The following is a 57,671-nucleotide window of genomic DNA, read 5'->3' as shown; positions in this document are numbered from 1 at the left end:
TCGAGCCCGACTTCCTTCGATACATCAATCAGCGCCTGCTCGCGCTTGCGCACTCAAGTCACTGTGCACCTGCAAACCCTCGGTAATGATCTGCTGCACGCACAAGCGCGGGGTGAGGCTGCCGAACGGGTCCTGAAACACCCCTGTGCCGCCCTTGAAGTTGACGTCGACGCCATGATCAGGGATGCGACTGGGCTGTAGCGCCGGATACATTTGAAGTAATAAAAAATCAGTATCAGCGATACATTCGAGAATAAGGCACCTCGTCGCCACGGCAACATTGGCTGACACAACGTTGATCTCGATCAGTGGCGCCGGCCACGTCAGTCTCTAACCTTGCGCCTCCATCGATAGCCACGGAAGGCTCACGGGAGCCTGCGGCTGACCTTTCAAGGACGAGCAATCATGCGATCACTCAACATCATTCTTTTGTCGTCGGCGTTCAACGGCCTGACCCAGCGCGCGTGGCTGGAACTGCGTCAGGCCGGGCACTCGCCCAGCGTGGTGCTGTTCACCGACGAATCCGCCGTGTGCGAACAGATCGAAAACAGCGGCGCTGACCTGGTGATCTGCCCGTTCCTCAAGGACCGCGTTCCCCATGCACTGTGGAGCAACCCGCAACGTCCGGTGGTGATCATCCATCCGGGCATCGTCGGTGATCGCGGTGCCAGCGCACTGGACTGGGCCATCATGCGCGAGCTGCCGTCCTGGGGCGTGACGGCCCTGCAAGCAGTGGAAGAAATGGACGCCGGCCCGGTCTGGGCCACCTGCGAATTCAACCTGCCGACAGGCTTGCGCAAATCCGAGCTGTACAACGGCCGGGTCAGTGATGCGGCGATCCGTTGTATCCGTGAAGTGGTGGAGAAATTCATCGACGGCTTCGTGCCGGTAGCGCTGGATTACAACGATCCGAAAGTGCGCGGGCGTTTGCAGCCAAACATGAAACAGGACGACCGCACCTTCAGCTGGCACGACTGCTCGCGCTTCATCAAGCGCTGCATCGATGCGGCGGACGGTCAGCCCGGCGTACTGGCCAGCCTCGCCGGCGGGCAGTATTACCTGTACGACGCACACCTCGATCAGCGCACCGGCATGCCCGGCGAAATTCTCGCGGTGCACGACGACGCGGTGTTGGTGGCGACCGGTGATCACAGCCTGTGGATCGGCTCGCTGCGACGCAAACCGCAACCGGGCGAGGAAACCTTCAAGCGTCCGGCGCGGCATGTGCTGGCGGGGCAACTGGCGCACGTGCCGGTGCTGGACTGGTCGATTGCCAACGCGCCGTTCAGCGACGAACCGTATCAACCGATCCGTTATCGTGAATCCGGACAGGTCGGCGAACTGACACTGGAGTTCTACAACGGCGCCATGAGCACCGAGCAATGCCGGCGCATGGTCGAGGCGCTGCGCTGGGCCAAATCCCGCGACACTCAGGTGTTGTTGATCAAGGGTGGACGCGGCAGTTTTTCCAATGGCGTGCATCTGAACGTGATTCAGGCCGCCGGAGATCCGGGCGCCGAAGCCTGGGCCAATATCCAGGCCATCGATGACGTATGTGAAGAATTGCTCAGCGCACGGCAACTGGTGGTCAGCGGGGTCACCGGCAATGCCGGCGCCGGCGGTGTGATGCTGGCGCTGGCCGCCGATATCGTGCTTGCCCGCGCCGACATCGTGCTCAACCCGCACTACAAAAGCATGGGCCTGTACGGCTCGGAATACTGGACCTACAGCTTGCCCCGTGCCGTCGGCCCGGCCATGGCCGAACAACTGACCCAGGCCTGTCTGCCGGTCAGCGCTGCGCAGGCGCTGCAACTGGGCATGGTCCAGGAAATCGGCCCGCGCTGCCCGGACGAGTTCTCGCTATGGCTGCTGCAACGGGCCAACAGCGTGCTGAGCGATCCGACTTATGCGCCGGTGCGCGAACGCAAGCTGCGGGTCGATCATGTGCTGATCCGCCAATGCCGTGAGGCCGAGCTGCAAGAGATGCAGGAAGACATGCTGTACAACCGCAATCAGTTCGCCGAGAAGTGCCGCAACTTCGTGTACAAGCGCAAGACCTGCTGCACGCCGGCGCGGTTGGTGGAGGATTGGGCTCGGGTGCGTGAAGTCGCAGTGGCTGATTGAACAATGACGCGGTCCCGAGGCTACCCTTACAATGCGGGCACCTCAGACACCGGCCCGCCCATGGACATCGACCTCGCCCGCACCTTTCTGGAAATCGTCCGCCACGGCAGTCTCGCCGCGGCGGCCGAGAAACTGTTCGTCACGCAAACGGCGATTACCGCCCGGGTCCAGAAACTCGAAAGCCAGTTGGGCAGCACGCTGTTCGTGCGCAACCGGGCCGGTGCGCGGCTGACCGCCAACGGTGAGGCCTTTGTGGTCTACGCCAATCAGCTGGTGCAGACCTGGGAAGCGGCGAGGCGCGATCTGCCCTTGCCCGAGGGCTATCACAACGTGCTGCACATCGGCGGCGAGGTCAGCCTGTGCAACCCGCTGATGCTCAGTTGGGCTGCCGAACTGCGCGAGAAAATCCCCGGTCACGCCCTGCGCATGGACATCCGCGACGGCGAAAACCTGCTGCGCCAGCTCGAACTGGGGGTGCTCGATGCAGCACTGGTCTATCAGCCGGAATACTGGCCGGGGCTGCAGGTCGAGCAGGTGCTGGAGGAGAAACTGATCCTGGTGACCACGCCCGGCCGCCCTTCACCCTACGTCTACATCGACTGGGGCCCGGATTTCCGCCGCCAGCACGACGCCGCGCTGCCGGAAAAGGCCAAGGCTGCCCTGAGTTTCAACCTCGGCCCGCTGGCCCTGCAATACATCCTGGAGAACGGCGGCAGCGGTTATTTCCGTACCCGGGTCGTGCGCACCTATCTGGAAAGCGGCGCGCTCGAGCCGGTGACCAAAGCCCCGGAATTCGGCTACCCGACCTACCTCGTCTACTCCCGCGACCGCGATTCGGCAATCCTGCAACAGGCGTTCGATCTGCTGCGCGAGGTGATCCGGGCCGATGACGACTGGTCGCAGCGCTGGAACCCGTTGAGCTGACGCCCGCCATACACCGGAGCATGGCACTTGTGACCTGAAGGTTGCCGCTGCACAAACGGCGGGATCGGCTACGCTGCCGGGATAACAACAATATCTGCAGGTGAGCGCAGTGAGGCAGACCACCGAGGCTTTTCGCAGCCGCTACCGGGCGGCGATCCATCCCCGCTACAACCCGTGGCTGCACGGCGCATTCGTGCTGCTGTTCGGCGTGCTGGCCATCGGCGCGTTCTGGAGCAGCGTGCATCAGGTGCAACCGCTGGAATGGCTGACCGTGCCGCTGACCTTGCTGTTCTTCAATTTCGGCGTGTACATGGTGCACCGCCACCTCGGCCACCACAAAAAGAGCTTCGCGCGGATGTTCTACGCCCGGCATGCCGGCGATCATCACAGCTTTTTCACCCCCGGCCACATGACCTACGACGGCGCCCGCGACTGGCGGGTGATCCTGTTTCCGGCCTGGCTGATCGTGCTGCACACGCTGGCGATCACCCTGCCCTTGTGGTGGCTGTTCGCGCAGGTCAACAGCAACGTCGCCGGGCTGTTCGGTGGCTGCATGGTGTTCGGCTACCTGACTTATGAAGTGTTTCACGCCTGCGAGCATCTGCCGCCGCAGAACCCGCTGACCCGCCTGCCCTGGATCCGCCAGATGCGCCGTCTGCACGAATTGCATCACCGTCGCGAGCGCATGCAGGAGCGTAATTTCAATATCGTTTTTCCGCTGATGGACTACCTGTTCGGCACCCTCTACTGGGAGCCGGAAACCGCCCATGTGACCGACTCGAGAACCCCCATGACCCGTATGCAGCACACAGTCGACATTGCCGGTGATCCGATCGCCGTCCTCGCCTACGCCGCCACCGTCAGTCGCTGGCCGGAGTGGCATCCGTCTTCGCTGAAGATCGACGGCCCGAGCGGGGCGTTGCATGCCGGTGCGCGATTCGACGAGGACATCCACGCCGGTGGGCGCGAGGGGCATTTGCGCTGGGAGGTCACCGAGTACCTGCCCGGCCGGCGCTGGTGCGCCCGGGCCCAGGGCGATCAGGGTCTGTCGTTGCAGCTGACCTATGAATGTTCAACCCACAACGCGGCCACGCGGTTCGTGCGCACCCTCGATTATCGGTTCGAGGGCATCGGCCTGCGCATCGCCAACCACTTGCTGCTCAAACGTCGCATCGAGCGCGAATCGGCAACGTCGATGCTGGCCCTGCGCGACATGGCCACCCGGCACTTGGCACTCGCGGGAGCCCACGTGTGAGATGGCGTTATCTGGTGTTGCTGCCGGTTGTCGGGCTTCTGGCCTTTTTGCTGGTGATGCCGACCAAGGTCGAGCCCGTGGCCTGGACGCCGCAACCGGCGCCCTCGCTGACCGAAGGCCAGTACGCTGACAACCAGCGACTCAAGGGCGCGGCGCAGGTCGGGCCGAGCGATATCGAAGGCCCGGAAGCACTGCTGCTGGAAAACGACTTTCTGATCACCGGCCTGCACGACGGACGTCTGCTGCGCACCAGCCTCGACGGCCAGCAGCGCACGGTGCTGGCCGATACCGGCGGCCGGCCGCTGGGGCTGGCGCGACATCCCAACGGTTTGCTGGTGATCGCCGACGCGGTCAAGGGCTTGTTGTCTCTCGACGCACAGGGGCGACTGGTGGCGCTGACCACCGAAGCCAATGGCCTGCCGTTCGGGTTTACCGATGACGTAGCCATCGACAAGTCCGGGCATTACGCCTACTTCAGCGATGCCTCCAGTCGCTGGGGTTACGGCCACGATGGCGAAGCGATCATCGAGCATGGCGGCGACGGACGCCTGCTGCGTTACGACTTCCAGACCGGAAAAACCAGCGTATTGCTGGACAAGCTGGAGTTCGCCAACGGCGTGACCCTTGGCCCTGAGGACGCCTATGTGCTGGTCAACGAAACCGGCGCCTACCGCATCAGCCGCTATTGGCTGACCGGGCCCAAGGCCGGCACTCACGATCTGTTCATCGACAACCTGCCGGGGCTGCCGGACAACCTGGCGTTCAATGGTCGGGATCGCTTCTGGGTAGCGTTGTACACGCCACGCAATCCGCTGCTCGACCGCACCGCTGGACACCCGTTCGTACGCAAAATGATCGTGCGGGCGATGACCGTGCTGCCCAAACCGGTAGAGAAACGCGGGTTCGTGCTGGGGCTGGATCTGGACGGCAAGGTGATTGCCAATCTGCAGGATGCCAGCGCCGGCAATTACTCGCCGATCACCACGGTGCGCGAGTATGGCGACTGGTTGTATTTCGGCTCGCTGAAGGCGACGCACATGGCACGGATGCCGTTGGAGGCCGCCCTGAAGTAAGACCTTGGAGTTTGAATTGAGTCGACCTGCCAGCGATAGCGAATTGTCAGTTGCTGGATCGATCGAACTTGTCCGGGTCTTCGTCCTCCGGCACTTCTTCGCTCTCGCGTTCTTCAGGATTACCCACGGTATGCGCCGGACTGTTCGGCTCGGGATGCGTGGGAACCGGGTCAAATGCGCCCTGCTCTTCACTGGGAAACTTTGGCTTGTTCATAAGGCACCTCGCAGAGCATCGATGGATGAAGACTCTGAACATTCGAGGTGCCGGTCGGGGCTGTCGTTCCAGTCAATTCACCACCGCAGGCCGGCGGCGCGACTGACGGTCAGGATCGGGCCTGCAACTGCTCGACGATCTTGTCTTTGACCTGCAGGCGTTTCTCTTTGAGTTTCTTCAATGTGTCGTCACTGGGCGCATCCGAAGTCGCCGTCTCGGCCTTGACGACTTCAGCGTCCGCCTGGGAATACTTGTTGATCAGTGCATCCAGATGTGGATCCGCGGTGCGTCGTTGCTGGATCTCTTCCTTTGTAAGTTTCAAGTCCTGTAACAGATCATGGGTCACCGGCATGGAACACCTCCGTCAGTTGATCGGCAGCCAACGCGACCGATTGCGCTGGCCAGGTATCAGAATGGCCTCGGTTGGCCACTTCTGTCGACCACCTGTCAGACCAGCGGTGTCCGTTCGTCGCCCTTTCGCAAATGCGATAAAACCTTTGGTCGGCGAACTCCCTCCATTGAATAACGCTCACAAAAACCTGCGTGGAGAAACACCAATGGACGGATTCAAACTGCGTCACCTTTTTCTGGCTGTCGCCCTGAGCACGGGCATCGGCTCGGCCTTCGCCGCTACCGACAACGACTTCGTCGATAACGCAGCGGCCGGCGGCATCGCCGAAATCGAAACCAGCCGTCTGGCATTGGAGAAGAGCCAATCGGCCGATATCAAGGCGTTCGCCAACATGATGATCACCGACCATGGCAAGACCAACGATGAACTGGCCACAATTGCCAAGGCCAATGACATCGAGGTACCGGACACCACGACGCTGATCAAGCAGGCCAAGGAGAAAATCCTCGACATGCGCGATGAGTCCTTCGATGCCGCCTATGCCAACAATCAGGTCAAGGCTCACGAAGACACCATCGAGCTGTTCAAGAAGCAAGCCAACACCGTGACCGACGACAAAGTCAAAGGCGCCACCGAACTCAAAGCCTTTGCACAGAAAATGTTGCCGGGTCTGGAAAAACACTTGGCCGCCGCCAAAGAGCTGCAGGCCAAACACCCCAGCAAGTAACCGCCAGGTACGCCAAGAGGCCGCCTCCATTGGACGCGGCCTCTTTGCGTTGGGGCTTTGTTGCAGGCACAAAACAGCACTCCCGGCCACGCCGACTAGAGTTACCGGTGCGTTGCTTGCGGCAGATCAAGAATATCCTCGCGGGAACGAACAACTATTTCGAACGGCCAGGGTCATTCACTTCGCGCCGGTCATTTTCCGAAGAACCGGCCCCCAATTCGCAATGGAGCAACAGGCACATGGCAGCACTGCAGAACAGCACACTCGATGCGATTAAAAACAATCAGGTTCAACTGCTGGGCGAATGGATCAACGGGCTTCAAACCACCGGCGCTACCCGCAACCTCAAAGAACACGACATACACCAACAGACCGGCGAATTCCTGCAACTGGTGGTCAGTGGCCTGGAAAACGACAGCGGCACCAACATCGCCGCGCCGGGCTGGGAAGGCATGCGCCAGTTCCTCGAAAAACTCTCCCATAGCCGCGCCCAGCTCGGTCAGGATTCGCAGCAGACCGCCAGCTTCATTTTCTCGCTCAAGGGCCCGCTGTTCGCCTTGCTGCAAAACCATTATCAGGATCAGCCCGCTCTGCTCGCCGAACAGCTGTGGGAAGTCTCCGAGCTGTTCGATGCCTTCGGTCTGTACACCATTCGCACGTTCCAGAAATCCCGTGAAGCAGTGATCAAGCGCCAGCAGGAAGAATTGCTGGAGCTGTCCACCCCGGTGGTCAAGCTGTGGGATGGCGTGCTTGCACTGCCGATGATCGGCACCCTCGATTCACAACGCACCCAAGTGGTCATGGAATCGCTGCTGCAACGCATCGTCGACACCGGCTCGGAAATCGCCATCATCGACATCACCGGCGTGCCGACCGTCGACACGCTGGTCGCCCAACACCTGCTCAAGACCGTGACCGCGATCCGTCTGATGGGCGCCGACTGCATCATCAGCGGCGTGCGTCCGCAGATTGCCCAGACCATCGTGCATCTGGGCCTCGACCTGCAAGGCGTGGTCACCAAAGCCAATCTGGCCGACGCACTGAAGCTGGCCCTGACCCGTCTGGGCATCACCCTCAGCAAGACGGTCTGAACAATGGAACGTATCCCGATTCTTCAGATGGGTGAGTACCTGCTGGTGACCATCCAGGTCGACATGCACGACCAACTCGCCCTTGCCTTGCAGGACGACCTGTCCGAGCGCATCAGCAAGACCTCCGCGCGCGGGGTGCTGATCGACATCTCGGCGCTGGACATGGTCGATTCGTTCATTGGCCGGATGATCGGCACCATTTCCGGCCTGTCGAAAATCATGGATGCCGAAACCATGCTCGTCGGCATGCAGCCGGCGGTTGCCATTACCCTGGTGGAGCTCGGTCTGTACCTGCCAGGCGTCAGCACCGCGCTGAACGTCGAGCGCGGCATGAAACTGCTGCAGGAACGAGTACGCCAGCAATGACCGTGCGCAGCAGCGGTACCCAACCGATCAATATCGAGCAGGACGTGGTGCTCGCCCGGCAACAGGCGCGCAAACTGGCCACCGAATGCGGCATGCGCCTGATCGACCTGACCAAACTGGTGACCGCCGTCAGCGAGCTGGCGCGCAACACCATGGTGTATGGCGGTGGCGGTGACATGGACTGGCAGATCCTCGATGACAACCACAAGGTCGGCCTGCGCCTGACTTTTCGCGATGAAGGCCCGGGTATTCCCGACATCAAACTGGCGATGACCGACGGCTGGACCTCCGGCAGCGGTCTGGGCCTGGGCCTGACCGGGGCCAAGCGCCTGGTGGACGAATTCGAACTGGACACCGAGCCCGGCAAAGGCACTCGCATAACGATCACCCGATGGACATGAACATCAGCGGGACATTGACCCAGGTGTTGGTGATCGAGGACAGCAGCCAGATCGGCCATGCCCGGCGTACAGCCCAGCGTCTGGCCGAGCAGCACGGTTTTGGCGAAAGCGATGCCGGCCGTGTGGCGCTGGTGGCCACGGAACTGGCGAGCAATGTGCTCAAACATGCCGGCCACGGCGAACTTCACCTGCGCCTGTTGCCCCGTCAGGGCGATGCCGGCATCGAGCTGATTGCGGTCGACCGTGCCCAGGGCTTTGATCTGGATGCGTGCATGGCCGATGGCTTTTCCACCGGCGGTACTCAGGGCATCGGCCTGGGCGCCGTGGCACGCCAGGCCGATGTCTTTGATGTTTTTGCCGACCATCGTGGCGCGGTTCTGCTGGCTCGTTTATACCCGCGCAGCGACCGGCAAATGGATATGCCCTATGGTGTCAGCCAGCACTCGCTGCACAACGATCCGGCCTGCGGCGATGTCTGGCATCTGGCGACGCATGGCGCCGATGTCAGCGCTCTGATAGTCGACGGACTGGGCCATGGCGAGGACGCTGAGCGTGCGGCTCGCGGCGGAGAAAAGGCCTTCGCGCTGAATCCGTTCGGTGCGCCGACGCTGCTGATGGAAGACATGCACCGCGAGATGATCGGGAGCCGGGGCGGCGCAGTGGCATTCGCGCAGTTTCACGCCGGCCGTGCCAGTCTGTCGTTCACCGGTGTCGGCAACATCGGTGCCAGCCTGATCGCTTCCGACAAGTCGCGCGGACTGGCCTCGCATCCGGGCATCGTCGGTGGCCAATACAGAAAAGCCCAGCCCTTTGACTATGCTCACGTGAACGGACATCTATTGATCATGTACAGCGATGGCTTGCAGTCCCGTTGGAACCTTCAAGACTACCCCGGTCTGGTGCATCGCCATCCCGCCGTGATAGCCACCGTCCTGCACCGTGACTTCTGTCGCGGCCGCGACGATGTCACCGTGCTGGTGGTTGCCCTGGAGGCCGCCCATGGCTGAGTCCCCAATCTTGAACAGCACCGAGCAGGCAGCGCTGATCGCCCAGTTGCAAAGCGAAACCGCGGCACTGCGCGAAGAGCTCGACGAAACCAATCAGGGCGTGCTGGCGCTGTACGCCGAACTCGACACCCAGGCCGAACAACTGCGTCAGGCATCCGACCTGAAAAGCCGTTTCCTGTCGTACATGAGCCACGAATTCCGCACACCGCTGGGCTCGATCCTGAGCATCAACAGCCTATTGGCCGACGAACTCGACGGCCCGCTGAGCCCCGAGCAGCACAAGCAGGTGGCCTTCGTCAGCAGCGCCGCCCGGGAGCTCAGCGACATGGTCGATGACCTGCTCGACCTGGCGAAGATCGAGGCCGGGCGCATCAGCATTTCTGCGGCGTGGTTCGACATGTTCGACCTGTTTGCGGCGCTGCGCGGGATGTTCCGGCCGATTGTCGACGCCACGGCGGTGGACTTGATTTTCGAAGAACCGGTGGGCCTGCCGCGTCTCTACACCGACGACAAGAAGCTGGCGCAGATCCTGCGCAACTTCATTTCCAACTCGCTGAAATTCACCACCCGTGGCGAAGTCCGGATCTCGGCGCGCCTTGAAGGTGAGGACAAGGTGCGGTTCGCCGTCAGCGACACCGGCATCGGCATCGCCCCCGAACTGCACGGCACGTTGTTCGAGGACTTTTCACAGGTTGACTCTCCTTTGCAAAAACGCCTGCGCGGCACCGGGCTTGGATTGTCCCTGTGCAAACGCTTCGCCGAACTGCTCGGTGGCGAGGTCGGCGTCCAGAGTACCCCGAGCGTGGGTTCGTGCTTTTTCGTGATCATTCCATTGGCGATCGCCCAGGAGAGTGTCGATGAAACATGACATCCGTCTGTTGATTGTCGACGACAACGTCGCCACCCGTTACGCCTTGCGCCGGCGGCTGGAACGCCACGGCTATGAGGTGTTAGAGGCCGGTACCGGTGGCGAAGGCCTGGCATTGATCGCCAGTGAGAAGCTCGACGCGTTGATTCTCGACGTCAATCTGCCGGACATGAGCGGCTTCGACATCGTTCGCGAACTGCGCGCCGACTCCCGCACCGCCCTGCTCCCGGTGATCCACGTGTCGGCTGCGTCGATCCAGACCGGCGACATCATCACCGGACTTGATGCCGGTGCCGATGCCTACCTGATTCACCCGGTGGACCCGGACGTATTGCTGGCCACGCTGCGCACCCTGCTGCGGGTGCGCGACACGGAAAACGCCTTGCGTGAAAGCGAGGCGCGCTTTCGCGAGATCTTCGTCAATGTCTCGGCGCCCATCGCGGTACTCGACGCCGACCTCAAGGTCCACGAATGCAATCACGCCTTCTCCCAACTGATCCAGGACAACCGCGACGCCCAGACCCTCAGCGCGTGTTTCGCTGACGACCAAGGTGCGATTCTTCAGGAATTGCGCCTGCGCCTGGTGGATGGCGAGCGCTGGAAAGGCACGCTGAACATGCGCGTGCAGGGCGAAATCCGCGAAACCGAGTGGCAGATTTCACCCTACCGCACCCCGAAGCTGAGCCTGGTGTTCGTCGAAGACGTCACCGAACACCGTCAACGCGAACGCTCGCACCTGGCGCGGCTGGACGACACCACCACGCAACTGGCCAAGGAAGTCGCCGACCGGGTGCGTGCCGAATCGCAACTGCTGCAAGTGCAGAAAATGGATGCGCTGGGCAAACTCACCGGCGGCATCGCCCATGACTTCAACAACCTGCTGACCGGGATCATCACCAGCCTCGAACTGATCCAGAAACGCATGGCCGATGCCCGCCCGGACAAGGTCCAGTTCTACGCCGAAGCGGCGCTGAACTCGGCGATGAGCGCGGCCTCGCTCACCCATCGCCTGCTCGCTTTTGCCCGTCAGCAACCGCTCGACACCCGTCCGGTAGACATCAACAAGCATGTGCGCTCGCTCGAAGAATTGCTGGTGCGCACCATCGGCGAACGCATCGCCCTCAAGCTCGAGATGACCACCAAACCGGCCATCGCGCTGGTCGATCCGATCCAGCTGGAAAGCGCAGTGCTCAACCTGGTGATCAATGCCCGGGACGCATTGCCACGGGGCGGCAATATCTGGGTCAGCACGTACGCGGCGTATTCCCACGGCGACCCGAACCTCGCCGATGGTTCCTATGTGGCGCTATCGGTGCGCGATGACGGTACCGGCATCGAGCACAGCGTCATCGATAAGGTGTTCGAGCCGTTTTTCACCACCAAACCGCTGGGCCAGGGCACCGGGCTGGGGCTGTCGACGATCTACGGTTTCGCCCGTCAATCCGGTGGCGATGCGCACATCCGCAGCGTGGCGCGACGCGGCACCGAAGTGACGATCATGCTGCCGGCCACCAGCGATCCGACCGCTGTCGATGTGGCCCCGGTGACCATTGATCCGCAAGGCTCGGGCGAACATGTGTTGATCGTCGAAGACATGCCGGCGGTGCGCCTGTTCGTCACCGAAGTGCTGGAAGACGCCGGTTACCGCTGCACCCAGGCCGCCGATATCGAAACGGCGCTGGAGCGTTTGCAGAACGACTCGTCGATCGACCTGCTGCTGACCGACGTCGGCCTGCCACGCATGACCGGCCGTGAACTGGCGGACGTTGCGCGGGGCTGGCGCGAAGCGCTGCCGATCCTGTTCATGACCGGTTACGCGGAAACCGCGATCAACCGGCAGGTGTTCCTCGGGGCCGGCATGGAGATGCTGGTCAAGCCGTTCCAGATCCGCGAACTACTCGACAAAGTCCGTCGCACGCTCGACGGCGCCTGATACACCGCCATCGCGGGCTTGCCCGCGATGAGGCCCGCCCAGGCGACGCCGTTATCGGTTCAAGGCACGGGCTAGAAACGGCGCAGTCCGGCTCTTTTTGCTCGCCGCCACTTTCTGCGGCGTCCCGACCACGACGATCCTGCCGCCCTCATCCCCCGCACCCGGACCGATGTCGATCACCCAGTCGCTCTGCGCCACCACGCGCATTTCATGCTCGACCACGATCACCGTGTGCCCTGCGCTCACCAGATTGTCCAGTTGCTCCAATAAGCGGTCGACGTCTCGCGGATGCAACCCGGTGGTGGGCTCGTCGAGCACATACAACGTCGCGCCACGCTGGTTGCGTTGCAGTTCGGTGGCCAGTTTGATCCGCTGGGCTTCGCCGCCGGACAACTCGGTCGCCGGTTGCCCGAGGCGCAGATAACCGAGGCCGATGTCGCGCAATACCTCCAGCGAACGGCGGATCGCCGGTTGCTCGGCAAACACCGTCACCGCTTCGTCCACCGTCAGTTGCAGCACCTGCGCGATGCTCAAGCCCTGCCAGAGGATGGCCAGGGTCTCGGGGTTGTAACGCGCACCGTGGCAAGTCGGGCACGGCGCATAAACGCTGGGCATGAACAGCAATTCGACACTGACAAACCCCTCGCCTTCGCAGGTCGGGCAGCGACCCTTGGCGACGTTGAAGGAAAACTGCCCGGCGTCGTAACCCGCCGCTTTCGCCTCGACGGTGGCGGCAAACAGCTTGCGCACGTTGTCGAACAGCCCGGTGTAGGTCGCCAGATTCGAACGCGGCGTGCGGCCAATCGGTTTCTGATCGACCTGCACCAGACGCTTGATCGACTCCAGCCCGGCGCTGACCTGGCCGGTGCTGGCAGACGGGGTATCGTCTTCCAGATTGAGCTCTTCCGGCTCGGCGTCACTGACGCTGCGCCCGAGCTGCGCGCCGACCAGTTCCAGCAGCGCCTGGCTGACCAGACTGGATTTGCCTGAACCGGAGACGCCGGTGACCGAGGTGAAACAGCCCAGTGGAAATTCGGCGCTGAGGTTATTCAGATTGTTGCGGGTGACGCCGTCGAGCTTCAGCCACCCCGACGGTTTGCGCGCGGCGCGTGTGGAGCGTTGCTGTTCGGCGAACAGATAGGCGCGGGTCTGGGAGTGTTCGATCGCCGCCAGCCCCGACGGCGGACCGCTGTAAAGAATCTGCCCGCCCTTTTCACCGGCCGCCGGGCCGACGTCGATCAGCCAGTCGGCGCGGCGCATGGTGTCCAGATCGTGCTCGACCACAAACACGCTGTTGCCGTCGGCTTTCAGACGCTGCAAGGCCTCGAACAGCGCCTCGCCGTCAGCCGGGTGCAGGCCGGCGGAGGGCTCGTCGAGCACGTAGATCACGCCGAACAATTGCGAGCCCAATTGAGTGGCCAGTCGCAGGCGTTGCAATTCGCCGGACGACAGGGTCGGCGTGCTGCGCTCCAGGGCCAGATAACCGAGGCCGAGATCAGTCAGGGTGCTGACCCGCTCCAGCAAGTCCTCGGCAATGCGCTGGGCGGCCAGGCGCTTTTCCAGCGACAGGTTCGGCGTATGGCGCACGTCCGGCGCGTTGGCGTGGCCGCTGGCGCCGTGGGCCACGCGCTGCTGGCGGGCCTCGCGGGTCTGGCTGTGGGTCAGGGTTTCACCGCTTTCATCGGCGTGTTCCAGCCAACTCGCGTCCGCCACCGGTTTCAAGACTTCGGCGACTTGCAGCAGCGGCATCCGCGACAACTCGCCGATGTCATGCCCGGCAAACGTCACCGACAGCGCCTCGCGCTTGAGGCGCTTGCCATCGCACAACGGGCACAGGCTGCCGATCATGAATTGCGAAACGCGCTTCTTCATCAGCGCACTTTGCGAATGGGTGAAGGTGTGCAGGATGTAGCGCCGGGCGCCAGTGAAGGTGCCTTGATAACTCGGTTCCATGTTGCGCTTGAGGGCGACGCGGGTCTCTTCCGGCGTCAGCCCGGCGTACACCGGCACCGTCGGCGTTTCCTCGGTGAACAAGATCCAGTCGCGCTGCTTTTTCGGCAGCTTGCGCCACGGGATATCGACGTCAATGCCCATGGTCACCAGGATGTCGCGCAGGTTCTGCCCCTGCCAGGCCAGCGGCCAGGAGGCCACGGCGCGCTGGCGGATGGTCAGATTCGGATCCGGCACCATCAACGCCTCGGTGACCTCGTAGACCCGGCCCAGTCCATGGCATTGCGGGCACGCGCCTTGCGGCGTGTTCGGTGAAAAATCCTCGGCATACAGCATCGGCTGACCCGGCGGATAGCTGCCGGCGCGCGAGTACAGCATGCGGATCAGGCTCGACAGCGTGGTCACGCTGCCCACCGACGAGCGCGTGCTCGGCGTGCCGCGCTGTTGCTGCAGGGCCACGGCCGGCGGCAGGCCTTCGATGGAATCGACGTCCGGCACCCCGACCTGATCGATCAGCCGCCGCGCATAAGGCGCCACCGATTCGAAATAGCGCCGCTGGGCCTCGGCATACAGCGTTGAAAACGCCAGCGACGACTTGCCCGACCCCGACACCCCGGTGAACACCACCAGCGCGTCACGGGGGATATCGACATCAACGTTCTTCAGATTGTGTTCACGGGCGCCGCGCACGCGAACCATGCCGGCGGCGGAACTGGAGCTGCGCTTGGAAGTCATCGGCCAGCCTTGGTCAGGGGATTTGGGGCTCAGGTACTAAGCACGGAACGGATCATCTGCAGCAATGCTTCGGGACCGTAAGGCTTGCCGAGCAAATGGGTGTCAGGGCTGAGCTGGTGGTTGCGCGAGATGATGTCGCGGGTGTGCCCCGAGGTAAACAGCACCGCCACCGGCGGCATTTGCACCTTGGCCCACGCCGCCAGATCGGAGCTCTTGATAAGACCGGGCATGACCACGTCAGTGAAGATCAGGTCGACCCGGGCGCCCTCCATCAACATCTGCATGGCCGCGTCGCCATTGCCGGCGATCAGCACGCGGTAGCCTTCTTCGCGCAACAGCTCGACTGCCGAGGTGCGCACCGCTTCGTTGTCCTCGACCACCAGGATCGTTTCGTGACCGCCCGTGAGGTGTTCTTCCACACTGGGTGCTGCTTCACCCATCGGTCGCAGGCTGCGCGGGAAGTACAACTGCACTCGCGTGCCCTGGCCCACCTGACTGTCGATCTCCACATGCCCGCCGCTCTGTTTGACGAAACCGAACACCATACTCAAGCCGAGACCGGTGCCCTGGCCGTCGGCCTTGGTGGTAAAGAACGGTTCGAACACTTGCTCGAGTATGTGGGGGGCAATGCCCACGCCGCTGTCACTGACCGAGACCCGCACGAAATCCCCCGGCACGATGCCTTTGCCCGAACAGAACGTCCGGTCCAGTGAGAGATTGGAGGCGCCGAGCACAATCGTGCCCTCGCCCTTCATGGCGTCCCGGGCATTGATCGCCAGATTGAGAATGGCGTTTTCCAGTTGATTGCGGTCGACGTTGATGTGCCACGGTTCATCCGGCAGTTGCACGTCGATCTGGATGGTTTCGCCCAGCGCCCGTTGCAGCAACTCGCCGACACCTTCGAAGATCTGCCGGGGATTGCACACCGCCGGCGACAGCGGCTGACGCCGGGCAAACGCGAGCAGTTGCGAAGACAGCTTGGCGCCGCGCTCCACCGCCGCCAGCGAGGCGCCGACCCGACGCTGGACGTTGGCATTGTCCGGTTCATGCCGCGCCAACAGGTGCAGGTTGCCAGCGATTACTTGCAGCAGGTTGTTGAAGTCGTGAGCCACGCCGCCGGTGAGGCCGCCGATGGATTCGAGTTTCTGCGACTGGCGCAATTGCTCTTCGGCGGCGAGGCGCGCTTCGACTTCATCTGCCACACGCTGCTCGAGGTTGCGGGTGAACTTGAGCAGGGATTCTTCGGCAATCTTGCGCTCGTGAATATCGATCAGCACACCGGGAAAACGGAACGGCCGGCCCTGCTCGTCGAATTCACAAGCGCCGCTGGCGAGCACCCACAGACAACTGCCATCGGCACGCACCACCCGGTACTCGGCGTTGTAGGGCTCGCCGGTACGCACCGAATTCTCCACGCACTCCTGTACCCAATTGCGATCGTCAGGATGAATGTGCGCTTCGGCGATATGTTGCGGCAGGTTGGTCAGGTCTTGATCCGGCGGGTAGGAAAATGTCCGGGCAAAACGCTCGTCGGCCGACAGCACATTGTTTCTGACGTCCCAGACAAAGGAGCCGATCAATGCGCCGGCATTCAGTGCCAGTCGCACCCGCTCATTATCGGCGCGATAGGCATCTTCAGCGGCCTGGCGCAGACGCTCGGACAACACCAGCTCAGTGGTTTCCACCACCATCGCCATGACGCCCGAAGGCACGCCGGCATCGTTGGCCACCGGGCTGTAATAAAGGTCGAGCCAGACGTCCTCCGGCACCCCGTCGCGCAGCAGCACCAGAACTTTGTTGCGATACTCCAGGGTGCCACCCGCCAGGCAGGTGTCCACCACATGCCGGTTGAAATCGGCGACCTCCGGCCAACCCAGTTCCACCGGCGATCCGAGCAGGTAAGGATGTCGTCCGCCAGCGAATCGGGAATAAGCGTCGTTGTAGATCATGTAACCGGCACGGCCCCAGAGCATGACCATCGGCAACGGCGAGGCCAGCATCAGCTGGACCGTGCTGCACAGGCTGGCCGGCCAGGTTTCGAGAGGGCCCAGATCCGTCCCGCTCCAGTCGAATGCTCGGATGCGCCCGGCCATCTCGCCTTGCCAGCCGTCACACCCATGGCTCTCGGTTAAAAACTGCATTGGCTGCTTCAACGCCTTGTGGTGGATCCGGTTCTATCGCTGCGCGTTCAAACGCCGCGCCCGTCTGTTTCGAGCGTGCCGGGCAGCGATGGTTTCATTAGAGGTATAGCCGATTTCACCTGCGCTCGATGTTCAGACGTCGATCAGGTGTTTGAGCGGATGGTAGCCGGTCTTCATCTTCGAAGCGACGTCAAGAATCGCCTTCTGGATACCGTCCAGGTGCATGCAGGTCAGCTCGATCGCCGCGCTCTGGTTGCCGGCTTCAATGTACTCGATCAGACGCAGGTGCTCGTCATCACGGCAGGCCTCATGGCTGTCATCGTCCAGCGCCGCGGCGTACAGCGAGGCGCGGGATATCAGCTTCTGAAACCAGTCGAGCAGTACAGGATTGTTCAGGCTGCGGGCCAGTTTGATGTGGAACTCGCCGAGTAGGTGAATCAGTCGCTCGTGATCGCCCGCTTCGTGGGCTTCGTCTTCCAGCAGCAGGTGGTCACGCAAATCCTGCATCGTGGCAGAGTCCTTGCGCCGGCACAGTTCGGTGACGATGCCGATCTCGATCAGGCGCCGGGTTTCGAACAGCGAACGGATCTCTTCATCACTGGGCAGCGACACCGACGCACCTTTATTGGGCTCGGTGGTGACCAGTCCCTCAGCCTCCAATTGTTTGAGCGCGGCATGAACCGACGTGCGGCTGACATTGAACAGTTCCGCCAGCGACGCCTCACCCAGCTTCATCCCCGGACGCAGCGAGCGCTTGCTGATCGCCTCGTAAACCCCTTGGTAGACGCGGTCGACAGTGGTTTCCGTTTTTTTCTCGGTCATTTGAAAGCTCATTCAATGCTGGCAACGGTCCCTGGCGAAAGCGTCAACCAGGAAAATGAGTTGTTCACCCTGCTCGGCCCCTCGGGCTGCGGCAAGCCCCCCCTGCTGCGCACCATCGCCGGTTTCGAACATGTCAGCGACGGCGAGATCCGTCTGGCGGGCGAAACGGTCAATCACCTGCCGCCGTTCAAGCGTCGGGGCCATACGGTGTTCCAGAGTTACGCGCTGTTTGTTTGCGCACCTGTGAATGTTGCGCAGAATATCGCCTTCGGCTTCGAGATGCAGGGTCTTGATCGCAAGACCCTGCCCGCACGGGTCGCTGAGATGCTCGCACGGGTGCAAATGGAGTACCTGGCCGGGTGCAAACCGGCGCAATGGTCCGGTGGCCAGCAGCAACGCGTGGCGCTGGCCCGGGCCCTGGCGGTGGTGTTGACCTTGCTTGCTCTGATCGCCATTGCGCTGGGCATCATGGGCTACATCAGCCTGCTTCCGCGCAACGCCTGCGGCGGCGTCGACTGGCAGGCCCAATGGCAACTGGCAGAGCTACGTGCAGCTGTTTTTCCAGGAAGGTTTTGATCGACAGCGTGGTGCCGCGCCCGATTGCACGGGTCACCCCCCTGGACGGCGAAGGCCGGGTCAATGCCACGCCGTTCAGCTTCTTCAATGCCCTGTCGGCAGATCCGCCCCTTCTCGCGCTCGGCGTGAGAATGATCAGGAGCCTGGATCTCAGTCGGTGCCGTACTTCGGCGACCGTGGCCCGTACAGCAGGCCCGCCGGATGACCGGCCGACAGCAGTCGATTGCTGGCCACACCGGCAATCGGGTAGCCGGCATCGGTGGAGCTGTTGATGATCTGCTTCACCGCCGCGGTGATCAGCGCGCCGATCAGGCCGCCACCGCTGTTGTTGCCGCCCTCTTCGCTCGACGCCCGGGCCGCGCCGGTCCACAGGGTGACGCCGGTTTTCAGGTCCACAAGCTTGGCGCTGGCGGTGACGGCCGTTTCGCTGCTGATCACGATGTAGCGCGTGCCGTACTCGCTGACCGTGATGTACAACGCCGCATCGGCACCGAAGATTTCCTGCAGTTTGTTGGCCGGCACCGCATGGATGTCATCCGGTGTGGTCAGGCCGTTCTGGCGGAACGTCTCGTCGACCAGCGTGATCGGCAGCACGTAGTAACCGGCTTCGGCCAGCGGGAACGTCACTTGCGACAACAGGCTGTAGGACGCCTTGACGTCCGGCGAGGTGTTCAGCGGCGGCAGCACCAGAATGGATTTCGGCCGTGCTTGTTTGTACGCCGAGTAGTCCACGGTTTTCGGTGCAACACAGCCACCCAGAACGGTCAGTGCCAGGCCCGCAGCCAACAGTTTCAAGGCACGCGAGATCATTGGGCGTCTCCGCTCTTGGCGTTCTTAAGCAGAAAATCCATGTACGTGCCGGACTCGGGGAACAGGGTCTTTTCGGTGCGCAATTGCTGCACCATCTGATCGTCCTTGCCCATGCTCAGGTACAGCAGACCGAGGTGGGCGTGGTAACCCGGCGGTACCGGCTTGCCACTGGCACGGATCTTTTGCAGATCGGCTTCCAGCGCTTCGGCCTGAGCCTCTTTCGGCGTTTCGCTTTTGAAGTATTCGTAGACTTGCGGCTGGTAGCCTTCCCACTGGTACAGGGTTTGCGGGCTGCTGCAACCGGCCAGCAAAGCGCTGGCGGCCAGGGTCAGGGCCATCAGCGACCGGGACAGGGACAGATTCATGGTGTGTTGCTCCTTGCGATGGGCGTCTATCAGTTGCCCGGTTTCCAGGCGCCGGCGTTCATGCCATCAACCAGGCGATTGATCGCCTCGCGCATGGCCAGATCGAGGACTTTGCCGTTGAGGGTGGAGTCGTAGGCAGCGGTGCCGCCGAAGCCGATGATTTCGCGGTTGGACAAGGCGTACTCGCCGGCGCCCTGGGTCGAATACACCACTTCGGAGGTGCTGATGTTGACGATGTTCAGGTTGACCTTGGCGTAGGCGACCTGAGTCTTGCCACGGCCGAGAATGCCGAACAGTTGATGATCACCGGTCTCTTTGCGGCCGAATTCGGTAACGTCACCCGTGACCACGTAATCGGCGCCTTTCAGACGCTGGGCCTGGCCCTTGATCGCCGCTTCCTGCTGGATCTCGCCCATGTTGTCGCGGTCGAGCACCGAGAAACGGTTGGTCTGCTGCAAGTGAGTGATCAGGATGGTCTTGGCCTGACCGCCGAGACGGTCGACGCCGTCGGAGAAGATCCCGCGCATGTAGCTCGAACGGTTGTCGAACTTGCCCACGGCCATCGGGATACGCACACCGGACCAGGCCTGGGAGGCGCTTTCCACCTTGGCCACCGGCAGTGCGCGGGAGCTCTCGGTGGCGCAACCGGAAAGCGAACCGGCCAGGGTGCCGAGGACGGCAATTGCAACGCCCGAGACCAACATCCGGGAGATCATTCTCACTGTGCATTCCTTCTGAAAAATGATGTGTCCCGGCACGGCAAAATCGTGGGGGATCGGGAAAGGGGCGGCATTATGCCAAAGTGCCACCATTGAGGACAGGTTTTTTTGACGCCAGCAAATTGGCTCATTAATCAGCCAGCAGTCCTCAGTACCGATCGTTCCCACGCTCTGCGTGGGAATACATCCCGTGACGCTCTGCGTCACAGTGGACGCGCGCGTCCATGGCGGCATTCCCACGCGGACGGTTCGACACCTCGACGTGGGAACGATCAGTTCGGGTTGTCAGTGGAAATCGCGGCTTTGCACCCGAATCCCGTTGAGCAGCGGGCTGAGGTCACTCAAGCGTCCGGCGATCAGATGCCGCACCTCGCCTTCACGCTCCCAGCGGCCATCGACGTTGAGCAATTGCGAGCCAACCAGCACCTGACGCTGGCGCTCGGCCAGGTCGCGCCAGACCACCACGTTGACGTTGCCGAACTCGTCTTCCAGGGTCACGAAGGTCACACCGCTGGCAGTGCCCGGTCGCTGGCGCCCGGTCACCAGCCCCGCCACGCTGACCGGCCGGCCATGCTCGACGTCCAGCAACTCCCGGGAACTGCGACAGCGCCGCGCCCGCAACTCATCGCGCAACAACGTCAGCGGGTGCGGCCCCAGCGTGGTACCGAGAGTGGCGTAATCGGTGAACAGGTCTTCGCTGACACTCGGCGTCGGCAGCAGCACATCCGGCTCTTCCTGACTCGGCAACCCGGCAAACAACCCGAGCTGTTTCTGCACCCCGGCCACTTCCCAGCGTGCCCGATGACGATGACCGGCCAGGCCGCGCAGTGCCCCGGCATCGGCCAGCAGCGCCTGGGCGCGACTGTCGAGCCCGGCCCGCTCGCCCAGATCGGCGACATCGGCAAACGCGCCCCTCGCCCGAGCGCTTTCAATGCTGCGGGCATCCTCCTCGCGAAACCCCTTGATCATTCGCAGGCCCATGCGGATGGCCGGTTGCTCGCCGGTGACCGGTTCCAGGCTGCAATCCCAGTCACTGGCGCGTACATCCACCGGGCGGATCTGTAAATGATGCCGGCGCGCGTCCTGAAGAATCTGATCCGGACTGTAGAACCCCATCGGCCAACTGTTGATCAGCGCGCAGGCGAACGCCGCCGGTTCGTGGCACTTGAGCCAGCAACTGGCATAGGTCAGCAAGGCAAAACTGGCGGCGTGGGATTCAGGGAAACCGTAACTGCCGAAGCCCTTGATCTGCTCGAAGATCTGCGCGGCGAATTCCGGGGAGTAGCCATTTTTCTTCATGCCGGCGGCCAATCGTTCCTTGTGCGGCTCCAGCCCGCCGTGGCGTTTCCACGCGGCCATGGAGCGGCGCAATTGATCGGCCTCGCCGGGACTGTAGTCGGCCGCGACGATGGCGATCTGCATCACCTGTTCCTGAAACAGCGGCACGCCGAGGGTGCGCTTGAGCACCACTTCCAGCTCCGGGGACGGATAAGTTTCCTCTTCTTCCTTGTTCCGGCGGCGCAGGTACGGATGGACCATGCCGCCCTGGATCGGCCCCGGCCGGACGATGGCCACCTCGATCACCAGGTCATAGAAGGTTTGCGGGCGCAGGCGCGGCAGCATCGACATCTGCGCCCGGGATTCGATCTGGAACACGCCGATGGTATCGGCGCGGCTGATCATGTCGTAGGTCGGACGATCCTCAGGCGGGATCGTGGCCAGGCTCAAGTCCTGATGACGATGACGGCGCAGCAGGTCGAAACAGCGGCGGATCGCGCTGAGCATGCCCAGGGCGAGGATATCCACCTTGAGCAGCCCGACGGCGTCGAGGTCATCCTTGTCCCACTGGATGATGGTGCGGTCGGCCATGGCGGCGTTCTCCACCGGCACCAGCGTGTCCAGCGGTTGCTCGGAAATCACGAAACCACCGGGGTGTTGCGACAGGTGCCGGGGGAAGCCGATCAGTTGCCCGGTCAGGCTCAGCACCCGGTGCAGCAGCGGACTTTCGGGGTCAAAACCACCTTCGCGCAAGCGCTCCAAGGGCGGCGTGTCATCGCTCCAGTGGCCGCAGCAGTCGGCCAGCGCATTGATCTGGTCCGGCGGCAAGCCCAGCGCCTTGGCCACGTCGCGGATCGCGCCGGCCGCGTGGTAGGTGCTGACCACCGCCGTCAGTGCCGCACGACGGCGGCCATAACGCCGGAATACGTATTGCAGGACTTCTTCCCGGCGTTCGTGCTCGAAATCCACGTCGATGTCCGGCGGCTCGTTGCGCTCCCTCGACATGAAACGCTCAAACAGCAGCGTGGTGCGATCCGGGTCGATCTCGGTGATGCCCAGGGCAAAACACACCGCCGAGTTGGCCGCCGAACCGCGACCCTGACAGAGAATTCTCTGCTCACGGGCGAAGCGCACCACGTCGTGCACGGTGAGGAAGTAGCTTTCGTAGCCGAGTTCGGCGATCAGTTCCAGCTCATCGTCGATCTGCTTGAGCACCTTGGGCTGGGCGCCTTTCGGCCAGCGCCAGGCGATGCCTTGCTCGGTCAGGTGGCGCAGCCAGGAGCTGGCGCTGTGCTCTTCAGGCACCAGCTCTCTGGGGTATTGATAGCGCAACTCGCTCAGGTCGAAGGTGCAGCGGCGAGCCAGTTTCACCGACTCGTCCAGCAAGGCCTGCGGATACAACTCGCTCAACACATCAAGGCTGCGCAAATGCCGCTCGCCGTTGGGGTGCAGGCGTAACCCGGCTTCGGCCACTGGAACGTGATGGCGGATCGCGGTCATGGTGTCCTGCAAGGCCCGCCGGCCACGGGCGTGCATGTGCACATCACCGCTGGCCACGGCTGGAATCTGCAGTTCATCCGCCAGACTCAACAGCGCGGCCAGCCGTTGCTGATCGTTCTGCCCGCGATGCAACTGCACCGCCAGCCAAAGCCGTTCGCCGAAGGTCTGTTTCAGCCAGCGACCCTCTTCCACCTCATCGACCGCATCCGGCACCCACAGCACCAGCAATCCCGGCAACGGTTCGCCGAAATCCTCGCGCAATATTTGATACTGGCCTTTCTGGGTACGCCGTCTGGCCTGGGTAATCAAGCCGCACAGCGCCTGATAGCCCTCGATGTTCTCCACCAGCAACACCAGTTTCGGGCCGTTCTCGATGCGCATCTCGCTGCCGATAATCAGCGGAAGCTCCACGGATTTTGCCGCTTGCCAGGCACGGACGATGCCGGCCAGGGTGCATTCATCAGTGATCGCCAGCGCCTGATAGCCGTGTTGCTTCGCCCGCTGGAACAGCTCCAGCGCACTGGACGCCCCGCGCTGGAAACTGAAGTTCGACAGGCAGTGCAGCTCGGCATAACCCTGGCTCACGCGAACCAGCCCTGCAGCCACAACGGACCGCCCTCACCCACCGCCCGATACGCCCAGCCTTGCTGGCCGGCGCGGTTCTGGATCAGGTAATAGTCGCGGCGCACATCGTCACCGTCCCACCAGCCGGACTCGATGCGTTCCGGGCCCATGAGGATGCGCGCCGAACCTTCGGGCACCGACTGCGGCTCGCCCAACAACCAGCCCGGACGCTGCACACCCGGCAATGCAGGGCAACGCTGTTTGTCATCGGCGTTCTGCCACGCGCACTCGGGGCGATGATCGGCCTGAAAGCGCAGGCCCTGCACTGCGTCATCCCCCAGCCGCGCGCGCAGACGTTCGCGCAATTGCTCCCAGGGCAAGGTCTGCTGCGGGCGATCGTCGAACAGTTCCTGAAACTGCGGCACGAAACTTGGCAGATCCTCGGCGCGCAGACGAAAACCGCGCACCGGGGCTTCGACCTGCACCTGCTCCAGTCGGCCACGGGCCAGTTCAAAGAGCATCGCCGGATCGCGCTCGGCGCTGAGCAGGCCGACCTTGACCAGCGTGTCCGGCAGCCCGGCGTGCTCCAGGTGCAGATCGAAGCGCTGCACGCCGCTGTCGCGCCCGCACAAAAACGCCGCCAGATCGGACGTCAGGCGGCGCAATGGGAACAGCAGCGCCTGATGGGACTGCACGTCGAAATTGAGTTCGATGCGCACATCGAAGCGATCCGGCGGCAGATAGAACGCCAACGCCAGCGGTCGTGCGCCGAACAGCGTATCCAGATGTTTGAGCATCGGCGCCTCGAAACGCCGGGCCAGGGCCTGACGCGGCAGGCTCTGCACCTGATGAAGGTTGCGCAGGCCCATGCGCGTCAGCGCCGTGGCCACGCTCGGCTCAAGCCCGATGCGCTCGACCGGCAATTGCCCGAGGTGATGGCGCAAGGCATCGCCATCGGGCACCACCAGTCCGTCATAGGCATTGGCCAACACCCGCGCCGCCACCGGATTGGGCGCGGCAACGATGCGGTGCCGAAAACCCAGCTCCGTCAGTTCCGTGCGCAATCGCGCCTCGAACTGCGCCCAGGAACCGAACAGCCCGAGGCTCGATTCGATCTCGAACACCACGGTGCGCGGGTAATGCACGCTGACCTGGGCGCTGAAGCGATAGGCCCAGGCGGCGAGAAACTGCTGCCAGTGTTCGACCTCGGCCGCGTCGTAATCGACGGTGGCGAACCCTTTGCTCATGGCCTGCGCGGCGGTCATCGACTGCCCCGGCCGCAAGCCCAGGGCCCGAGCCGCCGGGTTGACCGCTTGCAGCACCCGACGCTGGGCCGGGCCGCTGAGCAGCGCCAAGGGTTGCTCGGGATCGGGACGCTGACGCAGCACGGCGTCGAGGGCCAATTGCGGGAACAGAATGCAAACCCAGCGCATGGCGACCTCAATGCCCCACGGCGAAGGCAATCGGTGCGCTGCGCGCCAGACCGCCCCGGCACTTGAGCACGCGCAATTGTGCAGGTCGTGCATCAATGGCAATGCGCAGTGCGGCCGGCGACGGGTTGACCGCTTCACTCAATGGCCGCCACGCGAATGCCAGGGTCTGGCCGGTTTCCGCCGCCACCTGCAAACGGCGCAAGGCACGGTCATCGGCCTTGTGCGGCCAGCACAGCACCGCGCCGCAACTGCCCGAACGCAGGCATTGTTCTGCCGCCCACAAAGCATCGCGTTCGCTGGCCTGGATCACCGACAACTGACGCAAATCGACCCCGGCATTGGCCCAGGCCTGCGGATACGGCACAAACGGCGGCGCCACCAGCACGATGCGCTCGCCCGCCGCCGACAGCCGCGCCAGGGTCGGCCACACCAGTTGCAGCTCACCGACACCGGGCCCGGCCAAGAGGATTTCGCTCAGCGCCGCATCAGGCCAGCCGCCACTGGGCAAGGCCGCGTCCAGCGCCGCGTGCCCGGTGGGTTGCGGGCTGGCGGTCGGTGGCGCAGGCCGGCCCTTCCAGACCTGGCCACCATTGAACAGCGTATCCAGCGCAACGACGGCCCCCATCAACCTTGCCTCACCAGACCGCAGAACACCCCTTCGATGGCCAGGTCCTGATCGTCCCGCACCACAATCGGTTGATACGCCGGGTTGCGCGGCAACAGGCGAACCTCATCGCCGACCCGCTCGAAGCGTTTGATGGTGACTTCACCGTCGAGCCGCGCCACCACGATCTGGCCGTTGAGCGCCTCGGGGTTGCGCCGCACGCCAACCAGATCGCCGTCGAGAATGCCGTCCTCGATCATCGAATCGCCCTGCACCCGCAGCATGTAATCGGGTGTGCGGGAGAACAACGCGGGATCGAGCATCAGCCGATTGTGCAGGTCGGCATCGGCGCCGATGGGCGCACCGGCGGCCACCCGGCCGAGCACCGGGACTTCGAGCAGTTCCGGTCGCGCCGGTTGCCCGAGCAGGCGAATGCCCCGGGCCTGATGCGGATTGACCTCGATAAACCCGGCTTCAGTGAGCGCCAGCACATGCTTGCGCGCCACGCTGCGGGAGGCAAAACCAAAAGCCTCGCTGATTTCAGCGAGGCTTGGGGGCTGACCGTGTTCGGCGATGCGTTCGCGGATGAAGGTCAGGATGGCGGTACGGCGGGGAGTCAGAGTCGTCATGGAGTACATTTGTACTCTTGTGGGATTTTCCTGACAAGCACCGCCAGTCAGCTTGAATCCGGCGCCGCAATGCGGCCACCGCCCCGCGATCGTTCAGTTCGCCGAGGGCCAGCGCGGCTTCCTTGCCCAGGTTGCTGATGCGGTGGCCGAGGGTGTCGATCAGCGCGTCGAGGGCCGGCACGTAACGCAAACGGCCGAGGCTGCGGGTAGCGCGCAGGCGAACCTGCCAGTAGTCGTCGGCCAAGGCTTCGATCATCGCCTGCATGCGGATACTACTGATCAGACTAAATGCCATGCTGCGTGACGGTACCGAATGGCGGTGACGAATGGCAGGGTCAAGACAGTTGCTCCCACATTGGTATTGAGTGCGACCAGCGAATCAGTGGCGTTTGAGGATCTGATCCATCACCCAATCGGTCTTCAGGGCTTCGGCGGCGACTGCCGGGTGCTGCGACTCACCGCGAATCTGCGCGTTCATGCCCAGTACGTGGTGCCACTGGATGTGGTCGTGATGGGGGATTTGCAGGCGGATGTCGTCATCGGCATGCAACTCGACCGGATGCTCGTCGAACACCGAAAACCCGATCCGCCCTTTACTGCCGATGATCTCGACCCGATCCTCGCGCCGATCCGCAACAAAACTCCAGCAGCCCATGCCCAGCGCGCCCGAGGCGAATCGCCAACTGGCACTGACCGCATCCTCCGCCGCGTACAACCCGGCCTGATGTGCGGTGAAGCCGGCGACGTCAACGATATCGCCCAGCAGATACTGAAACAGGTCGAACCCATGGCTGGCCAGATCCGCGAAGTACCCGCCACCGGCCACTGCCGGATCGGTACGCCAGTTTGCGCTGCCGTCCAGATCCTTGGGCGATGGTGCCTTGGTCAGCGTCCAGCTCAAATGCCGCACCTCGCCGATTCGCCCCTGCTCCAGCCATTGCCGAACCTGCTGGAAACGCGGCAACGAACGGCGGTAATAGGAGACGAACAGGTGCAAACCGGCATCGGCAAACGCCTGCTGCATTTCACGGCTTTGCCCGGCGTTGAGTGCCATGGGTTTTTCCACGCAGCAATGCTTGCCGGCGGCGGCGACTTTAAGGCTGTAGGCGTGATGACTGTCGGGTGGCGTGGCGATGTACACCGCGTCCACCTCGGGGTCGTTGATCAGGGCATCGACGTCGGTGTACATCCGGGCGATGCCGTGGCGAGTGGCGTAATCGGTCACGGCGTCGAGGCGTCGGCCCATCACCGCGACCAACGCAGAACCGGGCGCCTTGTAGAAGGCCGGCCCGCTCTTGCGTTCAGCGACGCTGCCGCAACCGATCATGCCCCAGCGCACCACGTTCATGCTGGCGCCTCAGCCGATGCGCAGTGCGCGCAGGTCGAGGTGGCCGTTTTGCAGCGGCGGGCACCAGTAGTAGCCGCCGGTGATCGGCCGGCTGATGCGGTACAGACCGTCGGTGATGCCGTCTTCCAGACCGCTCATACGGCGCAGTTGTGCTTCGAAAGCATCGAGGGAGAAGCCGAACGCGAGGAACATCAGACCGGCGCGGTCGCCTTCGATCCACGGCATCGAACGGCGCACGACGAAGGCTTCCGGGGCGAAGCTTTCCTGGGCGGTGCGCTTGACGTGAGCGGACACCGGGGCGTCGTCGATCTCTTCGTTGTCGCTCAGGCGACGGCCCATGATGTTGTCCTTGTCTTCGGCGGACAGCGCATGGAAACCCTTGAGGTCGTGCTGCCACTGCTGGATCGCGGCGAAGCTGCCTCCGACCAGGCCGTCGGCGCCTTCACTTTGCAGTGCGGCGGCGATGGCGGCTTCGTCATGGGGGTTTTCGGTGCCGTCTTCATAACCGGTGAGGTCATGGCCGTCCTTGTGGCGGAAGGCCTCCTGCATCTGCACCAGACGCAGCGCCGGAGCCAGTGCGGCCTCAAGGGCGGTGCTGCGGTTGAGCAACTCGCCACGGTCGACGCCGTGCAGCCAGACCCACAGGGCGTGCTGGGTCGACGGGTTTTCCACGCCGACGCCGGTCAGCGCCGGAAAGCTGCGCAGGCCGTCGATGTGCACATTCAGGGCCTTGGCCAGGGACTCACCGAAACCGACCACCGCCAACTTGCCGTCCACCAGGCTCAGCAGGTTGTTGATCGCCTGCGGCAGCGCTTCAACCGACTCGAGGGCGAAAAACAGGTGACGAGCTTGCGGCGGAACAGGGGTGGCGAGAATGCCCGGCTGGTAGTAACTCATGTCGACTCCTTGGAAAGAGCGCGGAGTTTAACTGTAGCCGGAGGATTTGTGTGGGATCAGATGACGCACTCGCTGCGCCACGCACTCGGGCTTTTGCCCGTCCAGCGCCTGAACGCCCGGCGAAAACTGCGCACGTCGCTGTAGCCGACTTCCTCGGTAATCCGCTCGATCGGCATATCAGGATTGGCCAACAGACTCATCGTGCGCGCCTGGCGCACTTGCTCAAGCAAGGCCTCGAACGTCAGCGAGTGCTCGGTCAGGCGTCGGCGCAGCGTGCGGCTGCTCATGTTCAGGTCACCAGCAATCTTTTCAATATGGCTGCCCCGACTCAGGTCTCGGGCAATCGCCCGCTCCACGGCCTGGATCAGATCGAGTTTCTGGTGAACCTGCGCCGCTTCCAGCTCCAGCAGCTTCACCGCCTGACGCAGCGCCAGCGAATGGTGGTTGGGCAGGTTCACATCCAGCCACTGCACATCGATCAGCATCCGATTGTGCAGACAGCCGAAACGTACATCCGGCCCCAGCAAGCGCCGGTATTCATCGATGTAATCCGGCGCGGCGTGCATGAACTCCACGGCAATCGGCTTGAACGTCTCGCCCACCAGCGCCCGGCCATAGACCAGCAGGCTGGCGAAAAACTCTTCCACCGCAAACACCTGCACCTCGGCGAACGGCAGCCGGCATTCAACGTCGACATACACCTGATCGCCCACCACATCGACACTGGAAACGACGATCCCGCCGGAGGTGTGCTGATGCCGAACGCCAATGTCGAACGCATCGCGCAGGGTCTTGCACAGCGACAGCACATGCCCCAGCAAACCGAGAGTCCCGAGCACGTTCTGCGCACCGACCCACAGGCCCAGCCCCTGATTGGGCAAAACTTTAAGCGCACGCTGGATCATGGCCACGGCCTGGCGATAGGAAATCCGCTGCGCCGGATCCTGCAGGTCTTCGACATCAAAACCCAGGCCACGGCACAGGCTCTGCGGCTCGATGCCCTTGTTGGCGGCGACTTCGGCCAGGGTTTGCAGGAGAAACGGCGACACCAGCGCCAGTTCGAAGGTCGGGTCTTGGACTTTTACGTTCATGGAGGCTGACATTCCGGATCACGCTGAATTGTTATTTTTGTAACCGGTTATGTCGAAGGAAGTTAGCACAGGGTTCGCGGGCTGTCCGCAGAAGTCCCCTTCCGTGTCCGCCAATACCCTGCCCTGTTGTGCGCCAAGGGCTTATTTCTATCGTGGCCGAGTACCCTGCGTGCCGGCGTTGCGCCCAAAACACAATAATAATGAGGACGGACATGACCCCGAACCGCGCGACATTCCCTGTGCGACTGGCGCTGAGCCTGCTCGGCTGCGCTGCGACCCTGCCGGCGCTGGCCACCGAAGCCGGCGTCGACAACATCGGCCCCGGCACCGACGGCTTCTTCATGCTGCCGCTGGAAGTCGACAGCCTTCCGGAGAACATGGTCGCCTTCAACCTCTACTACAACCACTACAAGTCGCGAAAGCTCAACATCAGCTCGCTTGGCGGCAAGGTGCCAAATGTCGAGATCGAATCCACCGCCGTCATTCCGCGCCTCGATTACCTGAGCCCGGTGCGGATTTTCGGCGGGCGCCTGGCCGGCTACATCGCCCAGCCGTGGCTCAAGCAGGAAGTCTCGGTATTCGGCCTGAGCGACACCCGCGAAGGCATGGGCGATACCACCATCGCGCCGATCATCCTGTGGGACATGGGCAAGGACCTGACCCTCGGCGCCGCCGTGGAAATCACCGTGCCCACCGGTGAATACAGCGTCGATCGACTGGCCAACACCAGCAACAATTTCTACACCTACAAGCCGCTGTTCTCGTTCACCTGGCTGCCGACCGAGCGCACCGAGGTGTCGATGAAAACCACCTACAGCTTCAACGAGAAAAACAAGGACACCGACTACAAATCCGGGCAGATCTTCCACTTCGATTACTCGGCCAGCTACAAGATCACCGACGACCTGATGCTCGGTATCAACGGCTACTACCTCAAGCAGACCACCGACGACAAACAGTTCGGCCACACCGTGCAATTCGCCGGCGAGGACGTGAACGACGGCGTGCGCGGCAAGGTGTTCGCCATCGGCCCGGCGCTGCACTTCACCTTCCTCAAGTACGCCAGCGCCGAGATTCGCTGGGCCAAGGAATTCGACGTGGAGAACCGGCCGGAGGGGGAAATGTTGTGGGCGAAGGTGAGCATTCCGTATGCTTTTTAAATAAAAGAACCGAAAAAAAAAAGGGCGGCCAAAAGGCCGCCCGAAGCGTACTGCACGAGAGTTCTTTACAACGTCAGCTGTCCCCGCTCCTCCTCGGTCAACTGCTGCTTCGCTTGTTCATCCAGCGCGCCGGCGCCCAGCACCTGCACCGGGCTGTTGGGGTTGTAACCCGGTGTCGGTGCGCGGCTGGCGCCGTCGCGGGTCGGGGCCAGTTGTTCGTTGCCGAAGCTCAGTACCTGCACGGTGAACACCGAAGCCTGGTTCTGGCGCGACGCGGCTTGCTGCTGACGGGCGACGTCTTCCGCCGCCTGGGTGGCCGACGACGCAGCGGAACTGGCCGAGGTGATCGCCCCGGTGTTGACCGCCGAGACCACCGGCACGCCGGTCGCCTTGCCCTGCACCGAGATGTTGGCGGCGTTGACCACCGTCAGCGCGGCGATGTTGACGTTGCCCGACACGCGAATCCCCGCCTCGCCCGCATCGATGGTGCCCAGCGGCGCGATCAGGTCGATGTCCCCCGGGGCCACTTCGGCAATCGGGTTGAGCGTGGCAATACCGGCGCCGGTGCTGGGTACCGATGGCGACAGGGTCACGTTGCCCCAGCTGTCGTACACACGTTTCGGCGGGGTGTAGACCACGGTGGTTTTCGAGCCACGACCGGCGTTGATGTCGCCCTCGGCGGACCAGCCGAGGATCGAGCCGCCAAACGTGGTCATGATCCGGCTCTGCCCCAGCAAAATGCTGCCCTGGGAGTAGAGCTGAATGTTGCCCGAACCCTGGGTGATGATCCCCGCCGTGGACGGTGGCGCCGCGCCTTCGATGCCGAACACCTGACCGCCACCCGGCGTGAGCATCTGGATATCGCCACCGAACAGCGTCTTGACCCCGGCACCGCCATAAAGCGTGATGTCGCCGTCGTAGCGGATCGGGTTGCCGGCCACATCGACGGTCGGGAACAGCGAAGCAATGGCGTTGCGACCGCGCAGGTAACTGCCCTTGCGTGGGCCGTCGGCGTCGTTGTATTCCAGACCACCGGCACGCAATTCGGCGAAATACACCTGACGGGCGAAGATCGCTTGTTCGGCACTCGGCAGCGCGGCGAAGAAGGCTTGCGCCTGCTCTGCGTTGCCGCTGAATCCGTAGCCGAGGGTCAACCAGCTCTGCAGCTCGTCGAGGTAAGTCTTGACCACTTTGCCCGGTTGGCCATTGAGGGAGGCGTTCGGATCGGCCATGTTCTGCGGGCTCAGGTAACGGGTGATGAACCGCGAATAATCCGGCCCTTGTGCACCCACACCAGCCTGCAACACCACACTGGCGCCCGGTCGCTGATCACCGGCCACCAACGCGCCGAGGCTGGTGATACTGGCGCGATCCTCCATCAGGATGTTGCGCCCGGCATTGATATCAAGAACGCCAGGGCCCGCGATGTCGAAGCTGCTGTAGAGAATGTCGCGCCCTGCCGATACCCGCGAAACGTCTCGAGGGTCATCGTGCACGAACAGGTTGCCGGTCGAAGTGATGCTCTCTGTCGGCGGTACGCCCATCTCGGCAGCAGACACGGTCGTGGGGTTGCCCAGGACAGTGCCGGACGCCACGACATCGCGCCCCGCCAGCATCCAGACCGGACCTGCCGCTTCGTGCCAGGTGCGTTTCGACAGGCTGAACGTCAGCGTTTCACCGCTGCGAACGCCCACCAGATCGCCGGTCAAGGCATAGAACCGTGCCGGTGCCTGAACGTCACTCAAGCCCGAATAGCTGTTGGCGCCGAACGCGAATAATGGATAGCGCAGGTTCTTGTCCGGCGACACCCCGTCGCCGTTGCGATTGCTCATGATCGGCGTGGCCGACATGTTGTTGCCGTAACCGTTGAAGGCCGGCGCAAATGGCGTGGCGATGGCCAGCGGACTGGCGCCCGACTGATTGATCGCATAGCCGCCGGCGTAGATCGAGTCCTGCGCCAGCAACTCCAGTTGCCCGCTCCTGGAAGGTGCCAGCAGCAGCGAATACTCGGTTGCCGGCACTGTTCCACTGCCCTGGCTGTAGACGGCTGAAGGTCCGGCATAAATCGAACCTTGCGCCGCCACCGCCCGCAGGATCGACGGATACACGAAGCGTCCGTCGGTCGGCGACGTATTGCGACCGGTGACAGGGCCCTGACCCGTCACTTCGCCCAGTTGAGTGCTCGGTGTCAGGTTGCCTCCCGCCGAAAACAGGTCGATGGCTGTGTGATCGGTCCACAACGAGAACCCCGTCAAGCCACCCCCCTCATGCACGACACCGTCGGGTGTAGTGAACGGCGTGGAGTTCTGCAGCCGCACCCGACCCGGGTCCGCCGCCCCGCCCAGCACCAGATCGCCGCGCGTGCTGAGGCTCATCCCCGAATCCCCCGGAATCAGCACCAGCCCGCCGGAAGCGCTGCCCATGGTGGAGGTGAACGGGTCGAACGGGCGCACTTCGCGAGGATCCTGGGTCGAGGCTGCGGCGCCATATTGCAGATTGATCCCGCCCAGCGCGCCGCCGGTCAGTCGCGCGGCTCCGCGCAGGTTGATCAATGCGCCTTGCAGGTCGTGTTGTGCGACACCGATACCGTTTTCTCCGGCCCGGGCCTGCAACGACGGGTTGATCGATCCGCCGATGCGGATGTCCATGTCGCCGCCACCAGTCAATTGCAGGCTGCCGTCGCTGCCCACGCGCCCGGTGCTGCCGACCGCCACGACCAGCCCCTGCCCGCGCGGATAAAGGTTGGCCTTGTTACCGTCGCCCATCGCCTTGAGCATGCCGGCATCGGCCCCGGCACGCAGGCTGATATTGCCGCCGCCCAAGGTGCCGAAACCGGTGAATCCGACCAGGTACGGCCCCGTATCAACACTCTGATCCGGCAACGGTTGCGTCGCGTAGCTGCCAAAGTTGATCCACCACGCCGTCGGCACATCACTGTTGCCGGTGCCCTGACGCCAGAGCCAGTTGCCCACGGCCACGCTCGGCACCTGCTCACGGGTGTCCACGGTTTGCGACAAACCGCGACGCCCCAGCACATCCCCCGAAATCGAACCGCCGGCATTGATGGTCAGGTTGCCGCCCATTTGCGGGTACCAGGCCTGATACAGGCTGTCGCTGCCACTGACCCATTTTTCGTAGGCGCCGCCGGCACTGCCCAGTACCGAGCCGTTATCCGACAGCCGTCCGCGAGGCTGATTGAAGCGCGGATCGATGTCTTGCGACTGAGTGCCGGCGGTATACACGCCGTACGGCGAATCCATGCTCAGATCGCCGGCGGCGAGCACGTCCAGATCGCCGGTGCCGGTCCGCAGCACACTGAACATCTGTGTGTGGGTCTTGACCGTGGTACCCGGTTTGTTTTCCACGCACAGTTCCGGGAATGCACCACACCAGGCCAGCACGTCATCGTCGCTCATCGGCGAGCCAGGCGGCATGCCCATCCAGTTGTCCGGCGCCCAGACCCACCGCGGGGCCGGCACACAGGAGTTCGGCGCCCAGTCGCACCACATCATTTGATCCTCGGGGACAGGGTCGCCCGGCGTGAAGCCGCCCAGGTTGCCCTCGCCCCAGACCAGGGTCGGTGGTTTTTCGGTGACAGTCAGGCCGTAATGGGTGTCGGCCAGGCGCAGGTGGCCATCGCTGGACAGCGGTTTGATCGCCCGGCTGTCAGCGGCGCCCAGATCGGCCCCCGCCACCACGCGCATCGACCACGACGCGCTGCCGGCCGGCAACAGGCTGGCGACCGCCCAATTGCGCCCCTGAGTCGTGCCGGTCAATGGCCGCAACTCGATGAACGCCGTGCCGTCCGCCAGCACGACATGGGTCATCGACGGAATCAGCGAGCCGCGCAACAGGGCCAGCGAGCCGCTCAGGCGCACGCCCTTGATCCCGTTGTCGCCGGCCTCGACGCTGCCCGGCAGCGGCACGCCCTTGGGCCAGCGCAGGGCCTGCAGCGCCGTTGCGTCATTCAAGCGGATACCCGCTCCCAGCCGACTGCCCGCAGGCAAGGTCACGCTGTCGGCGAGCAGCGTGCCAGCGGCATACAGCACGTTGCCCGCAGCATCGCGAACCGAGCCGGCGAGCACCGTGCCGGCGCCGAAGGTGTAAGGCGCCGCCAGCGTCGCCTCGGTCGGTAACAGTGTGCCGCTGGCCAGCGTCGTCGCTTGCAACGGCAGGTCGTAGTTCAATGTCGCGCCCACCGGGAACACCGTGCCGTCCGCGAGTGTGACGCCCGCCCCCGGCACGATCAGATCGCCGCCGAACGGCTGAATCCCCGGCAGCAATTTCCAGCCGGCATCGTCCACGGTCTCCGGCGGCGGTGCGAAACCGTCGTTGAGGCTGCCGTGGATATCGAGGTTGCCGCCCGCGCGAATCACCAGGTTACCCGCCTCGCCCGAACCGTAGACCGAAGTCTTCTGCGTGTGCGGGTTCAGACTGGCATAGCGGTAACCTGACAAGTCCACATCACCCTGCACCACCAGATCACCGTCGGCGGTTTTGCTGGCGATCTCGACCCCAGGCCGCAGATGGAAGGCGTCGGCATAAGAGGCGTTGTTCAGGCCGGCCAGTTTGTTATTCAGCAGGTTGCTGTTGGCCAGCGCCGCGTCGATGAACGCCGTGCTGTCACCGTGAATGCGATCGAGGTACGCCTGATCGATCACCTGATACGGACGTCCGCTGGCCGCCGCATCCGTGCCGTCGCTGGCATCGGTGTAGCGTCGTGTGGCGTTCAGAGCAATCGAGCGCGCTCCCTGAATGCTCAGGGCACCGCCGGCATCGATGGCAATGTCACCCGTCCCCAGACGTGGGGCGTTCAGCTCGAGCGTGCCGCGCAGCAATCCGTCGGACTGCCCCGGCAGAGTGCCGCGAACGGCCTCGGTGCCATGGCGCAAATCGATGCGCGCACCGCTGCCGAGCGTCAGCAGGCCTTGTCCGGCGTTGAGTTCGACCATCGCCCGGTTCGGGGCGTCGATGATCTTGCCGTAGCTGTCGACTCGCAGCACGCGACCATGGGCGTCAAGCACCGCATTGCCCGCGACGGTCAGGCCGTTTTGCGCCGACAGGCGAATACTGCCGACCCGTTCGCCGCTGGCATCGATCAGGCCAGCCACCGTCAGCCGTCCATTGTCCACCGACACATTGACCTCGCCCGCCTTGAGCCCGTCGCCGATCAACAGATCGCCTTGCTTGAGCTGCAAGCTGCGGCTGCCGAAGACCTGCCCCGCGTTCAAGCGCTGATTGAGGGCCGCGAACTGCTGGCTCGGATCGCCATTGAGGTGCTGCGCACGGATATCCACGCCACCGGCCTTGTAGGGCACCCGCGTGCCGCCGGCATCGTAGTCGCCGCTGCTGGCACCGAGGATATCGCCTTGCAGATCGACCATGCCGGCATCGGTGGCCAGCGCAACGGCACTCAGGGTACCGGCCTGATGGTTCTGCGCCGACAGATCGATTCGCGAACCCGCCGCCTGGCGGATATTGCCGTGGCTGCTGTACAGCGCCACATCACCGCCCCAGCTGTACTTGTTCACATCGTTGAACGGCAAGGTGCGACCGGCCATGTCCAGATACGCGCCACTGGCGAGGGTCAGATCGTCCTCGGACTTGACCACCAGTTTGCCGCTGGCCAGGGCGATGTGACTGTCGAGCAAGACATTGCGCGCATCGAGGGTCAATTCGGCTCCCAGCGCATTGGCGGCCGCCGCTGTACCGGCCCCCGTCAGAGTCAGGTTATTACCGACCTTGAGCAGGTTGACCGAGCCCGCCTCTCCCGTCAGCAACGGCGTGCGCAGTGTGAGATTGCCGCCGCTGTAGGCATAGCCGTTGACCGGATCGAAAGCGCCCTGCGTCTGGTACACCGCCAGGCTGCCCTTGTGGTTGGCGGTGATGCGATCGCTGGCAGAGAGGTTGACGTCGGCAAAACCCAACACCAGACGTTTGTTCTGGTCCAGACCACTGGCCTGCGGATGGGCGCCGTAGCCGAACTCGATGCGTTGCGCCTGAATATCAAGCGAGCCGCGACCGGTGCCGGCGCCGCCCGTAATCACCGCGCCGGGATCCTGAGTCGCACCGTTCCAGATCAGATTGGCGGTGCGAATGGACGCGACGTCACCGCTTTCACCCAGGCCGTAAATGGCCGGGGTGCTGAGGATCAGGTTTTGCAGCTTGCTGATACCGGTCTGCGGATCCAGCGTATCGAGGCTGACACTGCCGTAGAAATTGAACGCATCGCGGCTGGTCAGGCTCAGGGTTTCCAGCGCCGGCGCGCCGAACTGGGTATCGCCCCGCAACAGGCGATTCAAGACATTCTGGTTCAGGGTCAGACCGCTCGGCACCCGGTTGCCGGCGGCGCTCAAGGCCTCGGCACTGCCGGCATTGACCGAGCCGACGGCCAGCGTCAGATGACGGGTGCCGAAGCGTACCGCTTCGTCGAGTTCGAATTGCTTGTCGGTGGCAGCGGTAATGCTGCCGTTGGAATAGAGCAGCGTCGGGTTGCTGCACGTTGTCGTCGGGCACCGGCCAATCAGAATATTGCCCGCGCCGGATGTTCTGACCGACGCGTCGGGCGCCAGCACATTGGTCCAGCCGTTCGACACCACCAGCAGACCTGCCGCACCCGGTTTGTAGATGAAGCCGGTGCTGGAATCATAAGGCGCATCGCCACGCCCCAGCGTGTTGATGCCCGAGCCGGCTTCGAGGGTGATTCCGCCATCGGTCCGGGTGGTGCGCAGCAGCACTTCGGGGGCCGACAATACGGCGCCGTCACGCAAGGTGATCGTGGACGTATCACCGCTGAACGCGATGATGTTGCCCGAGGTGTTGTAATCGATCGTCGGCTGCGCGCCGAGGGTCAAGCGGCCGGCGCCGAGCGAATTGAGGCTGTCGGCATACAGCGACACACCCGCAAATCCTTCAGTGCTCGAATGCCCCGCGCCGAGAATTTCGAAGTTCGCCGCGCCCTGCACCACCGCCGTCCCGACGACGCCGCCCGTGGCTGGCTGGAACAGCGCCTGACCGTTGAAATCCAGCGCGTTACCCGGTGCGGCACCCTGGGACAGATTCAGTCGCAGCGATTTGCCGTCCATTGGCGCCAGGGCCCGAGGCACGCCCCGGCGCAGCGCATCGCTCTGGATGAACTGACTGAAAGAGGTCTCGTTGTACTGCGAATAACGGCGCAGCACATCGGCGGATGTCAGGATGACCTGACTTGCCAGGCTGTCACGCAGGCCGGTATTGGCAATCGACATCCGCCCCGAACTGGTCCATGAACCATTGCGCAGTGGCAGCGCAGCGTGGGTTGCGCCCGCTGCCGCCTGGCCGTTGACCTCGACCCGGAAGGCTCCCGGCAACAGCGCAAAGGTCGAGGGCAGCAGCGTATAGGTGCCCGCCGCCAGCCCCGGCACGCCGGCCCCGACGGTGATCTGCTGGCCGATACGCGGATCGACCGCCCCCGCCTCGGCGAGCATCGGCGCATAAGCACTCTGATTCCCCGGCACGATGGCATACACCGGGTTGCTGGCCAGGCCCGGCAGGCTGAAGGTGCCGTCACTGGCATTGCGCACCAGCGGGTTGTAGCGGGCATCGGTGGAACCGCCCCGCCCGGATACGAAACCGGCACCGCGCAGATCACCGCCACCCGACAGGTCGATCAACGCCCCACCTTGCACATCGACGGACTGCGAGGTGAGCGTCACGCCGGCGGTTTCGGCGGTAATCCCTCGAAGCAGCACGGACTTGCCGTTGTAGCGATAGTCGATGCCGTCGGTGGTGCCGCCATAAGGCATGACCAACCCGGCGGCGCTGGCCGACGTGAGGCTGCCTGGCAACAGATGCAGTGTCCGGGTGTTGAGAACCAGGTTGTCACCCAGGTTGATCATGCCCAGTGGCGCACGGATCACCCCGCCCTGCTCGATATGGGCAGCGGCCAGTGTCAGGCTGCCGAAGACCGAGTAAGGCAACGCGCCAGGCGCCGCGCCGGAGCTGGCGATGCGCAAGGTTCGCTCAGGATTGGCGTCGCGCTGGACACTTTGATAACCCACCCGCACCTCGGCCACGACATCGCTTGCAGGGTAGATCTGCGCGGCACGCAGGTTCAGGTCGCCCGGCGTCCAGAGTTCGGTTTTCTCGACGTTGCCGGTGGGTGCCAGAAAGCGCAGATCGCCTCGGCTGTCGAGCGTGACCTGGTCAAATCCACGCCGCCCGACCTCCCGCGCCGGGCCGCTCAGTTGCACGATCGACCCGGCCGTGCCGAACGACAGACTGTTGCCCAGATCCAGCAGATCCGCCGTGGCGGTGAACTGTGCCGGCGCCACTTCGGTGGTCGGATTGTTCATCACCCGTGGCCGGATATTGCCGGGGGCCTCGAAATACTTGCCCGTACCCGACAGGTGCACGTAAGGCGCAGACAGGTTGATCCGCGCGCTGCCTTGCAAGCCGTCAGCCAGCGACAGGGCCCCGGCATACAGGCTCAGGCTTTGATTCATGTGCAGATCGACGTTGCCGTCGAACGACAGCAGACCGTTGCTCAGCACTCTCAGGTTGTCGAACCCGCCGGACATCAACTGATCGGCGCCCAGACGGGCACGTCCGTATTGCAGCGCTGGGGCGGCTTCGCCCGCTTGCAGGCTCGCCGGCAACAGCGACGGGCCTGCGTTCTGGCCGATGACGATTTCCCGCGGCACGCGAACCTCGTTACTGGCATCGCTGCGCAGATAACTCGGCGTCTCCAGGGCAATGTCCAGTCGCCCGCCCGCCGCCCCGGCACCACCGGCCGCAGCCCGCAGGTCGCCTTCGATGAACAGGCCGTTGTAGGAACTCAGCGAGATTCGCCCGCCATCCGTGGCCACCCGCGTCGGCCCCTGCCCGGCGATGTCCAGCATCGCCTGTGCGCCGGAGGCCTCCAGTCGCGCACCGTTTCGCACGATCACATAAGCGTCGGCCGACGTGGCCGTGGCTTTCTTCGCATCGATTTCACCGCCGATGATGATCGAGCCGCCCTTGCCGACCTGGCCATACACCCTTCCCAGCGCATCGATGCCGGTGGCCACACGACCGGCCACATCCAGCACCGCGTGCTCGCCGATCCAGATCGAACGGTTGTGGGTTTGCCTGTCTGCCGTTTGCGAGGAATCGGCAACATTGATCGAGCCGAACGGCTGCTGACGGATATCGATCGTGCCGCCCCACGCATTCAACTCACCATCGACCGTGAGCTGACCGGCGCTGCGCAGATCGATGCGCTGCCCCGGATCGACACTGATCCGCGAGTCCTGGCCAAGGGTCAGGGCGTTGCGGGTCGGATCGACCAGCGCGACCTCGCTGGAACCGGCCTGCAACGCCAGGCTGGCGCCGCCACGCTGGGTCAGTTGCGCTTTGAGCGGGTTTTCCTGATAGAGCGTGGGCGTCCACAATTCCAGCGCCTGCCGGGGTGCGGTGCCACTGACCTGATTGGCTGCCGCGTCACCAAAACGGTACACCGGCATCAAGACGTCAATGAGGGTGTTGTCCGCAACGTCAAGATGATTGAGGCCGATGAGGCTGTAAGCCGAGAACCCCTTGTCGAACAGCTGCGGTTGCAGTTGCAACGTGTTGTCGGCGAGGGGTTTATCGGTCTGGCCAATGAGGATGTCGCCCGCCTGAATCAGCAGTCGGCCACCGCCGGTCACACCGTAACCCCGCAGTTGGCCGTCCAGGGTCAGGTGGCTGTCACCCGGCGCGGACAAGGCGCTGGCCTCCAGTGTCACGTCACCGCCCTTGCCACCGCGAGTCTTGCCGTTGGCCAGAATCGCACCGCCGGAAGACACGTCCAGCAGACTGCCGGCACCGATCTCGATATCGCCGCTGCTGCGAATCGACACCCCGCCACCGTCCAGGTACGCCAGGCTCGCGGCATCATCCGGATTGGTGCGCAGGTTGCTCCACAGGCCACGAGTGTCCAGTTGTGTCCCTTCAGCCACGCTCACACGAGTGGCCTTGTCGGTCGGCGCGACGAGCCGGGTGTCGGTCAGGCGATCGGTGTTGAGCTGATTGAGCACGTTGCCCAGGTGCAGGCTGCCGCCACGCGCGGTCAGGTCGGCGTTGACCTGCACGTCCGGCCCGTAAAGGGTGATGTCGCCGCCATGGTCGACGGTGACGGCACCTTGCACGTCGATCCGTTCCCGGGCCGCCACTTTCAGTGCGCCCAGTTGCCAGTCGCTGAGTTGGCCGGCATCGAGGTACAGCTTGCCGCTGCGAGAATCAGACACGGCACCGGTCAGATCCCGATCATTGCCGGCGAGCAGACGTTCGCCGCCGATCTGCACCTGATCGAGCAACGGGTTAAGCCCATACAGCAAGCCACCGGAAGCCGCCACGTACGCCGGGTCGTAACTGCCGACAATCAACTGCCCACGCCGCGCCAGTGCCGTCTGACTCTGCGCATAGCCATCGAGCACCGCACGCGGTGCCTGGGTCTGGCGCTCGCCCTGATACACCTCGCCAAGCATTTGCCCTTCGAGCACAGCGTTGCGGGTGCCAATCACCAGTTGCCCGGCATCGCGTCCCACGGTGTAGCCCGATTCCCGACGACTGGACGGCGCAATCAACGGGTTGTAGTAATAACTCGTCTGGCCCCAGCGTTCACTGCTGTCTTCATAGCCCTTGTACAGCCCGGTGTAGAGCAGATCGCCCGGTGCTTTGGAGACCTCATACAGGCGCCCGTCGGCCCCACGCAGCCAGCTCTGGCGAATCTCGCCGCTTTGTACATCCAGCGTGCCGCCGGACAGGTTGATCAGCGAGCCCTTCTCGGTCACCACGTCATTGCCGGCAAAACTGACCATGCCGCCCTGAGCCATCCACTCGCCGATGCTGTGGCCCTGGGTGCCGAGATAGCCGCCGACCTCCAGCAGACCGCCCGCCGTGTACCAGCGATCCGTGGCATAACCGTTGGTGCCGGCCGGGACGTAGACCAGTTCGCGCACATCGACCCAGATGTCATTGCTGTTGAGCGCCCCTTTTTCGCGATTGACCGAAGCATCGCGCTGCTCGTTGCCCTGGACGTTGATCTTGATGTTGTTGGATTCCATCGCGACTTTCACGCCGATGGCACCGGAGACATCGATCAACGCGCCGTCTCGCACCAGGCTGCGCCGCTGCGCCGCCACCGCCACTTGCCCGCCAGTGGCCAGGGTGATCGAGCCGTTCTGGAACTCGACGCTGCCGCCGCTCTGGATGTCGATGCGCGACTGATCGCTGCGAATCCGGTTGTTCGGTGTAACGCCGCTCAGAGCGGCCTGATGCTGACTGTCGAGGGCGGTCAGGTCGCTGCTGTCGAGCAGGATCGCCGTCGTGCTGCCCTGCTCCAGCGTCACGCTGCCCTGAGCGTCGGTCGCCGGGTTGAGCAAATGGATCGTGCCGCGGGTCGCGACCGACGTGCTGGCCAGCAGCACACCGCTTTGCACGACCTCATGGCCGGTCAGGGTGATGTCGCCGGTCGCGGCCTGAATCAGGCCACTGTTGCTGACCTTGCCGGCAGCACTGCCGGCCTTGAAGCCCGGCGTGACTTCGTTGCCGAACGTCGTGGAGAAGCCGTTGCCTTCAGTGCCCGCGCCTTTGCGAATGTAAAAGCGATCCCCCGCGCCGAGCACGGTCTGGCCCCTGGCGGTGTTGATACTGCCGTCGTTCTGCACTTCGTTGCCGAGCAGCAAGGCATAGCCACCGGCATCGGTCGATTTGGCCGGCCGCGCGGTCTCGATGGACGCACCGCGCTCCACCAGCACTTTGCCGGCCGCCTCGGTGAACGTCGGTTGGCTGCCGGTGCTGTCGAAATACAGGCCGCGGTCGCGGAACTGAATGTCAGTGATGTTGGCCGCCGCCGCCACCAGGTTGCGCACGTTGACCTGACTGGTGCCGCTGAACACGATGCCGTTGCGGTTGATCAGCATGACCGTGCCGTCACCTTTGATCTGGCCCTGAATCTGGCTGGCCCGCGCATTCGGATCGTTGACCCGGTTGAGCACCGCCCAGTTCGACTGCTGGGCGAAGTCGACCGTGGTGTTGCGCCCGACGTTGAAGGTCTCCCAGTTGAGGATCGCCTTGTCGGCGGTCTGCTCGATCTTCACCGTGGTCTTGCCGTCGGCCTGAGTCTGCTGCGGGCCTTTGGCGTTCTGCCAACCCTGCGTGAGGCTGTTATCGACCTTCAGACCGCCCTCGCCCAGACCGTCAGGTACAAACTGCACCGTGCCCAATGCCGCCGCCCGACCGGCCGCCTGCGCGGCCTGTTGCGCCGCAATCGCAGCTACGGTGTTGTTCAGGGTCTGAATCGAGCGCTGCAACTGCTGGTTGGCCTTCTGCTGCTGCGCCAGCGGTGGCGTCATCCCCGGCAATCCGCCCACGCTCGGCCGTGCGGCGGCCGCCTGTTGCGCCGCGCCCTTGGCGGCAAACCATCCCGAACTGAATGCGGTCGCCGCCTCGGCACTGCCCGCCACCAGGCACAAGGCAACCGCCTGCGCCAGGGGCTTGAGCAACCACAGCGCCGGATCGGCGGCCATGCGCTGCTGAGGCTGAACACGGGTACTGCGACGGGATGGGCGAGCGAGCATCACTACGAGATCCTTTTTGTTTGCCACACGAGGCCGCAGGTCGGCTTGCCCCTGCTGTTACGACATAGGCGGTTGGCGAGGGCCGCGACCGAACGGATGTCACACAAACTTCATGAATGAGGAGTAGATCGGCCAAAAAAAATGGCAGCAGCCCGAAGGCCGCTGCCATTTCATTGCCGTGAAGCGAGGCTTACAAAGGACGGCCGACAGCGTTGCAGACGCTGGCGTTGTTGATGTCCAGGTTGTTGCCCGAGGTGTTGGTGACGAAGTTGGCCGTCACAGCCGCTTTCCAGTTGGTTGGAACCGGAGTGAAGCTGTGAGCGATGGTGGCAGCGTTGTTGCCCGGGTTGCTGTAGTGAGTGGTCAGGAAGGCTTTGACATCAGCGGCCACGGTGGCGTCCTTGTAGCACTGGCCGAAGATGAAGTTGGTGTAAGCCACGATCGGGTAACCGCTGGCTGGGTTAGGAACGACCGGTACCCACTGCGCAGGGTTCGAAGGGGTGGTTGGCAGAGCAGCCGAACCCAGGGCCAGCGAAACGTTGGCGGTGGTGGGCTGTACGCCGTTGACGCGAGCAACCACGGCGTTGCTGGCAGCATTCACACCGTCCGGACCGACGTAACCGATGGAGCCGTCAACAGCGTTGACCTGAGTGGCCACGTCAGCAGTCCCGGCAACACCTACCCAGTTCGAAGGCAGGGTCGAACCGGCTGGCAGACGCGCATTGGTGAAGGTGGAGCTGGTGGCGAACTTGGTCGGGCAGATCGCGTTCAAGTGACGGGTCAGGATTTCCGAAGTACCGCTGGAAACGTTGCGATAAACCACACGGATCGGCGTGGTGTCGGAAGTGCCCAGCAGATCGCCCCAAGTGGTTTTGGCGCCGGAGAAGGCATCGCACAGCTGAGCGCTGGTCAGGTTCAGAGCAGTCTGACCGGATTTCTTGTACGGAATGGCAACCGAAGTGGCCACCGAAGGCAGCTGGATCAGCGGGCCGTACGAAGCGCCGAAGTTGGTGTTGTAGGTGCTGATTTCCGAAGCGCTGAGGATCGAGTCGCTACCGGCGAAGTGAACCGAACCGGTGGTGCTGAACAGTGCCGAGTTGTTGGTCAGGAAAGCGGTCTTGCCGGTGCCGCTACCGGTACCCAGGTAGCTGAAGTTGGCTGGCAGGATGCTGTTGCTAGAGCCTTTGTACAGAGCGGCAGGCAGAGTCGCGCCACCACCGGTTACGTTGGCGGCCATGGCCTGGGCGGAAGCCAGGGCAGCGACGGTCAGGGAAGCTGCGATCAGAGTGCGCTTGAACATGAAGAATCTCCTTTTCAACGTTGGGTGTGAACACAGGTTTTCAGGGGTCTTGCATGACACTGGGAAGACTCACCGCCGACCTTCGCAAGCGGGGTCCGTGGTTAAGTCGCACTGAGAAATTCGCAGTTTCCGGTGACAGATAAAGGAAAAAACCTCGGGAGGTGCAGGCTGATTTTCGAGGGATTTTCTCGGGTGTTTCTTGAGTTGTGCGGAGTGTCTGCGGCGGGCTTTTCGGGGGAATCGGCCACAGCCCTTGAAGGGCCGTTGCAGATGACAGAAAGGAGAACCCGAGGATGCCGGATTTCGCGCTCGGGTGAGATCTGACGCTGGTAAAAAAAGTTGAGAAAACTACTGCACCAACTGGTTGATCTCGATGATCGGCAACAGCACGGCCATCACGATCACCAACACCACCCCGCCCATCACCACAATCATCAGCGGCTCCAGCAACGCAGTCATGCCCATCGCCCGGCGCTCGATATCGCGGGACAGGGTTTGCGCTGCGCGTTCGAGCATCGGTGGCAGCGCACCGGTTTTCTCGCCGCTGGCGATCAGGTGGATCAGCACCGGCGGAAACACGTTCTCCACTTTCAACGCGGCCGCCAGGTTGACGCCCTCGCGCACCTTGGCAGTGGCTTCATTGACGCTCAGGCTCAAGCGATCATTCGACAAGGTCTGCCGCGCCGCCTCCAATGCGCGCAACAACGGCACCCCGGCGCCGCCGAGAATCGCCAGCGTCGAGGCGAACCGTGCGGTGTTCAGCCCCAGCACAAAGCGCCCGATCAGCGGCAACTTCAGCACCCGATGATGCCAATTCAAACGCGCCGCCGGGTTGCGCAGATACAGGCGCCAGCTCCAGAACGCACCGGCCATGACGCCCGCGCACAACCAGCCCCACGCCCGGATGAAATCACTGGCATTGAGCATCGCCAGCGTCAGCCCCGGCAGATCCTGCCGCGCCTGGGAAAACGCGCTGACCACCTGCGGCACCACGTAGCTCAGCAGGAAAATCACGATGCCGATCGACACCAGCCCGACCACACCCGGATAAATGAACGCGGTGAGAATCTTGCCGCGCAGGTTGTTGCGTTCCTCGATGTAATCCGCCAACCGCTCCATCACCTGCGCCAGATCCCCGGACTCCTCGCCCGCCGCGATCAGCGCCCGGTAGATTTCCGGAAAATCCCGTGGCCGCGCCGCCAGCGCTTCGGCCAGGCGCATGCCGCTGCGCACGTCGGCGCGCACGGCGCTAAGGGTGTGGGCGATGTGTTTTTTCTCGGCCTGTTCGACCGTGGCGCTCAACGCGGCCTCGAGTGGCAGACTGGCACCGAGCAGACTCGCCAGTTGCCGGGTGGCCCACGCCAGATCGTTATCCGAGAGTTTGGCGCTGAACAGGCCACCGCCACCGTGCTGGGAGACGTTGCTTTCCTTCTCCACCGACAGCGCCGTCAAGCCGCGCCCGCGCAGCACGCCAAACGCCGCGCCCTGGCTGTCCGCCTCCAGGTGCCCCGATTCGATCTTGCCGCTGGCATCGGCGGCTTCAAAACGATAGCGATTCATCAGGCGTCCCGTGTCACACGAAGGATTTCTTCCGGCGCCGTGGCACCGCTGCGAATCCAGCGCTCGCCGTCCTCGCGCAGGCTGAACATCCCGGCCTTGCTCGCCGCCGCACGCAACGCCTGTTCCCCTGCCCCTTGATGAATCAGGGTGCGGATGTCGTCGTCGATGCAGAACAACTCATGAATGCCGGTCCGGCCGCTGTAACCGGTGTGATTGCACGCCGCACAACCGACCGGGCGCCAGGTGCCGGGGGTCGCCGGGTCTTCCTGTTTGCACTGATTGCACAGCCGCCGCACCAAGCGCTGGGCCAACACCCCGAGCATTGACGAGGCCAGCAGAAACGGCTCGACGCCCATGTCGATCAAGCGGTTGACCGCCGACACCGCATCGTTGGTGTGCAGGGTCGCGAGCACCAGGTGACCGGTCAGCGACGCCTGCACCGCGATCTGCGCGGTTTCGAGGTCGCGGATCTCGCCGATCATGATGATGTCCGGGTCCTGGCGCAGAATCGCCCGCAAGGCCAGGGCAAACGTCATGTCGATCTTGGCGTTGACCTGAATCTGGCTGATGCCCGGCAGGTCGTACTCCACCGGGTCTTCCACGGTGAGGATGTTGCTGGTGCTCGCATCCAGCCGCGCCAGTGCCGCATACAAACTCGTGGTTTTGCCACTGCCGGTCGGGCCGGTGACCAGCACAATGCCGTGGGGCTGGCGGATCAGGTGATCGAGTTTGGCCAGCACCTGCGCGTCCATGCCCAGGGTTTCCAAATGCAGGCGCCCGGCCTGCTTGTCCAGCAAACGCATCACCACTCGCTCGCCGTGGCCGGTGGGCACGGTGGACACACGAATGTCGATCGGCCGCCCCGCCACGCGCAGCGCAATCCGGCCGTCCTGCGGCAGGCGTTTCTCGGCGATATCGAGCTGGGCCATGATCTTGATCCGCGACACCAGCGCACCGTGCAACGCCTTGCGCGGCGAGACCACGTCGCGCAGCGTGCCGTCGACCCGGTAGCGCACCACCGAATGGGTTTCGAACGGTTCGATGTGGATGTCGCTGGCCTCGTCCCGCGCCGCCTGGGTGAGCAAGGCGTTGATCATACGGATCACCGGCGCGCCGTCCTGGGTGTCGAGCAGGTCGGTGATTTCCGGCATGTCCTGCATCAGGCGGTCGAGGTCGACTTCGTTTTCCGCCGCACCGACCACCGCCGCCGCACTGCCGGTGTCGGCGTAGGCACTGGCCAGCAGGCCGTCGAGTTCGTCATCACGCACTCGCTCAAGCTTCGCCGCGCCGAACTGCCGCCGCACTTCGCTGATCGACCAGCCCGGCGTCGAGGGGCACACCGTCAGCACGCCATTGCGCAGCAAAATCCGCTGCGCCTTGGCCCAGGCGTATGGCAATGCGCTCATTGCAGCGGCACCGCTTTGATGGTCGCGCGCGGGCCGGACACCGGTGCCGGCACGCCTTGGGCGGTGGCCGGCAATTGCGGCGCCTGCATGTCCGGCATCGCCCAGCTGCGCTCCGGTTGCAGCCCCCCCTGGGCGCGGCGCATGAAGTCGTAGCGGTTGAGCGTAATGCTGCGCCCCGCCGCGCTGTCGCGGATGATGTACGGGCGCAGAAACACCATCAGGTTGGTCTTGGTGATCGAGCGGCGTTCGTTGCGAAACAGCGCGCCGATCCCCGGAATGCTCGACAGCCACGGCACCGCGTCATTGCTCTGGCTGTAGCCGTCCTGCAGCAGACCGCCGAGCACCATGATCTGCCCGTCGTCGAGCAGGATGCTGGTGTCGAGTGCGCGTTTGCTGGTGACGATCCCCGCCGAGTTGGCCGCCGCCGAAGCGCGTTCGTCGATGCTGCTGACTTCCTGATAGATATCAAGCTTGACCGTGCCGCCCTCGGAAATCTGCGGCCGCACGTTGAGCTTCAAACCGACCTCTTCGCGGGTCACGGTCTGGAACGGGTTGTTGCTGGTGCCCCCGCCGCCGGTGACATAGCTGCCGCTGACAAACGGGATGGTCTGGCCGACAAAAATGCTCGCCGCTTCGTTGTCCAGGGTCAGCAGGTTCGGCGTCGACAGCACGTTGGTGCCGCCCTTGCTCTTCAGCGCTCGGGCCAGCACCTTCAGGTCGAGAATCTTGCCGATGCCGGGGATGTCGACGGTGCCGTTTACATAGCCGAGGTTCAGGCCTTGGGGCAGCACATCGAGGCTGGTCTTGCCGTTGAGGTTGATCCCCGAACCACCGAGGTTGGCCCCGCCGATCACGCCTTTGCCGCCGAGGTTGCCGGTCTGCCATTGCACGCCGAATTCGCTGGCGTCGTCCTCGCCGACTTCGACGATCAGGCTTTCGATCACCACTTGGGCGCGGCGCTGGTCGAGCAGGTCGATGACTTCGCGCAGGTTGCGGTACAGCGGTTCCGGCGCGGAGATCAGCAAGGTGTTGGTGGTCGCATCCGCCTGAATGGTCACGCCGCCGGCGCTGAACGCGACGTTCTGTTCGCTGCTTTGCGCAGTGCTGCCGGTGGCGCTGCTGCCCTGAGCGTAACTGCCGCTGGTGCTGCCGCTGTTGGTGGTCGAGGTGCTGCCGTTGGTTTGCGTACCGCTCTGGCCGTTCTGCCCGCCGCCCGAGTTGGTCGAACTGCCCATGTTGCTGAGCACCGAACGCGCATTGTCGCTGGTGCCGCTGTCGCTCTCGCCGGTCAACAGTCCGCGCAGCGCTTGCGCCAGTTTGCCGGCCTGAGCGTTGCGCAGATACACCACATGCAGGTTGCTCGGGTTGCTCTGGGCGTTGTCGAGTTTGTAGATCAGGTTGCGCGCCAGCTCCGTACGCTCGGGGCTGCCGGCGCGGATGATGATGGTGTTGGAGCGCGGGTCGCCGATCACTGCGATTTTCTGGGTTGGGTCGTTGCCCGGTGCGTCGAGCAGGTCGGCGACCATCGGTGCTATGTCGGCGGCAATGCCGTTCTGGATCTGCACCACATCGGTGTCGATGGCGCTCGGGGTGTCGATGCCCTGAATCAGTTGCGCGACCCGCGTCAGGTTTTCGGCGTAGTCGGTGACAACGATGGTGTTGTTGCCCGGATAGGCGTTGATCGGGTTGTTCGGCGACACGATCGGGCGCAGCACCGGGATCAGGTTCACCGCGTTCTCGTATTGCAGGCGGAACGTACGGGTGAGCATGCCGTTGCCAGCCGGTTTGTCGGCGCTGTAAATCGGCCCGCCGAGCAACTTGGCGTCGGCCTCCGGCACCACCTGCGCCACACCACCGACGTCCACCACGCTGAAACCCTGCATGCGCAACGCCGCCAGCAGCATGTCGTAGGCCTGATGCGCCGGCACCTGGCCTTCGGAGACCAGCGTCAGGTTGCCCTTGACCCGTGGATCGACCAGAAACTGCTGACCGGTGGAGCGCGACAACGCCCGCACCACCGCTTGAATATCCGCATCGACAAAATTCAGCGTCACCGGCTGATCGCCCAACGGATTGGCCGGCAACGTCGTGCCCCGCGCCGAACCGCCACTGCGGGCGCGTTCGGTGATGTTGTGCAATTGCTTCGGCGCAGGTTTTACCTGAGCCTGCGCACGCTCGCGGTCGAGCACCGCGTCGCCACTGCGCTGGGTGTTGGCCAGCGGCCGGCCGAGTTCGCTGTCCACCAGCAGCGGCGGTTGATTCGGTGGCGTGGTGTGGCTGCACGCGCTCAATGCCATCAACAGCATCGGCAACGCCATGCGTTTGGATCCTGACCCCTTCATGAAGCTTCCTTAGCGCCCAGCGCCTGATCCATGCGTACGGTGCCCGACAGAGTGCCGGCGGTGTCATCGGTCGCGGCGTCGTCTGCGCGTTGCAGACGGGCCTCGACCACTTGCAGTGAAAAATTCCGCGGTTGGCTCAGCAGCCAGTCGAGCACGGCGTCGGCCGGTGCCGCGTCGAAGGTCAGCTGCCAGCCGGCGGACGCGGCCGCCAATTGGTAATGGCCGCCCAGTCCGCTGGCCTGCAACGTCTGTTGCAGCGACTGCTCCAGGTTCTGCCCGTCGGGGCGCACGCTGACGTCGCGCAACAGCACTTCTAGCGCTTCGGCCTGGGCGCGCAGTTTCGGGGTTTCGACTTGCGAGGCGGCGATCTTCTTCAGCGGCGGCTCAATCAACGCCACCCACACAAAAAGCCCCAACAACAGCGCCGCCATGCCGCCGACCATGCGTTTTTCCCGCTGCGCCAACGGCTGCCAACGGGCCTGCAACTGAGCATTGAAGCGCTGCCAACCGGCGCGGTATTTCGCAAGCGAGGGGCTATTCATCTTCGGCTCCGCTGCTGTCGTCGTTGCCGGTGGCGGCGGTCGCCTCACCGGCCGGGCGCAAGACCCAGCCGTCGTCATTCGGGCTGATGCTGATACCGGCCTGAGCCAGCGCGCCTTGCCAATCCTTGTCGTTGCCCGAACGCCGGGCCTCGGGCAGCAGACTCAGCTGCAACGCACCGTCGACAAACTCCAGCCGCTGCACCGTGCCCGCCATGGACGGCATGCCACTGCCGGCCTGCGACACCAGCCGCGTGAAATCCTGCCCCGGCGCATCCACCGCGCCTTGCTGACGCGCCGCGATTTGCTGACGGGCCTGTTGCAACGGATTGAGGATCACCGGCAATTCGGGGAACGCTTGCTTCACCCGCTGCGCCATCTGCGCCTTGAGTTGCTGGCCCTGCCCGGCCTCGCGAGCGGCGTACAGATTCAAACCAATCACCCACACCGCCAGTGCCAGCGCACAGCAACCGAGCGCCCTGCCCCAGCCGCGATGTTCGCGGCCCGGTTGCTGGAGGCCACCGTGAAGGCCCCAGTTTGGCAACGGGCCTACGCAACGCTGCGTGTCAGCCAATTTTGATTGCACCGATTCGGGGGCGCCGTCACCGATCCAGTGTGTCGGCAGACCGGTTTCCAGCAGCCAGGCTTCGTCGATCATCGGCTGCACCTGCGCCGCATTCGGGCCGTGGCGCAGCAACAGATGCTCGTCATGCAGGCAGCCGACGCCGCCCGCCATCACCGGCAAGCTGTAGGCCGCCGGGTACAGGCCTTTGAGGTGCAAACCGAACTGCCCGAGGTGCTGCAAATCCTTGCGGGCTACCCAGGCAATCTGCACCTGGCCGCTTTCATTACGAGCGCTGTGGGCGATGTGCATCTCGGCGCTGTCACCGAGCATCAAGGCCTGCGCCGCACATTGCACCGCCGCAGCAGTTTTGTTCGCCGGCAGCGGCGGCAAATCAATGCTCGCCAACAGGCTGTCCGACGGGTGCAGAAAGCACACCAGCGGTTGCTTCGGCAGTGCGCCGAGCCGCACACGTTCCTGGCGAGTGACCTGCCCCTGACGATCCAGCCACGCACAATCCACTTCAATGTCGAGACCCAGCTCCGCCAGCGGCGGCAAACTCACACGCAACGCGCTCATACGCCCACCCGCGACCAGATCACTTGCGGCAACCGATCCTGACTGCGATGCAGCAACGCATCGAGGCTCACCCGTCGCTGATCCCGCCGCGCCTGCCCGCGCAGCCGGAACCAGTCGCTGGTGATGCCGACCTTGACGCTGGTGATCTCCAATTGCGGCAGGCGCAGGCGATTGACGAAATCCCCGCGATTGATGAACCAGCGCCCGGCATCGCGCTCATTGATCAACGCCTGCGCCCGCTCCAGCGACAGCCCCGGCACATAAGCCGCCAGCACCGGCGCGGTGGCCGTGTTGCCATTGAGCCAGGTGGTCGCCGGAATCACCGTCAGGTACGGCGCCAGTTTCGCCAACAGCGCATCGTTGACCCCGTCGACACTGCGCAAATCGTCCAGCGTGCGCAGCATCGGCAAGGTCGGCGATTGCGGTTTGCGCGACGCGGACGGCGACGTGGCGCGCCCACTGTCGAACGTGTTTTTCGCCACAGGCTTGTCCACCACTTGGGCATTCAACAGGTGCGGATAAGAGCCGATCACCCGCTGACTGATGCGCCGGCTCAAGCCGCTGCTCACTCCAATCAACTCGCACAAACGCTCGAACGCCTGCACCTGCGCATCATCGATCCGCTCGTTGGCCACCAGATTGCGCAGGTTGAACTTGCCCTGCTCGTCCTCCAGCCGCCCCTCGAAACCCTGGGTGTTCAACCGCTGTGCCCACGGTTGATCGAGTCGGGTCAGCGGATCGCGCTGACGGGCGTCCCATAACAATTGCCGGCTGATCTCCAACCCGCCGTGCAACAGCCAACGGCCCTGCACCCGTAGTTGTTCGGCTTCCAGCGCCCGGGTCGCAACGCTTTGGCGGGTCAGCATGCCGGCGGCGATCACCGCGACCACCGCCGCAATCAGCAGCGCACTGATGATCGCCATCCCCTGCTGGTTCGATTGGCTGTTCATGAGCGGCCTTACAACTGCCAGGAACCGATGTCGGCATTCACGCCATCGCCGTCAGGCTGGCCGTCGGCGCCGAGGGAAAAGATGTCGATTTCGCCGTTGGCACCGGGATTGAGGTACTGATATGGACGACCCCACGGGTCATTCGGCAGGCGCTCCAGGTACGAGCGCCAGTTGGTATTCTTCGCATCGGCCGGCCGCTCCACCAGCACTTTCAGGCCCTGACTCTGGCTCGGGTAAGTGCCGTGATCGAGGCGATACAGCTTCAGCGCCTGCATCAACCCGCCAATGTCCTGCTTCGCCGCCGTGGCCCGCGCCTGATCCGGCCGGTCGAGCACCTTGGGCACCACCATCGCCGCCAGAATCCCGAGAATCACCACGACCACCATGATCTCGATCAGCGTAAAACCCTGCTGCCCACGGGGCATCCGGCTCGGTCGATTGGGCTGTTTGAATTGCGCGATATCCATCTCGTCATTCCCTGGCTTGATTCGATTCGACGCGCAGTGTTGCAAGAAGATATGTCAGGGATGTTGAAAATCCTCGGGTGTTTTCGTCGTCAAGCCGTCAAGCACGGGCGTTAGCGTCAAGGGCCGCCCGACCGCCCGAGCCCCCGATGCGCACCCCCTCCCCGCAAGCCGGATTTACCCTGATTGAAGTGCTCGTCGCGCTGGCGATCATCGCCGTGGCCATGTCCGCCGCTGTGCGCGTGGCGGGGTTGATGACGCAGAGCAGCGGGGTTTTGCGGGATCGATCGATTGCGATGATTGCGGCGCAGAGCCGGATGGCGGAATTGAGGCTGGAAGGGCGATTGCCGATGGGGGTCAAGGCAGTGGAGTGTGATCAGGGGCGGTTGTTGTTGCGGTGTGAGCAGGTGATTGGGGGGGTGGAGAATGGACGGTTGCTCAAGGTCGGTGTGCAAGTCTTCGATCGCAACCAGGAAGCGCCGCCGCTGGCTCGGCTGGAGACGTTGCTTAGCCGCCCCGAGAATCCCTAGCCCTTCCAAAGCGTAGGACCGCTCGTATGTAAGCGAATCGACCGTGAGACATTTCCGACACCCGCCTGAAAATCTTCACCAGCTCGCCCGAACTGCGTTGAACCCATAGTCAACTTGAACGCCTGCCTCCAACCCCATAATCGACTCGGTCGCTCAGGTCGATGACAACTCCAGACACCTCCGTCGCCCACCTCTCGCTCCGGGAGAGGGTTGGGATGAGGGGCCGAATTTTTCCTGACCAACCACAGCGAATCATTGGGGCCAAACAAAGTAAACAAAGCAACCAAAGGAGGCGGTTTTATTTTCTGAGAAAGGCTTAATGATTAATTGAGGGATGGACAATGCCGTGCCAACGCGTGACTTGCATAACTTCTTAGATATTACGGCTCCATATCATCACTATACTTTCTCGGAGCGCGCCTTTTTCTAGGCGTTGTTTTCGGAGTGTACTCAAGGTCATTTACATCAACTTTTATTCCTGAGAGCTTACTATCTGCAACACCATCGATAAAGCTTTCCCTCCTATCTCCGTGTTCACAGGATAATATTTGCTCTAAAAAATAATCATCAAAATCTATACTATCCCTCTCCCACAATCCAGTTTGAGGATCGCCAATTTTAACTGTTGGCATCGCACCGCTGACAACTGGGGCTTCGAGCACAATATAACTATTAGTAATATGCGCCATTTTACGGCATTGCGCAGCCAATCGATTTTTTTCGGTTTTAGATAGCGTATCTACCATTCCATTCTTTGCTTGGGAAATAATGGCCTTTCTAATCGGGTGCGCTACTCCCTTGCTCTGAAAGACAATTGCGAAATCAGCCCCAAATTTACTCTCTGCAGAGCCCGCACCACGATCCGCCACAATTGTTGGCGTAAATCGTATGACGCCGTGATCCGCGCCAATATCCAGCTTCCCTTCAAGCCTTGCAATAAAAGCATCAACATATGCACTTTCTTGCGAGTAACGCCGCCTATCCAAACTTTCGCAAGCGCCTCGAAAGTACTCTTTTACCTTAACTCTTATCTTTTCTTCGTACACACTTAACAGCCTCGTACAAAACCCATTCCACGGGCACGCCATTACATAACTGCTTGAGTCTCAATAGATCGGATATGGATTCATTTTCACTTTTCAGAAAGCGGAACGATCCTTTTTTGTTGGCGGTTATGCTCTCGAACGCAGTGATCTTGTCCAGCGCGCCAGCCACTTTTCTGGCCTATATGTAAAAAATGCCCACCCAGGCCCTTCTCCAATGCAAGCAAGATAGACATACATATTTCCAAACGGAGTATCTAAAATTTTCTTTAAATCCGAAATGTCATTATTTAGCAAATCAATCGCTTCGTTACACCTATCGATCCTTCGAGAAAACGCCATTACTCTATATTCGAGAGTAGATACAAATTGCTCGCACCGCTGCAAATCGCCATTATCTAACTTATTCGTATAGCAGCTACCAAATTCAGCACAATCTTTAAGTACTTTACTTCTAATTTCGCTGCGCTTTATGATCGAGACAAGAGCCTGAGCCGCTAAAAGCTCTTTTTTAGAAAACTCTAGCTGAAGCGTTTGGTACTCAAGATCCTCTTTATAGGGAATTATTAGTTCTTCTGCGAGCTCCATGGCACTTTGAGCTTCAGTGCGATTTATATTTGGCACCAACATGACATATCCTTATATATAAAAATCCACAAAATAAATTCAGCTCGATCCTTTATTATAAAATAGAAGACCTGCTCCCTTTTAAAACCAACTCCGGTAAGGATTATTCACGCACACAACTTCAACAATCCCTACGCACAAACTGTTTTCAATCGCCTCGCATGCTCCTCAAGCTTACGAACCAAGTCAACAACTCCAAGTTCCCGATTAAGAAAAACCTTACGAAATGACGTTCCCTGATGTTTACCAAAGCGACTATCAAATACTTTGAGATATTCCCGTAACTGTTCTCCCTCGGCCTCGGACTTTGCTTGGGCAACGTCGAGCACCAAAGCAACATCGTATTTCGTTTTCGTGCCGTCCGAGTACCTCACATGGAGATAAACCGGCCAATACTGCTCCCTGACAAACTGTTCCCAACCTGGAGGACATACGGCCAGCCAAGCACGGGCATGGTCGATAGATTTCCTGGTAAATCCAGGCACCTTGGCCAATAACATTTCTCTAATGGATGCCATGCCCTGAGTGTCGCGAAGTAACGCAAACGCCGCTTTATTCTGCAGCATGAAAATCATATGCGTTGAGCTACCGTCTTGTAACCAGCACTTCTCAAGACGTCCTGTGTTGGCTTCAAGCATGTGCCTGACAGCAGGACCATGCAATTGATGCAACTCTGCAGCCAAAGTGATCGCGCGCTGGTTTGCAGGACTTTCCCACTCGGTTTGTCTGTTGCAGTAACTCACTACTAACCTCGCCGCAGCGTTACCGCGTTCCATGTGCAGTACCGCACGGTCGGCCGATGCTTTTAGCCAGTCGTACCCCAAATGCAGCCAATAGCCATTCGAGGGGCATTCCGACCAGTCCCCGGATACAAAATCTCGATCCAAGGCAATATGGACACTACTGTAGTCTTTCAGATGAGCATTGCTGGCTACTACCTCTTGCCAGTTGGTCCGATATCCATCCAACTGTTGCTGACTATGTGCAGTGCCAGCTTTGTTCTCGATCAGCAACACGAATTTGTTGTCCGGATCGATCACAAACAAATCAACTCGCTCAGCGGCCTTCAGCCCTAACTCACGGGCTGTAAAAACACTACCGAAGCTGGTCGTTCGAATTCTGGAGGGAGGCCATTCGGCAAAAAAGCGGGACGTGGTACTTCTTCCGTCCAAGCCACATTCAGCCACGGCTTGAGTTGCACTGATCAGGAGGTCTCTCACTATCTGATCGCCTTGCCCATGCCCCTCTCGCGGGTCGAATAGCCAGGCAAGGAAATCCGAGTGCTGATTTTCACTGAGGTTGATGACGTCAAGGATGTCATCGCCGATTTTCAGAACTTCACAAAGCTCGGACAGTTTCGGGGAGCAGAGGAACTCCTCTACAGCTTCTTCCGTTGCATCCATGCAGTAACCCTCACTTCAAAGAGAATGGGATGACGGTAGATTGGGCCCGTCATTCAAATGTGTTGTCGAGCAGCGGTAAATGCCCAAAAAATGAACAGTCAACTTCTCGCTGCAGCCTAAGACGATGGCAAAATGATGCCAACTCTCATCACCAACGGCAATAGCCATGAACCATGATGGGAATGAAGGCAAGAACAACCACTATCCCCCCCCACCGTACGCCGATGATCTGAAGTTTTTAGCGAGCTACAAATCAGCTGGAGGAACTGCTAAATGAACACCCCGATCCTCCTGCTGCTCGCAATGTATTGCGCGGGTACAAGCTTTGCGTTTGCCGGCGGCTCGCAAGCGACAAACGACAAGCACGGGCCAGCAGGCATCGCCGTCGATGAGCCTTTGGTGTCGGCCAGATCCAAGTTGATCGAACAAGGATGGAAGCCAACCCGGATGCACACCAGCGATGGCTATGAATACAGTGGTGTAGAGCGCGAGCTGGCCGCACGCAATTTCCTGGAACTCGATACCTGCTCTTTTGATAGCTCGCGCTGCATCCTGTTCTATTCAAAGAAAGGCGCCTGCTTGCGCGTTGACACCATGGGTGAACAGCTCAAAGACATGACGGTTACGCGATGGACCGATGAATGCCCTGATGCGCCGTCAGAGCCACGTAGCGGCAATGCGGGTTAAGCAACAAAAAGGGGACCTGTCTAGTCCTGAAATAGGTTTACACCTGTTTCACCCCAACGCCCGATGCATCGCATCGGGCGTTTTGTATTTCAACGACAGATGCGGACGCTCACGGTTGTAGATCAAGACCGACTCACTCACCAT

General features: G+C 62.6%; 41 protein-coding genes and 3 pseudogenes (1 of these 44 running past the window's edge). 15 read left to right on the top strand and 29 right to left on the bottom strand.

Annotated features, from left to right (window positions below):
* A pseudogene (locus L6D81_RS10665) lies at positions 1 to 141 on the bottom strand (microcin ABC transporter ATP-binding protein) (its annotated part extends 135 nt beyond the left edge of the window); the annotation flags it as partial.
* Positions 142 to 405: 264 nt separating this feature from the next.
* Between L6D81_RS10665 and L6D81_RS10660 the strand changes: the two are divergent.
* The 4 genes from L6D81_RS10660 to L6D81_RS10645 all read left to right on the top strand — a co-directional run bounded on the left by L6D81_RS10660 (position 406) and on the right by L6D81_RS10645 (position 5,376).
* A complete protein-coding gene (locus L6D81_RS10660) occupies positions 406 to 2,124 on the top strand; it encodes a hydrogenase maturation protein (protein ID WP_236179017.1) in 1,719 nt (572 codons plus the stop codon).
* 60 nt (positions 2,125 to 2,184) lie between these two features.
* Complete coding sequence (locus L6D81_RS10655; protein WP_236179016.1) at positions 2,185 to 3,048, top strand: LysR family transcriptional regulator; 864 nt, start codon at positions 2,185 to 2,187, stop codon at positions 3,046 to 3,048.
* A gap of 109 nt (positions 3,049 to 3,157) precedes the next feature.
* Positions 3,158 to 4,303: a sterol desaturase family protein gene (locus tag L6D81_RS10650; RefSeq protein WP_236179015.1), complete on the top strand. Its 1,146-nt coding sequence runs from the start codon at positions 3,158 to 3,160 to the stop codon at positions 4,301 to 4,303.
* A gap of 56 nt (positions 4,304 to 4,359) precedes the next feature.
* Positions 4,360 to 5,376: an SMP-30/gluconolactonase/LRE family protein gene (locus tag L6D81_RS10645; protein WP_236179654.1), complete on the top strand. Its 1,017-nt coding sequence runs from the start codon at positions 4,360 to 4,362 to the stop codon at positions 5,374 to 5,376.
* Between the two features lie 46 nt (positions 5,377 to 5,422).
* Here the strand turns inward: L6D81_RS10645 and L6D81_RS10640 are convergent, their stop codons facing one another.
* Complete coding sequence (locus tag L6D81_RS10640) at positions 5,423 to 5,590, bottom strand: hypothetical protein (protein ID WP_236179014.1); 168 nt, start codon at positions 5,588 to 5,590, stop codon at positions 5,423 to 5,425.
* Positions 5,591 to 5,699: 109 nt separating this feature from the next.
* Positions 5,700 to 5,942, bottom strand: a complete 243-nt coding sequence (locus L6D81_RS10635) for an HP1242/YdcH family protein (RefSeq protein WP_039768852.1) — start codon at positions 5,940 to 5,942, stop codon at positions 5,700 to 5,702.
* 205 nt (positions 5,943 to 6,147) lie between these two features.
* Here L6D81_RS10635 and L6D81_RS10630 point away from each other — a divergent pair, with 205 nt between their 5' ends.
* The 7 genes from L6D81_RS10630 (at position 6,148) to L6D81_RS10600 (ending at position 12,335) form a co-directional block, all read left to right on the top strand.
* Complete coding sequence (locus L6D81_RS10630; protein ID WP_236179013.1) at positions 6,148 to 6,669, top strand: DUF4142 domain-containing protein; 522 nt, start codon at positions 6,148 to 6,150, stop codon at positions 6,667 to 6,669.
* Between the two features lie 239 nt (positions 6,670 to 6,908).
* Positions 6,909 to 7,760 carry an STAS domain-containing protein gene (locus L6D81_RS10625; RefSeq protein ID WP_236179012.1) on the top strand — a complete coding sequence of 284 codons (852 nt, stop codon included), beginning with the start codon at positions 6,909 to 6,911 and terminating at the stop codon, positions 7,758 to 7,760.
* Positions 7,761 to 7,763: 3 nt separating this feature from the next.
* On the top strand, positions 7,764 to 8,126 hold the full coding sequence (locus tag L6D81_RS10620; RefSeq protein WP_236179011.1) for an STAS domain-containing protein: 363 nt from the start codon (positions 7,764 to 7,766) through the stop codon (positions 8,124 to 8,126).
* Complete coding sequence (locus L6D81_RS10615; protein WP_039768856.1) at positions 8,123 to 8,527, top strand: anti-sigma regulatory factor; 405 nt, start codon at positions 8,123 to 8,125, stop codon at positions 8,525 to 8,527. The genes L6D81_RS10620 and L6D81_RS10615 overlap by 4 nt, the downstream gene beginning before the upstream one ends.
* Entirely contained in the window at positions 8,524 to 9,534 is a 1,011-nt protein-coding gene (locus L6D81_RS10610) for an ATP-binding protein (RefSeq protein WP_236179646.1), read from the top strand. The genes L6D81_RS10615 and L6D81_RS10610 overlap by 4 nt, the downstream gene beginning before the upstream one ends.
* Positions 9,527 to 10,402: a sensor histidine kinase gene (locus L6D81_RS10605; protein WP_236179010.1), complete on the top strand. Its 876-nt coding sequence runs from the start codon at positions 9,527 to 9,529 to the stop codon at positions 10,400 to 10,402. The genes L6D81_RS10610 and L6D81_RS10605 overlap by 8 nt, the downstream gene beginning before the upstream one ends.
* Positions 10,392 to 12,335, top strand: coding sequence for a response regulator (locus tag L6D81_RS10600; RefSeq protein WP_236179009.1), 1,944 nt, complete (start codon positions 10,392 to 10,394; stop codon positions 12,333 to 12,335). Before L6D81_RS10605 ends, L6D81_RS10600 begins: the two co-directional genes overlap by 11 nt.
* 51 nt (positions 12,336 to 12,386) lie before the next feature.
* On the opposite strand, the gene L6D81_RS10595 is transcribed toward L6D81_RS10600, so the two are convergent.
* From L6D81_RS10595 to L6D81_RS10585, 3 genes are all read right to left on the bottom strand, one after another.
* Positions 12,387 to 15,020, bottom strand: coding sequence for an excinuclease ABC subunit UvrA (locus L6D81_RS10595; protein ID WP_236179008.1), 2,634 nt, complete (start codon positions 15,018 to 15,020; stop codon positions 12,387 to 12,389).
* A gap of 29 nt (positions 15,021 to 15,049) precedes the next feature.
* A complete protein-coding gene (locus L6D81_RS10590) occupies positions 15,050 to 17,161 on the bottom strand; it encodes a hybrid sensor histidine kinase/response regulator (protein WP_236179007.1) in 2,112 nt (703 codons plus the stop codon).
* A gap of 132 nt (positions 17,162 to 17,293) precedes the next feature.
* Positions 17,294 to 17,983 carry a GntR family transcriptional regulator gene (locus L6D81_RS10585; RefSeq protein ID WP_236179006.1) on the bottom strand — a complete coding sequence of 230 codons (690 nt, stop codon included), beginning with the start codon at positions 17,981 to 17,983 and terminating at the stop codon, positions 17,294 to 17,296.
* Positions 17,984 to 17,998: 15 nt separating this feature from the next.
* On the opposite strand from L6D81_RS10585, the pseudogene L6D81_RS10580 reads away from it, so the two are divergent.
* Positions 17,999 to 18,430: pseudogene (locus tag L6D81_RS10580) on the top strand (ATP-binding cassette domain-containing protein); the annotation flags it as partial.
* A 279-nt stretch (positions 18,431 to 18,709) separates the two neighbouring features.
* Here L6D81_RS10580 and L6D81_RS10575 read toward each other — a convergent pair.
* The 11 genes and pseudogenes from L6D81_RS10575 to L6D81_RS10525 form a co-directional block, all read right to left on the bottom strand.
* The gene (locus L6D81_RS10575) at positions 18,710 to 19,369 is read right to left on the bottom strand and encodes a DUF799 domain-containing protein (RefSeq protein ID WP_236179005.1); all 660 of its coding nucleotides are present in this window, start codon (positions 19,367 to 19,369) and stop codon (positions 18,710 to 18,712) included.
* Positions 19,366 to 19,734: a DUF4810 domain-containing protein gene (locus tag L6D81_RS10570; RefSeq protein ID WP_236179004.1), complete on the bottom strand. Its 369-nt coding sequence runs from the start codon at positions 19,732 to 19,734 to the stop codon at positions 19,366 to 19,368. Before L6D81_RS10570 ends, L6D81_RS10575 begins: the two co-directional genes overlap by 4 nt.
* Positions 19,735 to 19,763: 29 nt before the next feature.
* Positions 19,764 to 20,450: a CsgG/HfaB family protein gene (locus L6D81_RS10565; protein ID WP_162130490.1), complete on the bottom strand. Its 687-nt coding sequence runs from the start codon at positions 20,448 to 20,450 to the stop codon at positions 19,764 to 19,766.
* A 288-nt stretch (positions 20,451 to 20,738) separates the two neighbouring features.
* Positions 20,739 to 23,837, bottom strand: coding sequence for an error-prone DNA polymerase (locus L6D81_RS10560; RefSeq protein WP_236179003.1), 3,099 nt, complete (start codon positions 23,835 to 23,837; stop codon positions 20,739 to 20,741).
* Positions 23,813 to 25,228, bottom strand: a complete 1,416-nt coding sequence (locus L6D81_RS10555; protein ID WP_236179002.1) for a Y-family DNA polymerase — start codon at positions 25,226 to 25,228, stop codon at positions 23,813 to 23,815. Before L6D81_RS10555 ends, L6D81_RS10560 begins: the two co-directional genes overlap by 25 nt.
* A 7-nt stretch (positions 25,229 to 25,235) precedes the next feature.
* Positions 25,236 to 25,853, bottom strand: coding sequence for a translesion DNA synthesis-associated protein ImuA (imuA, locus tag L6D81_RS10550; RefSeq protein ID WP_236179001.1), 618 nt, complete (start codon positions 25,851 to 25,853; stop codon positions 25,236 to 25,238).
* Positions 25,853 to 26,470, bottom strand: coding sequence for a transcriptional repressor LexA (lexA, locus tag L6D81_RS10545; protein ID WP_236179000.1), 618 nt, complete (start codon positions 26,468 to 26,470; stop codon positions 25,853 to 25,855). The genes imuA and lexA overlap by 1 nt, the downstream gene beginning before the upstream one ends.
* Positions 26,471 to 26,525: 55 nt before the next feature.
* Positions 26,526 to 26,720: pseudogene (locus L6D81_RS10540) on the bottom strand (HEAT repeat domain-containing protein); the annotation flags it as partial.
* Positions 26,721 to 26,840: 120 nt separating this feature from the next.
* The gene (locus L6D81_RS10535; RefSeq protein WP_236178999.1) at positions 26,841 to 27,809 is read right to left on the bottom strand and encodes a Gfo/Idh/MocA family protein; all 969 of its coding nucleotides are present in this window, start codon (positions 27,807 to 27,809) and stop codon (positions 26,841 to 26,843) included.
* 9 nt (positions 27,810 to 27,818) lie between these two features.
* Positions 27,819 to 28,706: a Dyp-type peroxidase gene (locus L6D81_RS10530; protein WP_236178998.1), complete on the bottom strand. Its 888-nt coding sequence runs from the start codon at positions 28,704 to 28,706 to the stop codon at positions 27,819 to 27,821.
* A 56-nt stretch (positions 28,707 to 28,762) separates the two neighbouring features.
* A complete protein-coding gene (locus L6D81_RS10525; RefSeq protein WP_236178997.1) occupies positions 28,763 to 29,797 on the bottom strand; it encodes an AraC family transcriptional regulator in 1,035 nt (344 codons plus the stop codon).
* 212 nt (positions 29,798 to 30,009) lie between these two features.
* Between L6D81_RS10525 and L6D81_RS10520 the strand changes: the two genes are divergently transcribed.
* A complete protein-coding gene (locus L6D81_RS10520) occupies positions 30,010 to 30,957 on the top strand; it encodes a SphA family protein (RefSeq protein WP_134022428.1) in 948 nt (315 codons plus the stop codon).
* Between the two features lie 65 nt (positions 30,958 to 31,022).
* On the opposite strand, the gene L6D81_RS10515 is transcribed toward L6D81_RS10520, so the two are convergent.
* The 9 genes from L6D81_RS10515 to gspG all read right to left on the bottom strand — a co-directional run bounded on the left by L6D81_RS10515 (position 31,023) and on the right by gspG (position 53,240).
* Entirely contained in the window at positions 31,023 to 43,535 is a 12,513-nt protein-coding gene (locus L6D81_RS10515; RefSeq protein WP_236178996.1) for a filamentous haemagglutinin family protein, read from the bottom strand.
* A 190-nt stretch (positions 43,536 to 43,725) separates the two neighbouring features.
* Positions 43,726 to 44,835, bottom strand: coding sequence for a substrate-binding domain-containing protein (locus L6D81_RS10510; RefSeq protein WP_236178995.1), 1,110 nt, complete (start codon positions 44,833 to 44,835; stop codon positions 43,726 to 43,728).
* 348 nt (positions 44,836 to 45,183) lie between these two features.
* Positions 45,184 to 46,395: a type II secretion system inner membrane protein GspF gene (gspF, locus tag L6D81_RS10505; RefSeq protein ID WP_236178994.1), complete on the bottom strand. Its 1,212-nt coding sequence runs from the start codon at positions 46,393 to 46,395 to the stop codon at positions 45,184 to 45,186.
* Entirely contained in the window at positions 46,395 to 47,801 is a 1,407-nt protein-coding gene (gene gspE, locus L6D81_RS10500) for a type II secretion system ATPase GspE (RefSeq protein ID WP_236178993.1), read from the bottom strand. The genes gspF and gspE overlap by 1 nt, the downstream gene beginning before the upstream one ends.
* Positions 47,798 to 50,143 carry a type II secretion system secretin GspD gene (gene gspD, locus L6D81_RS10495; RefSeq protein ID WP_236178992.1) on the bottom strand — a complete coding sequence of 782 codons (2,346 nt, stop codon included), beginning with the start codon at positions 50,141 to 50,143 and terminating at the stop codon, positions 47,798 to 47,800. Before gspD ends, gspE begins: the two co-directional genes overlap by 4 nt.
* Complete coding sequence (gene gspM / locus L6D81_RS10490; protein ID WP_236178991.1) at positions 50,140 to 50,685, bottom strand: type II secretion system protein GspM; 546 nt, start codon at positions 50,683 to 50,685, stop codon at positions 50,140 to 50,142. The genes gspD and gspM overlap by 4 nt, the downstream gene beginning before the upstream one ends.
* On the bottom strand, positions 50,678 to 51,823 hold the full coding sequence (gene gspL / locus L6D81_RS10485; RefSeq protein ID WP_236178990.1) for a type II secretion system protein GspL: 1,146 nt from the start codon (positions 51,821 to 51,823) through the stop codon (positions 50,678 to 50,680). Before gspL ends, gspM begins: the two co-directional genes overlap by 8 nt.
* Positions 51,820 to 52,773, bottom strand: coding sequence for a type II secretion system minor pseudopilin GspK (gene gspK, locus L6D81_RS10480; protein WP_236178989.1), 954 nt, complete (start codon positions 52,771 to 52,773; stop codon positions 51,820 to 51,822). Before gspK ends, gspL begins: the two co-directional genes overlap by 4 nt.
* Before the next feature lie 8 nt (positions 52,774 to 52,781).
* On the bottom strand, positions 52,782 to 53,240 hold the full coding sequence (gene gspG / locus L6D81_RS10475) for a type II secretion system major pseudopilin GspG (RefSeq protein ID WP_007959380.1): 459 nt from the start codon (positions 53,238 to 53,240) through the stop codon (positions 52,782 to 52,784).
* A gap of 146 nt (positions 53,241 to 53,386) precedes the next feature.
* On the opposite strand from gspG, the gene gspI reads away from it, so the two are divergent.
* Positions 53,387 to 53,767, top strand: a complete 381-nt coding sequence (gene gspI / locus L6D81_RS10470; RefSeq protein WP_236178988.1) for a type II secretion system minor pseudopilin GspI — start codon at positions 53,387 to 53,389, stop codon at positions 53,765 to 53,767.
* 380 nt (positions 53,768 to 54,147) lie between these two features.
* Here gspI and L6D81_RS10465 read toward each other — a convergent pair whose 3' ends face one another.
* The 3 genes from L6D81_RS10465 to L6D81_RS10455 all read right to left on the bottom strand — a co-directional run bounded on the left by L6D81_RS10465 (position 54,148) and on the right by L6D81_RS10455 (position 56,840).
* Positions 54,148 to 54,813: a hypothetical protein gene (locus L6D81_RS10465; protein WP_236178987.1), complete on the bottom strand. Its 666-nt coding sequence runs from the start codon at positions 54,811 to 54,813 to the stop codon at positions 54,148 to 54,150.
* Between the two features lie 126 nt (positions 54,814 to 54,939).
* On the bottom strand, positions 54,940 to 55,440 hold the full coding sequence (locus L6D81_RS10460) for a hypothetical protein (protein ID WP_236178986.1): 501 nt from the start codon (positions 55,438 to 55,440) through the stop codon (positions 54,940 to 54,942).
* A gap of 128 nt (positions 55,441 to 55,568) precedes the next feature.
* The gene (locus L6D81_RS10455; protein ID WP_236178985.1) at positions 55,569 to 56,840 is read right to left on the bottom strand and encodes a PDDEXK-like family protein; all 1,272 of its coding nucleotides are present in this window, start codon (positions 56,838 to 56,840) and stop codon (positions 55,569 to 55,571) included.
* 273 nt (positions 56,841 to 57,113) lie between these two features.
* On the opposite strand from L6D81_RS10455, the gene L6D81_RS10450 reads away from it, so the two are divergent.
* Entirely contained in the window at positions 57,114 to 57,527 is a 414-nt protein-coding gene (locus L6D81_RS10450) for a hypothetical protein (RefSeq protein ID WP_236178984.1), read from the top strand.
* Positions 57,528 to 57,671: the final 144 nt, after the last annotated feature.

Origin of the sequence: Pseudomonas sputi (assembly GCF_021603585.1) — a bacterium.
In the GTDB taxonomy this organism is placed as follows: domain Bacteria; phylum Pseudomonadota; class Gammaproteobacteria; order Pseudomonadales; family Pseudomonadaceae; genus Aquipseudomonas; species Aquipseudomonas sputi.
The sequence above is the reverse complement of the archived record's forward strand: the minus strand, read 5'-3'. Positions and strand labels throughout refer to the sequence as shown.

Bases quoted from the DNA above. Each gene is read 5' to 3' on its own strand.
- L6D81_RS10660 (WP_236179017.1), top strand. From the start codon at position 406: ATGCGATCACTCAACATCATTCTTTTGTCGTCGGCGTTCAACGGCCTG.
- L6D81_RS10655 (WP_236179016.1), top strand. From the start codon at position 2,185: ATGGACATCGACCTCGCCCGCACCTTTCTGGAAATCGTCCGCCACGGC.
- L6D81_RS10645 (WP_236179654.1), top strand. From the start codon at position 4,360: ATGCCGACCAAGGTCGAGCCCGTGGCCTGGACGCCGCAACCGGCGCCC.
- L6D81_RS10640 (WP_236179014.1), bottom strand. From the start codon at position 5,590: ATGAACAAGCCAAAGTTTCCCAGTGAAGAGCAGGGCGCATTTGACCCG.
- L6D81_RS10635 (WP_039768852.1), bottom strand. From the start codon at position 5,942: ATGCCGGTGACCCATGATCTGTTACAGGACTTGAAACTTACAAAGGAA.
- L6D81_RS10630 (WP_236179013.1), top strand. From the start codon at position 6,148: ATGGACGGATTCAAACTGCGTCACCTTTTTCTGGCTGTCGCCCTGAGC.
- L6D81_RS10625 (WP_236179012.1), top strand. From the start codon at position 6,909: ATGGCAGCACTGCAGAACAGCACACTCGATGCGATTAAAAACAATCAG.
- L6D81_RS10620 (WP_236179011.1), top strand. From the start codon at position 7,764: ATGGAACGTATCCCGATTCTTCAGATGGGTGAGTACCTGCTGGTGACC.
- L6D81_RS10615 (WP_039768856.1), top strand. From the start codon at position 8,123: ATGACCGTGCGCAGCAGCGGTACCCAACCGATCAATATCGAGCAGGAC.
- L6D81_RS10610 (WP_236179646.1), top strand. From the start codon at position 8,524: ATGAACATCAGCGGGACATTGACCCAGGTGTTGGTGATCGAGGACAGC.
- L6D81_RS10605 (WP_236179010.1), top strand. From the start codon at position 9,527: ATGGCTGAGTCCCCAATCTTGAACAGCACCGAGCAGGCAGCGCTGATC.
- L6D81_RS10600 (WP_236179009.1), top strand. From the start codon at position 10,392: ATGAAACATGACATCCGTCTGTTGATTGTCGACGACAACGTCGCCACC.
- L6D81_RS10595 (WP_236179008.1), bottom strand. From the start codon at position 15,020: ATGACTTCCAAGCGCAGCTCCAGTTCCGCCGCCGGCATGGTTCGCGTG.
- L6D81_RS10590 (WP_236179007.1), bottom strand. From the start codon at position 17,161: ATGCAGTTTTTAACCGAGAGCCATGGGTGTGACGGCTGGCAAGGCGAG.
- L6D81_RS10585 (WP_236179006.1), bottom strand. From the start codon at position 17,983: ATGACCGAGAAAAAAACGGAAACCACTGTCGACCGCGTCTACCAAGGG.
- L6D81_RS10575 (WP_236179005.1), bottom strand. From the start codon at position 19,369: ATGATCTCGCGTGCCTTGAAACTGTTGGCTGCGGGCCTGGCACTGACC.
- L6D81_RS10570 (WP_236179004.1), bottom strand. From the start codon at position 19,734: ATGAATCTGTCCCTGTCCCGGTCGCTGATGGCCCTGACCCTGGCCGCC.
- L6D81_RS10565 (WP_162130490.1), bottom strand. From the start codon at position 20,450: ATGATCTCCCGGATGTTGGTCTCGGGCGTTGCAATTGCCGTCCTCGGC.
- L6D81_RS10555 (WP_236179002.1), bottom strand. From the start codon at position 25,228: ATGCGCTGGGTTTGCATTCTGTTCCCGCAATTGGCCCTCGACGCCGTG.
- imuA (WP_236179001.1), bottom strand. From the start codon at position 25,853: ATGGGGGCCGTCGTTGCGCTGGATACGCTGTTCAATGGTGGCCAGGTC.
- lexA (WP_236179000.1), bottom strand. From the start codon at position 26,470: ATGTACTCCATGACGACTCTGACTCCCCGCCGTACCGCCATCCTGACC.
- L6D81_RS10535 (WP_236178999.1), bottom strand. From the start codon at position 27,809: ATGAACGTGGTGCGCTGGGGCATGATCGGTTGCGGCAGCGTCGCTGAA.
- L6D81_RS10530 (WP_236178998.1), bottom strand. From the start codon at position 28,706: ATGAGTTACTACCAGCCGGGCATTCTCGCCACCCCTGTTCCGCCGCAA.
- L6D81_RS10525 (WP_236178997.1), bottom strand. From the start codon at position 29,797: ATGAACGTAAAAGTCCAAGACCCGACCTTCGAACTGGCGCTGGTGTCG.
- L6D81_RS10520 (WP_134022428.1), top strand. From the start codon at position 30,010: ATGACCCCGAACCGCGCGACATTCCCTGTGCGACTGGCGCTGAGCCTG.
- L6D81_RS10515 (WP_236178996.1), bottom strand. From the start codon at position 43,535: ATGCTCGCTCGCCCATCCCGTCGCAGTACCCGTGTTCAGCCTCAGCAG.
- L6D81_RS10510 (WP_236178995.1), bottom strand. From the start codon at position 44,835: ATGTTCAAGCGCACTCTGATCGCAGCTTCCCTGACCGTCGCTGCCCTG.
- gspF (WP_236178994.1), bottom strand. From the start codon at position 46,395: ATGAATCGCTATCGTTTTGAAGCCGCCGATGCCAGCGGCAAGATCGAA.
- gspE (WP_236178993.1), bottom strand. From the start codon at position 47,801: ATGAGCGCATTGCCATACGCCTGGGCCAAGGCGCAGCGGATTTTGCTG.
- gspD (WP_236178992.1), bottom strand. From the start codon at position 50,143: ATGAAGGGGTCAGGATCCAAACGCATGGCGTTGCCGATGCTGTTGATG.
- gspM (WP_236178991.1), bottom strand. From the start codon at position 50,685: ATGAATAGCCCCTCGCTTGCGAAATACCGCGCCGGTTGGCAGCGCTTC.
- gspL (WP_236178990.1), bottom strand. From the start codon at position 51,823: ATGAGCGCGTTGCGTGTGAGTTTGCCGCCGCTGGCGGAGCTGGGTCTC.
- gspK (WP_236178989.1), bottom strand. From the start codon at position 52,773: ATGAACAGCCAATCGAACCAGCAGGGGATGGCGATCATCAGTGCGCTG.
- gspG (WP_007959380.1), bottom strand. From the start codon at position 53,240: ATGGATATCGCGCAATTCAAACAGCCCAATCGACCGAGCCGGATGCCC.
- gspI (WP_236178988.1), top strand. From the start codon at position 53,387: ATGCGCACCCCCTCCCCGCAAGCCGGATTTACCCTGATTGAAGTGCTC.
- L6D81_RS10460 (WP_236178986.1), bottom strand. From the start codon at position 55,440: ATGTTGGTGCCAAATATAAATCGCACTGAAGCTCAAAGTGCCATGGAG.
- L6D81_RS10455 (WP_236178985.1), bottom strand. From the start codon at position 56,840: ATGGATGCAACGGAAGAAGCTGTAGAGGAGTTCCTCTGCTCCCCGAAA.
- L6D81_RS10450 (WP_236178984.1), top strand. From the start codon at position 57,114: ATGAACACCCCGATCCTCCTGCTGCTCGCAATGTATTGCGCGGGTACA.